Consider the following 57,671-nt stretch of genomic DNA (forward strand, 5'->3'; position numbering starts at 1 on the left):
CGCCCGCGCCGCCGCCTCGGCGCCCCGGGTCCCGGCCACCCGCAGCGAGCGCCTCCGGCAGGCGCGCCGGCGGGCCGAGCGGGAGGCCGTGAGCAGCGCGCTCAGCGCCGCCGGAGCCCTCCGCACCGCGCGTACCGCCGACGCCGCCATCCAGTTCCCCGACTCTCCTCTCCACGCCGGCGCGATCGAGCCCGTCGTCGCGCTGCCCGAGGCCGCAGCGCTCCGGGCGGATCAGCCCCCGTCCGCCCCCCGGGCCCCCGAGCCCTGGGAGCACCGGGCCGAGCGCCGGAGCCGGCGGTCGGCCCCGGTCGGAGACGACGCCCCCGCGATGGTCGCCCGCGACGACGCCCGCGAGTCCGTCGCGCTCGACGCGCTCAAGCCCTTCGTCGCCCCTGCCGCGAGGGATGGGGGCGATGCGGCGCCCGCAGGTCCTGCCTCGCGCTCGCGTCGCGGCTCCGAGGGGCCGACGGTGGAGATCCCCGCCTCCGAGCAACCCACCCCCGCCGACTTCGACACCCCTGGGGGCCTCGAGGGCGCCGACGCCGCCGTCCCGCCGGCGCGCGCCCGTCGCCGCACCCTGCGCGGCACCACGAGCAGGGTCGCCGTGCTCGTCTCGCTCGCCGTCGTCACCGTGGTCGCACCCCTGGAGGCGCGCGTGCTCGGCAACGGGGTCGGGTCCTCCTCCGCCTCCGCGGCGGCCCCCACCTACGCGGGCGTCCCGATCGGCACGCCGTCGTCCGTATCAGCCGGCGTGCTGGGCTCCGACGCCGACCTCGAGCCCGGCACGGACGCCGAGCTCTCCAACGCCCCCGACGCCGCCACCCTGGCCCGCATCCGCGAGGCCTACGAGAACGCCGCGGTGACCTGCGCCGCCCAGCCCTCCGGCGCCTCCGGGAACACCAGCGCCTTCACCAAGGCCCCCGAGCTCTTCTACCCGATGGTCTCGGGGACCTACGAGCTGTCCTCCGACTACGGCTACCGCATCCACCCGACCCTGGGCTACCAGAAGCTCCACGCGGGGCAGGACATGTCCGCGCCGGTCGGCACGCCCATCTACGCGATCGCCTCGGGGACCGTGGTCGAGGCCGGCATGGTGGACGGCACCGGGACCGTCACCATCGAGCACACCATCGACGGCACCACCTGGTACTCCTCCTACCTGCACATGTACGAGGACGGGATCTACGTCAAGAAGGGCGACACCGTCGAGGCCGGCAAGCTCATCGCCGGCGTGGGCTCCACGGGATACTCCACCGGCCCGCACCTCCACTTCGAGATCCGCACCAAGAACGACACCGCGGACTCCTCCACCGTCAACCCGTGGACCTGGCTCCAGGAGAACAAGGCCGCAGAGCTCACCACGGACTGCTCGTGAGGCCCGGCCCTCGGCGCCGCTGCGCCGTCATCGCCCATCGGGGCGGGGGAGGCGAGGCCCCGGAGAACACCTGGTCCTCCCTGGAGCACACGGCCGGACTGGGACTGGACTGGATGGAGACGGACCTGCGCGCCACCGCCGACGGCGTCGTCGTCCTGTCCCACGACCCGGGCCTGGAGCGCACCACGGGCGATCCCCGGATGATCGAGGAGTTGCGCTGGGCGGATCTGGCCGCTGTCGACGCCGGTGATGGGCGCCCGCCCGTGCGCCTCGACGAGGCCCTCGAGGCCCACCCGGGCCTGGGGCTCAACACCGACCTCAAGGACGACGGCGTCGTCGAGGCGGCGATCGCCGCGGTGAGACGGGCCGGCGCGCTGGAGCGGGTGCGCTTCTCCTCCTTCTCCTCGCGCAGGCTCGGCCGCGCCAGGGCCCTGGAGCCCTCCATCCGCTCCTCCCTGGGGATGCGGGACATCGCCGCGCTGCTCCTGTCCGCCGAGGCGTCTCTCCCGAGGCGCCTGCTGCGGCGCGCGGTCCTCGACCGCCTCTCCCACGGCGGCCGGGCCGATGCGGTCCAGATCCCCGTCGTGCAGTGGGGCGTGCCCGTGGTCACCCGGCGCCTCATCGCCGCCGCCCATGCCGCGGGCATGGAGGTCCACGTGTGGACCATCGACGAGCCGACGGAGATGCGGCAACTGGCGGGCCTCGGCGTGGACGCGATCATCACCGACCGCCCCGCCCTGGCCCTCCGCTCCCTCTGATCGAGACCGGTCGAAAACGCCGCCGAGACCGGTCCGCTATCCACAGGCAGGGCGCTCAGCCCCGTGTGAGAGCGCCTGTGGTCCCGCGTCCGGGCGCGGCGGGGCGCGCTCGTCGCCACCCGCCGTCATTTCCCAGGTGCTTCCCAGTGCCACAGGGGGTGTGCTCCCAGGTCCGGCGGGTTACATAGTCACTGCCGCCGAACGGTGCGGGGCGCGAGGGTTGGGGAACCCGGCGACCGCTTCGGATCGAGATCGGTGCGGGTCTTAGGGAGCCCGTCCCGATCGCTTCGGTGAAGGAGGACCGCTCCTCCCTTGTCATGGGAACCGGGGGAGTCGAGCGGCCTCGTGAGCGAAGGGCCCGTGGGCCCGGGTGAGAGCCCGGGCCCACGGGCCCTCAACTCTCCCCTCATGCCCCGACCGCGCTGGGCGGGCCGCCGACGAGGACTGGTGCCCCGGACAGGATTCGAACCTGCGACCTTCTGCTCCGGAGGCAGACGCTCTATCCACTGAGCTACCGGGGCCCGATGCGCGACTGTACCAGCGCCCGGCCTCGGGGAGAAACCGGCGGGCGGCCCGCGGCCCGTCCTGCCCCGCCGACCGGCGCCGGCTCACATGAGCGTCAGGACGATAAGGGCCCCGTTGAGCGCGATGATGAGCCCGGCGACGGCGCGGGAGGACCAGCGCAGCGCGGCGCCGTCGCGCCAGGGCCCCATGACCTCCTCCGAGCCGGTCAGCCGCATGAGCGGCACGATCGCCAGCGGGATGCCGAAGGACAGCACCACCTGGCTGAGGACGAGCGCCCAAGTGGGCTCGGCCCCCGCGCCGATGATGAGCAGCGCGGGGATGAGGGTGATGGCGCGCCGGGCGAGCAACGGGATACGCAGGCGCAGCAGCCCCGCCATGATCTCGCTGCCCGCGTAGGCGCCCACCGACGTCGAGGCCAGGCCCGAGGCCAGTAGGCCGACGGCGAAGACCGCGCCGACCACGGGCCCCAGGTTCGCGGCGATGGCGGCGTGCGCCCCCTCGATGGTGTCCGTCCCCCGCGCGCCCGCCAGCGCGGAGGCGGCCAGGAGCAGCAGGGCGATGTTGACCGTCCCCGCGACGGCCAGCGCCCATACGACGTCGACGCGTGTGGCGTGGATGAGGCGGCGCGCGCCGGGGCCGCGGTCGGGGCGATCATCCGCGCCGGTCAGCCCGCGGTTGTGGTCCCGCACCAGTGAGGAGTGCAGGTAGATCGCGTGGGGCATGACGGTGGCCCCCAGCATGGAGGCCGCCACCAGCAGACTCCCGCTGCCCTCCAGGCGCGGCACGATCCCCGCGGCCGTGGCGCCCCAGTCCGGCGGCGCCACCACCAGGCCTCCCACGAAGCCGATGGTCACGAGCACGAGGAGCCCCACGACGACGCCCTCGAAGGTTCGCTGCCCGCGCCTCTCCTGGAGGGCGAGCAGCACCATGGAGACCACGCCGATGCACACGCCGCCGACGATGAGGGGCATCCCGGTCAGCAGGTGGAGGGCGATGGCCCCGCCGATGATCTCCGCCAAGTCGGTGGCGGCGGCCACGAGCTCGGCCTGCGCCCAGTAGGCCAGGCGGGCGGGGCGCGGGAGCCGGGCGCCCAGGATCTCGGGCAGCGAGCGCCCGGTGACGATGCCGAGCTTGGCCGACTGGTACTGGATGAGGATGGCGGAGGCGTTGGCCGCCAGGAGCACCCATACCAGGAGGTAGCCGTAGCGCGCGCCCGCGGTGATATTGGCGGCCACGTTGCCCGGGTCCACGTAGGCGACCGCCGCGACGAAGGCAGGGCCCAGCAGGGCCAGGAGCCGGTGGCGCGGCGGGCCGGGCCGGGGCCGGTGCCGCGCCGCGATCTCGTCGACGGCGTCACGGCCCGCCGCGGCGTGCGGCGCCATGGCGGGGAGGGCGGCGTGGTCGGTCGGGCCGGGGGGAGTGCGGATGTCCATCGTGCGCGAGTGGGTTTCGGTTCTCCGAAAGTCTACTCGGATCGGCGCGCCCGGGCGCGCCCCTGCTCGGGTTCCGGCTCCCCCGGGGCGCTCCGGCCCGGGTCCGGTACTCTTGCGGCCGTGACCCCAGAAGAGCTCTCCGCAGCAATCCGCACTGTCCTCGCCTCCGCCGTCGACGACGGCTCCCTGGCCCTGGCGCGGGAGGACATCGGGCTCCCCAAGGTCGAGCGCCCCCGCAACCGCGACCACGGGGATTGGGCCACCAATGTCGCCATGCAGCTGGCCAAGAAGGCCGGGACCGGCCCCCGCGCCCTCGCCGAGCTCCTCGCCCCCCGCATCGAGGCCCTCGACGGCGTCGCCTCCGCCGAGGTCGCCGGCCCCGGCTTCCTCAACATCCGGCTCGACGCCGCCTCCGCCGGCGAGCTCGCCCGCGCGATCGTCACCGCGGGCGAGGCCTACGGACGCAATGACACCCTGGCCGGCCAGCACATCAACCTCGAGTACGTCTCCGCCAACCCCACCGGCCCGGTGCACCTGGGCGGTGCCCGCTGGGCCGCCGTCGGGGACTCCCTCGCCCGCATCCTCGCCGCCTGCGGAGCCGGCATCACCCGCGAGTACTACTTCAACGACCACGGGACCCAGATCGACCGCTTCGCCCGCTCGCTGCTGGCCTCGGCCCGCGGCCAGGAGACCCCGGAGGACGGCTACGGCGGCGCCTACATCGGCGAGATCGCCCAGCAGGTCACCGAGGCCGAGACCGCCGCCGGCCGCCCGGCCCCCGCCGACCTGCCCGACGCCGAGGCCGCCGAGGTCTTCCGCGCCCGCGGCGTCGACCTCATGTTCGCCTCCATCAAGGCCGAGCTCCACGCCTTCCGCTCCGACTTCGACGTCTTCTTCCACGAGGACTCCCTGCACGCCTCCGGCGCCGTGGACCGCGCGATCGAGCGCCTGCGCTCCCGCGGCGTCATCGACGACCACGACGGTGCCGTCTGGCTTCGCACCACCGACTTCGGTGACGACAAGGACCGCGTGCTGATCAAGTCCGACGGCAACGCCGCCTATTTCGCCGCGGACCTGGCCTACTACCTGGACAAGCGCGAGCGCGGTGCCGACTGCGCCATCTACCTGCTCGGCGCGGACCATCACGGCTACATCGGCCGCATGATGGCCATGTGCGCGGCCTTCGGGGACACGCCACAGGTCAACATGCAGATCCTCATCGGCCAGCTCGTCAACCTCGTCAGCAACGGGCAGCCGGTGCGCATGTCCAAGCGCGCAGGCACGATCGTCACCCTGGAGGACCTCGTCGACGCCGTCGGCGTGGATGCCGCCCGCTACGCCCTGACCCGCTCGTCCATGGACTCGATGATCGACATCGACCTGGACCTGCTGGCCTCCTCCTCCAACGACAACCCGGTCTACTACGTCCAGTACGCCCACGCCCGTACTCGCAATGTGGCGCGCAACGCCGCCGAGCACGGGGTCGCGCGGGAGGCCGGGTTCGACCCCGCCGCCCTCGACGATCCCGCCGACGCCGCGCTCCTGGGCTCGCTCGCCCAGTACCCGGCGGTGGTCGCCCAGGCGGCCGAGCTGCGCGAGCAGCACCGCGTGGCCCGCTACCTGGAGTCCCTCGCTGCCGTCTACCACGCCTGGTACGGCGCCACCCGCGTCACCCCGCGGGGGGATGACGCCATCACCCCCGGCCACGTCGCCCGGCTATGGCTCAACGACGCCGTCAGCCAGGTCTTGGCCAATGGGCTGGGGCTGCTGGGGGTCAGCGCCCCGGAGAGGATGTGACCCCATGAGCCCTGCGAACTCGACGGCCCCGGGCGCCCCCGATCGGACGGGGCGCGTCCCCGACGGCGAGCCACCCCTGGGCTCGCTCGCCTGCCCCGAGCCCGCCGAGCGCCCCGATCTGTGGCCCACCACGGCCCACCGCGGTGACGACGGCCAGCTGATGATCGGCGGGCGCTCCGTGTCCGAGATCCTCGCCGGCGCCCCCACTCCCGTCTACGTCCTCGACGAGGCCGATATGCGCGGGCGGGCGCGCGTATGGGCCACCGCCATGGCCGAGGAGTTCTGGCCGGGCTACGGCATGAACGGCGGTGACGCCTTCTACGCCGGCAAGGCCTTCCTCACCACTGGCGTGGCCCGGTGGATGCTCTCCGACGGCCTCGGCATCGACACCGCCTCGCGCGTCGAGCTCGCCATCGGCCTGGCCGCCCTGAGCGGGGAGGGGGACGACTCCGAGTCCTTCCCGCCCTCGCGCCTGGGGCTGCACGGCAATGGTAAGACCGCCGCCGAGGTCGCCGTGGCCGTCCAGCAGCGCCTCGGGCACCTCGTCGTCGACTCCCCCGAGGAGATCGCCTACGCAGCTGAGGCCGTGCGCCGCCTGCGCGCCGAGGGGATCTACGGCCCCGATGAGCGCGCCGGGCTCATGGTGCGCCTGACCACCGGCATCCACGCCGGCGGGCACGAGTTCATCTCCACGGCCCATGAGGACCAGAAGTTCGGCCTGTCGATCCACACCGGCGCCGCCCGCGCCGCCATCGACGCGATCATCGTCGCGCCCGAGCTCGAGCTGCGCGGCCTGCACTCCCACATCGGCTCCCAGATCACCGACCCCGCGGGCTTCGAGGCCGCCGCCGAGGCGGTCCTGCGCCTGCGCCACGAGGTCGCGGCCGACACCGGCGTGCTGTGCGAGGAGATCGACCTGGGCGGCGGCCTCGGCATCGCCTACACCGGCGCCGACGCCCCCGCCCCCTCACCCGCGGTGCTCGCACGCGCCCTGGCCGCCGTGGTGCGCCGCCTGTGCGACGAGCTCGGCGACGCCGTTCCGCACGTCTCGGTGGAGCCCGGCCGCTCCATCGCCGGCCCCGCCCAGGTCACCCTCTACACGGTGACCGGCCTCAAGCGCGTCGAGCTGGGGCGGGGCGCGAGCCGCCTCTACGTGAGCGTCGACGGCGGCATGAGCGATAACCTGCGCCCGGCCCTCTACGGCGCCGACTACACCGCACTGCTGGCGGGCCGTCGCCCCGACCCCGCCGCCGGTCTCGTGCGCTCCCGGCTGGTCGGCAAGCACTGCGAGAGCGGGGACATCGTCGTTCGCGACGTCGACCTGCCTGCGGACCTCGTCATCGGTGACGTGCTCGCCGTGCCCGCCACCGGCGCCTACGGGCGCTCCATGGCCATGAACTACAACCTCTTCACCCGCCCGGGCGTGGTCTGGGTGGCGGGGGGCGAGCAGGGCTGGGTCCTGCGCCCTGAGACCGTCGAGGACCTCCTGCGCCTGGAGGGCTGAGGCCGCCGCGGGGCCGGGCCCGCCGTCGGCTCTGCTCCCCGTCCCGACGGGCGGCTTACTGGAGGCGGAGGGGATCCTGCTCCGGCGCGCCCGCCGGGCGCTCCTGGGCGAGGAGGTCGAGCCGCGCCGTGAGGCGGGCGACCTCGCGGTGCAGGGCCTCGACCTGCGCGCGGGTGGCCGTCGCCTGCTCCTCGGTCTCCTCGGCCACGAGGGAGACGATCCATGAGGCGAGGGTCGCCGTGACGACGCCGATGAGGGCGATGCCGCCGATCATGAGCAGCGCGGCGATCCAGCGGCCCGGCGTCGTCACGGGCGCCAGGTCCCCGTACCCGACCGTCGTGATGGTGGCGAGCGACCACCACGCGGCCTGCCCGAGCGTGGTGATCGTGGCCCCCTCGGCGTCCCTCTCGACGTCGAGGACCGCCAGTGCCGCGACGAGGGTGAGCAGGCACACGGCGCCTACGGCGTAGCTCATGATCCTCCCGCGCAGCGCGCTGCCGGTGCCCTGCTGGATGATGCGGATGAGCGCGATGAGGCGCAGCAGTCGCAGGGGCCTGAGCAGTGGCAGGGCGACGACGGCGAGATCCACGAGGTGGGTGGCGAACCAGTGCAGGCGCCTGGGGGCGATGGCGAGGCTGACGACGTAGTCCACGCCGAAGGCCAGCCAGATGAGGTTCATCGTCATCTCGGCGATCTGGCGCTGGCCGCCGTCGAGGCGCCCCAGGACCTCCCAGGCGTAGACGGCCAGGAAGACCACGGCGAGCCCGGTCAGGGGCCAGTCCGTGGCGCGCTCCCAAGCGCGCAGTCGCCTGCCGTCGCGCTGCTCTCCCATGCCCCAAGTCTAGGGATGGGGCGGTGGATCAGACAGGGGCATCCCGGGCGATCCTCCCATCGCGCTCTGCGCCGGCGGGGGAGAGGAGCCGGGCGAGCGCGGCGGCGGCACTGGCGACATCGGAGCTGCCCGTCGAGACGAACTCGATCATGAGCCCGAAGGACATGCTCTGGATGATGGCCGCGATCTGCTCGGCCGTGATCTCCTCGGTGAGGGTGCCGAGCTCCTGCCATCGCCGGCTCAGGCGCGTGAGTATCTCGCGCACGTTGTGATAGCGCTGATTCGATCGCTCCCGGAGCTCCGGGCTGCGGGAGAGATCGCTCCAGATCGCCACGACGAGGAACGGCCAGGGGACGTCGTCGCGCTCGGCGCCGGCGGAGTCGCTCGCGCCTGACCGCCGAGCTCGCCGACGCCGCCCGCATCCACGCCTACTCCGGGAGCTTCACCCTCCTGGCCTGCGTCCTGGCCGCCGTCGCCGCCGTCATGACCCTGGCCGTCCTCGCCCTGCGCCGCCGCCGGCAGCGCGCCGCCCCGTGAGCGGGCCCGCGCTCGGTCCCATCCCGGGCCCCGTCGGGCCGACGGCGTCCGCGAGACCCGCGCCGCGGGGCGGGGCCGGTGCCCCTATGCTGGGCCGGACAGGCTCGTCGTCGCCCCGGGCGCCCCGCAACCCACCGCTCGGACGCCCCCGCGTGCTCCGCGGCCCCGACGGCGCGCCCACCCAGCCCCGGCGCCCGCGCGCCCTGAGAACCAGGTGGTCAGACGTGACTGAGACTCCCCAGCGCCCAGCGGCGCGCGCCCTCACCGTCGGCGTCCTCGGCGCCGGCACCGTCGGAAGCCAGGTCATCCGCCTGCTCGGCGAGCAGGCCGACGACTTCGCCGCCCGCTCCGGCGCCCGCCTCGTGATCACCGGGGTCGCCGTGCGCGACGTGAGCGCCCCGCGCGACACCGACATCCCCCGTGAGCTCCTCACTGACGACGCCACCGCCGTGGCCACCGGCAACGACCTCGTCATCGAGCTCATCGGCGGCATCGAGCCGGCCCGCACGCTCATCCTGGCGGCCTTCAAGGCCGGCGCCTCCGTCATCACCGGCAACAAGGCCCTCATCGCCGCCCACGGCCCCGAGCTCTACGCCGCCGCCGCGGCCGCCGGCACCGACTTCTACTACGAGGCCGCCGTCGCCGGCGCCATCCCCGTGGTCTACGCCCTGCGCGAGTCCATGGCCGGGGACCGCGTCACCTCCGTGCTCGGCATCGTCAACGGCACCACCAACTACATCCTCGACGAGATGAGCACCAAGGGCCTCGGCTTCGAGGAGGCCCTCGCGGCCGCCCAGGCCCTCGGGTACGCCGAGGCGGACCCCACCGCCGACGTCGACGGACTCGACGCCGCCGCCAAATGCGCCATCATCGCCTCGCTCGCCTTCCACACGCGGGTGGGCATCAACGACGTCGACGTCACCGGCATCCGCTCCATCACCGCCGACGACATCCGCGAGGCCCATGCCTCGGGCTGCGTCCTCAAGCTCCTGGCCGTCGCCCAGCGCCGCGAGGACGACCACGCCAACGGCGTCTCCGTGCGCGTCCACCCCGCCCTCGTCCCGGCCGACCACCCCCTGGCCGGCGTCCACGGCGCCTTCAACGCCGTGCTCGTCGAGGCGGAGTCCGCCGGCCGCCTCATGTTCTACGGTCAGGGCGCGGGCGGGGCGCCCACCGCCTCCGCCGTGCTCTCCGACGTCGTCGCCGCCGCCTTCCACCGCGTCGGCGGGGGGCAGGCGCCCCGCGAGCTCGCCTACGCCGACCTGCCGATCCTCGGCCCCGAGTCGGCGCTGACCCGCTACCAGGTCCAATTGCGCGCCGTCGACGCTCCCGGCACGCTCGCCGCGATCATGCAGGCCATGGCCGACCACGGTATCTCCATCAACTCCGTGCGCCAGGCCTCCTACGTCTCCGACGGCGTCGATCCGCTCGTCACGATCGTCACCCACCCGGCCGCCGTCCTCCACCTCGACCGGGCGGTCGATGCCCTGTGCGGCATGGAGCAGGTCCGCGAGGTCGTCTCCGTCCTGCGTGTCGAGGGGGAGTGACGATGCGCATCGCCCACGAGGAGGCGCGGGTCCGCGTCCCCGCGACCACCGCCAACATGGGGCCGGGCTTCGACTCCTTCGGCATGGCCTTCCGCTTCCACGACGAGGTCAGCGTCCGCCCCATCATCGGCGTCACGAGCGTGCGCGTCGAGGGCGTGGGCGAGGGCATCGTCCCCACGGATGACGACAACCTCGTCGTGCGGGCCCTGCGCGCCGGGCTCGAGGCCGCGGGCGCCCCTCAGGCCGGCTTCGAGATGCGCTGCGTCAACCGCATCCCCCACGGCGGGGGGCTCGGCTCCTCGGCGAGCGCCGCCGTCGCCGGCCTCATGCTCGCCCGGGGCCTGCTCTCAGACCCCCGGGCCCTGCCCCTTGACGCCGTCTTCTCCCTGGCCACGCGCTTCGAAGGGCATCCGGACAACGTCGCCCCCGCCGTCTACGGCGGCGCCACGGTGGCCTGGATCGAGGCGGACGGGACCCCCCGGTCCGCCCCCATGCCCGTGGACGGCTCCCTGCCGGTGACGATCCTCGTGCCGCCCCCGGCCACGCGCCTGTCCACCGAGGAGGCCCGCCGGGTCCTGCCGGACTCGGTGCCCCGGGCCGACGCGCTGTTCAACACCTCCCGGGCGGCGGTCCTCATGCTGGCCCTCGCCGGGCGCCCCGACCTGCTCATGGCGGGCACCGAGGACCGCCTCCACCAGGAGTACCGCCGCGATGTCCTGCCCGGCTCCATGGCCGTCATGGACTCCCTGCGCGAGCAGGGCTACCCGGCGGTTATCTCGGGGGCCGGCCCCACCGTGCTGGTCCTGGCGCGCCTGGCCGACCAGACCCGCTTCACCCTGGAGCAGCACGGTTGGCAGGTTCTGACCCCCGGCATCGACACCCAGGGCGCCCGCCTCCTGTGAGCAGCCCCGTGGCCGACCGCGCTCAGACCCCCACCCCCCTCTCGCCGAGACCGGTCGAAAACGACATCGAGACCGGTCGCCCCACGGCGCCCGGGGGAGGGGAGGCGGCGTCGTGCGGCCCGGAGTGCGGGGGCGCGGCCTCCCGCGCGGGTGAGGCCGCGGGAGCCGTCATCATCCTCATCCTCGGGATCCTCCTGGGAGCGCTCGTCCTCACCGGGCGCAGCCACCACTACGTCCAGCCGCTGCTCACCCCCGTGCTCGGCCTGACGGACGCCCTCCTCCTAGCCCTGGCGGCCTGGAGCCTCTGGGCGACGGCCGACTCACGACGGCGGGGCCCCGGCGCCCACCGCCCGCGGGCGGCCTCCTGGCTGCTCCTCCTCCCCGCCGTCCTGGCGGCCGCCTCACCCGCGCCACTGGGAAGCGCCATGCTCGCCTCCACCGCCGTGGGCGGGGGAAGGGCGGCAGTCGCCCACGGCGAGGCCGGTGGCGCGGTCGCCGTCGACGTCTGGACCGGTGAGCGCATCGATCTGGCCGCGCGCGCCGCCCGGCGCGCCGCCGCATTGCCCGCCCTCGACCCCGGCGCGGACAACCCGCTCACCCTGGCCGAGCTCGGCCAGTACTGGGACTCGGCGCGCCGCGGGGAGCTCCTCGGCGAGCGCGTGACCGTCGTCGGATTCGCCGCCCCCGATGGAGGGGGCGGCTGGGTCCTCGGCCGTTTCCAGATCATCTGCTGCGCCGCCGACGCCGTGCCTCACCAGGTGGGGCTGCGCCCCGGCGGGCCGGTCTCCGGCGCCGACCCCGGCGGCCTGCGCACCGACCGCTGGTACGAGGTCACCGGCACCGTTGTCGAGGACAGTGGCGGGCCCGCGATCGACGTCGAGCGCCTGCGTGAGATTCCCCAGCCCGAGGAGCCCTACCTGTGAGCGCGATGGGCACGGCGGCCGCGGTGCCCATCGCTCCCGCCGCCCTGGGATCCCCGGCCCCTCAGTCGCTGTTCCCGCCCGGGCTCGATGGGGCGGCGCGCTCGTGGGCGACCATCGTCGTGGCCATCACGGTTCAGGCCCTGCCCTTCCTCCTGCTGGGAGTACTGGTCTCCGCCGCGCTCTCCGCGCTCGTGCCCGCCCGCCTGCTGCGTCGCGCCGCGCCGTCCAACCCCGCGCTCGCGGTCCCGGTGGCCGCCGGGGCGGGCGTCCTCCTGCCGGGCTGCGAGTGCGGCTCCGTGCCGGTGGCCCGCTCGCTCATCCAGCGCGGCGTGCCGCCTGCTCCGGCCCTGGCCTTCCTCCTGGCCAGCCCCGCGATCAATCCCATCGTGCTCGTGTCGACCGCCGTGGCCTACCAGGGCTCGCCCGGCATGCCGATCGCACGCCTGGCCGCCTCGCTCCTCGCCGCTGTGCTCGTGGGCTGGGCCTGGATCGTTCTCGACGGCGATGCCCGCCTCGCCCTGGGCGCCAAGGACCCGGGCCACGAGGAGCCCCGCGCCTGCGGTGCGCGGGAGGGCGACGACGAGGTACCCCGCGGCCGGCACCGGCACGGGGGCGCCGGAAGGCTGGACGCCTTCCGGGCGGCGGCCGTGCACGACCTGCTGGAGGCCGGCGGCTTCCTCGTCGCCGGCGCCATGGCGGCGGGCCTGCTGAGGGTGGCGGCGCCGGGGGAGTGGTTCGCCGCTCTGGGCGAGCGGCCCTGGGCGGCCGCGCTCGTCATGGCCGGACTGGCCATCGTGCTGAGCCTGTGCTCGGAGGCCGACGCCTTCGTCGCCGCCTCGTTCACGGGCGTGCCCGCCACGGCCCAACTGGTGTTCCTCGTGGTCGGCCCCATGGTGGACCTCAAGCTCATGGCCATGCAGTACGGCGCCTTCGGACGGCGCTTCGTGGCCCGCTTCGTCCCGCTCGCGCTGGGCGCCGCCATCCTCTGCGCCCTCACCGTCGGCCCCCTCCTCCCCCTCCTCTGATCGAGACCGGTCGAAAACGCCATCGAAACCGGTCCGGCTCGGAGACGGCGGCAGGGGTGTGATCGAGGCACCACTCCCAGATAGTTGCATTCTCAACTAACTGGACTAGAGTCGGGCCATCACGCACAGGCGTGAGAGCCATGAAAGGACAGCGCCATGAGCAGCGCGCAGACCACTCCGGGCGCGGCGCCCGCCGCAACCGCCGTCGGCCACCGGCCCCGGGCCATCCAGGTGGGTCGGGCCGCCCAAGTCGACCGGGCCGCCCCCGCGCCCCGCCACCGGATGCACTTCGGCATCTTCACCGTCGGCGAGATCGTCGCCGACCCCGCCACCGGCCGTGCGCCCAGCGAGCATCAGCGCATCAAGAACACCATCGAGATGGCCGTGGCCGCCGAGCAGCTCGGCCTCGACTTCTTCGGCACCGGCGAGCACCACAACCCACCCTTCGTCCCCTCCTCCCCGGTGACGCTGCTGGGCAATATCGCCGCGCGCACATCCCGCCTCCTCCTGTCCACCGCCACCACCCTCATCACCACGAACGACCCCGTGCGCCTGGCCGAGGAGTACGCCTACCTCCAGCACGTCGCCGACGGCCGCGTGGACCTCATGATGGGCCGGGGCAACACCGGTCCCGTCTACCCCTGGTTCGGCAAGGACATCCGCAAGGGCATCTCGCTCGCGGTGGAGAATTACGACCTCCTGCGCCGCCTGTGGCGCGAGACCAACGTGGACTGGGAGGGCGAGTTCCGCACGCCGCTGACCGACTTCACCTCCATGCCCCGCCCTCTCGACGGCGCCGCTCCCTTCGTATGGCACGGGTCCATCCGCTCGCCCCAGATAGCCGAGCAGGCCGCCTACTACGGCGACGGCTACTTCCACAACAACATCTTCTGGCCCCTGGACCACACCCGGCGGATGGTCGACCTCTACCGGCAGCGCTTCGAGCACTACGGCCACGGCAGGGCCGAGCACGCCCTCGTCGGCCTGGGCGGCCAGTTCTTCGCCGCAGACTCCGAGGCCGCGGCCATCGAGCGCTACACCCCCTACTTCCGCTCCAGCTACGTCTACCAGGGAGCATCCCTGGAGGACATGACCGACCGCACCCCGCTGACGGTCGGCACTCCCGAGCAGATCGTCGAGCGCTACCTCACCTATCGCGACGCCGTCGGCGACTACCAGCGCCAGGGCTTCCTCATCGACGCCGGCGGGGTCCCGCACTCCGTCGTCATGGAGCAGCTCGAGATCCTGGGCACCCGGATCGTGCCCGCCCTGCGAGCCGAGCTCGAGGGCTCCCGCCCCGACGGCGTCCCCGACGCCCCGCTCCACCCGCGTCACGAGGCCGCCCTCATCGGCGGGCAGCCCCCGGCCGAGGAGCCCTTCGAGCTCGTGAACGACTTCGACCCGCTCACGGGCCGGAAGGTGAGGATCTGACATGAGTGGGACGACGCATCGCAGCGCGCAGGGCCAGGGCTCGCGGCGCCCCGCCCCCGTCGGGGAGTACGGCGAGATGTCCGACGCCTACGAGCACACTCAGATGGACCGCATCCCCCGGATCGTCGCCGTCCACGCGGGCCTGGGATCGCCGTCGACCTCCGCGATGCTCGCCGAGCGCCTCGTGGAGGCCACCCGCGCGGCCCTCGAATCGCGGGCGCGCCTGGCCACCGCCGAGTTCATCGCGCTGCGGCCACTGGCGGCTGATATCGCCCTGGCCGGGGTCGGGGGCCCGATCGGCGGAGGGCTCCAGTCCGCCATCGACTCGCTCTCCTCGGCCGACGGCGTCGTCGCGGTCAGTCCCGTCTTCCAGGGCTCCTACACGGGCCTGTTCAAGGGCTTCTTCGACGTCATGCCCGACGGCGCCCTGCGCGACGCGCCCATCCTCATGGGCGCCACCGCCGGCACCGCGCGGCACAGCCTCGTCACCGAGATGGCGCTGCGGCCGCTGTTCACCTACCTCAAGGCCCGCCCGACGACGCTCGCAGTCTTCGCCGCCAGCGAGGACTTCGGCGCCGCATGGGCCGAGGGCTCCGACGGCGACGGCCCCCACCGCGAGGCTCCCCTGGCCGATCGGGTCGCCCGGGCGGGCGCGGAGCTCGCGGATCTCATAACACGGCTGAGCCGCCGGGCCCCGGTGGACGCGCTCGCCGACTTCACCCCGATGGCCGACCTCCTGCCGGGGCGGCCGCGCAGTGGGCCGCGCAGTGGGGATGCGGCGGCTGGCATCTCCTGAGCCCTCTTGCGCCCTCGGCCCGGCTTTGCGCCCTCGAACTACGAGAATGAGGGCGCAGGGCCGGGCCGAGACGGTATCCGCGGCTTGAGGGCGCAACGGTGGTCGCGGCTCCCAGGGATGGTGCGAGGCGCCGGCCCGGACTCGCCGCATGTTGGCGGTCGCACTGGGGATGGCCGCCGATCCCTGCTATGCTGCGTGCAGCGGCCGAGCCATAGCGCCTCCCCGTGGCGACGCAGCCAGCCCGCCGCGAGCACTGAACCACCGGACCGAGGGAACACCCTGGCGCCGCGCAGTGCATCACCTCTCCCGTGAATGAAGCCGGGATTTTCCCCATCCGCGCGCAGCCATCGCGCGCGCCACACCATGAGGACACTCGTGACTGAGACTTCCAGCGCCCCCGCCCTGACTGCCATGCGCCTGGCCGAGCTGCAGCAGCTCGCCTCCTCGATGGGCCTCAAGGGCACCTCCCGTATGCGCAAGAGCGAGCTCATCGCCGCGATCCGCGACGCCGGCGCCTCCGCAGTGCAGGGATCGACCGCTCCCAGCGCCGAGGATGGCGCGGCCCCTGCCCCCGAGTCGGCCGGCACCCTTCGACCGGCGAGCGCCCCCGAGTCGGCCGCCGCCTCCGCCGAGGCCCCCGCGCAGGGCCCGACCCGCCCCCGCCGTCGCCGCGCCACGGCTGCCGCCGGCGCCCCGAGCGACGCCCCGGTCTCCCTCGAGCTCGACCTCCCGACCCGCTCGGAGCGCGGCGGGGAGACCCCAGCGCAGGGCTCTGACAGCGGCCTCCGCCCTCGTCGTGAGCGCGCCGACCGCACTGATCGCGGCGAGCGGTCGGATCGTCCTGAGGAGGGCTCGCGCCGCCGCCGTCGCGCCGAGCGCGACCAGCGCCCGGCCGACGCCCCCGATTCCCCCGAGGACCACCTCGATGCCAAGGCCGCCCTCATGCGCGACCTGGCCGATGCCACCGGCACCGCCGCCGTCGAGCCCGCTGAGCGCGGCCGCCGCGACGACCGCCCTGAGCGCGAGGGCCGCGATGGGGAGGACGAGGGCCGTCCCGGGCGCCGTCGTCGGGGCCGCAAGCGCGGCCGCGACCGCTACGAGGACGACGGCGAGGGCCGCGACAGCCGCAACCAGCAGCAGGGCAGGCAGCGCGCCCCCCGCGAGGACGAGGTCCTGCTCCCCGTGGCCGGCATCCTCGACGCCTCCGACCCCAACCACGCCTACCTGCGCACCTCCGGGTACCTGCCCGGCCCGAAGGATGTCTATGTCTCGGCCGCCCAGGTCAAGGAGCACGGCCTGCGCCCGGGCGACGCCGTCTCGGGCTGGGTCCGCGAGGGCGGCGAGTCGGCGCAGTTCGGGGGCGGTCATGGCGGGCGCCAGAATCGACGGCAGAATCGCGCGGGCCGCGTCAAGTACAACCCGCTGGTCTCCGTGGAGACGATCAACGGCATGGATCCCGAGCGATCCAAGCGCCGCCCGGAGTTCGCCAAGCTGACCCCGCTCTACCCGCAGGAGCAGTTGCGCCTGGAGACCACGCCGAAGGCCGTCACGCCGCGTGTGATCGACCTCGTCTCCCCGATCGGCAAGGGCCAGCGCGGGCTCATCGTCTCCCCTCCCAAGGCCGGCAAGACGATCGTCCTCCAGCAGATCGCCAACGCCATCGCGGTGAACAACCCGGAGGCCCATCTCATGGTCGTGCTCGTCGACGAGCGCCCCGAGGAGGTCACCGACATGCAGCGCACGGTCAAGGGCGAGGTCATCGCCTCCACCTTCGACCGTCCCGCCTCGGATCACACGATCGTCGCCGAGTTGGCCATCGAGCGCGCCAAGCGCCTCGTGGAGCTCGGGCAGGACGTCGTCGTGCTCCTGGACTCCATCACCCGCCTGGGGCGCGCCTACAACCTCGCCGCGCCCGTCTCCGGTCGCATCCTGTCCGGTGGTGTCGACGCCGCGGCGCTCTACCCGCCCAAGCGCTTCTTCGGCGCCGCGCGCAATGTGGAGAACGGCGGGAGCCTGACGATCCTGGCCACAGCACTGGTGGAGACCGGTTCGAAGATGGACGAGGTCATCTTCGAGGAGTTCAAGGGCACCGGCAACATGGAGCTCAAGCTCTCCCGCCAGCTCGCCGACAAGCGCATCTTCCCCGCCGTGGATGTCGCCGCCTCGGGCACGCGCCGCGAGGAGTTGCTCATCGACCCCGCCCAGCTGAAGATCATGTGGCGCTTGCGCCGCCTCTTCGCGGGCCTGGAGCAGCAGCAGGCCCTCGAGCTCGTGCTCTCCAAGCTCAAGGACACCCAGTCCAACGCCGAGTTCCTCATGGTCATCTCCAAGACGACGCCGCAGGGCACGTCCCTGGCGGACGCCGACGACGGCGAGTGATGCGCTGACATGACGGGTTGCCCCTGATATCGGGGACCTCCGCAACACAACCGATGGGCCTGTCCGCCTCGGAGAGACGGACAGGCCCATCGCTATGCGTAGGGGGAAGGTGACGCGCACGGCCCAGGGGGCCTCGGGGTCAGTTCCCTCCACGCGGTGACGACGACGCTCGTGAGCGGAAGATGCTCCATGGGGCGACGGTTGACGACGGCAGTTTGATTCCCTCCTGCGCGAGGTGGCGCCGCAGGGCGACCTCGCCGCCGAGGATGACGACGACGCCCGCCACTCTGATGATGATGTTGACAATCCCCGCAGTGCCGAGCTCGGCCAACTCATTCAGGTTCATGAGGAAGGCGATGCAAACGGCTAGCGTGAACGGGAATCGAGCTCGCAGGAACCACCTCAGTAGCATCCGTCGCTCCCGTATTCGACTTCATCCGGGTCCAGCCAATAGTGGATCTTGATGCAATTGCCGTGACCGTAATAGCTGGAAGCCGCAGCGGCCCAGCTTCCCTAGATGAGGGTCCCTGCCGTTGCGAGTGGCCGGCGAGGCATGATCCCTCCTCAGGTGAAGCGGCTCTGCTTATGCCTTTATGTTACGCCTGACCTGCGGGTTTTTCAAGAGGTGTGGAGGGGATGGGGTTCGAGAACGGGGCTCTGCCACGCGATTCCAGGGGAAAGTCTCAGTGGTGTTGTGGTGATAGTGGAGATGTGTTCAGGGGAGCGATGAGATCTTCCCGATGATCGCCCTGACGGCCTGCTGTGCGCTCGGAACCTGGCTCATAGGACGTCTTTTGCGGGCATGCGTTGTCCTGGCCGGGTTTGACGGGCTCGTTGGTGGGGCGCGGTCGGGTCGTGGGAGGCGAGGGCGTTGCCGTGGCGCTGGCGGCTGCGGCGTCCCCGCTCGCCGCTCATCGAGGGCAGCGCCGGGCCCTCCGCAGCAGCGCTGGAACGTCCAGGGCAGCGCCGGGCCGTCCAGGGCAGCGCTCCCCGCGATGCTCTGGACGGCCCACCGACGCCCCAGACGGCCAAGCGCTGCTCTCAACTGCCAACCAGTGCCCAGGATGAATCCCACACGCATATTACGGGGCGGCAGCGCGGTTGCAGCGGTTGCACTGGCGCAGCCTCGGAGCGGTCCCAGGACGCCCCTGGACGGCTCACGAGTGGACCGGACGGTGGCGCCGGGCCGCGGCGAGCGCCGACCCCAGTGCCACCGCAGAGAAAACCCCGGTTCGGCCAACGCGGGACATCCGGGATCGCCTCCCGCCGATAGCTGGGCCGAGAAGCGGGTCCGGCCGCCACCGCAATGAGACTCCGGCTCCCGACCAGCAGAGGGCGTCCTATGGGTCCGGAATCCGGGCGACGGGGCCCGATACGGCGCCGGGTCGAGGGTGAGCGTGGACAACCGTCCGAGAGGAGCGTCCGAGGAGGCGTCGGCTCCGGGTGCCCGGTGTCACTGGCCGTCGCGTTGTGCCGCCGGGGTTCGCGGCGGCATAATCGCCCACGGCCTCCGGTTCACCTCCGCGCCCGCGGGGGACCCGGAACCCTCTGATCGCTGAAGGAGATTCCTATGAAGCAGGGTATCCACCCCGAGTACGTGGCGACCACGGTCACCTGCACCTGCGGCAACACCTTCGAGACCCGCTCCACCGTCACCTCCGGTGAGATCCGCGCCGATGTGTGCTCCGCCTGCCACCCGTTCTACACGGGCAAGCAGAAGATCCTCGACACCGGCGGCCGCGTCGCCCGCTTCGAGGCCCGCTACGGCAAGCGCAAGAAGTAAGCATCCTGACCGGCGCCGGCGCCCGGCTCTCCGAGAGCCCGGCGCCGGCGCCGTCGCATTCCAGCAGCCGCCACCGGACCGGCCCGTCGGCGCGAGCCCCACGAGAGGACCACTATGAGCGAGGACTTCAGCGCCGTCGAGCCGCTGCTCGCCGAGCACGCCCAGCTGGAGGCGGAGATGGCCGGGCCGGCCGCAGCCGATCCCACCGTCATGCGGCGCCTCGGGCGGCGCTACGCCGAGCTCGGGCAGGTCGTCGCAGTGCACCGCGCCTGGGCGAGCGCGCGGGCCGACCTGGACGACGCCGTCGAGCTCGCCGCCGCAGACCCCGACTTCGCCGTCGAGATCGCCGGTGAGCTCCCCGCGCTCGAGGCTGCCGAGGCTGAGGCCGCCGACCGCCTGCGCCAGGTCCTCGTCCCCCGAGACCCCGACGATGCCCGCGACGTCATCATCGAGGTCAAGGCCGGTGAGGGCGGCGAGGAATCCGCTCTCTTCGCCGCCGACCTGGCCCGCATGTACACCCGCTATGCCGAGCGCATGGGCTGGAGCGTCACCATCATGGACGCCACCGACTCGGACCTGGGCGGTTACAAGGATGTGCGCCTGGCCGTCCGGGCGCGCGGCGCCGTCGAGCCCGCCGACGGGGTATGGGCCCGCCTGAAGTACGAGGGCGGCGTGCACCGCGTCCAGCGCGTCCCCGTCACCGAGAGCCAGGGCCGCATTCACACCTCCGCCGCCGGGGTCCTCGTCATGCCCGAGTCCGATGACCCCGGTGAGCTCGAGATCGACCCCGCCGACCTGCGCATCGACGTCTTCCGCTCCTCCGGTCCCGGCGGTCAGTCCGTCAACACCACCGACTCCGCCGTGCGCCTGACCCACCTGCCCACCGGCATCGTCGTGTCCATGCAGAACGAGAAGTCCCAGTTGCAGAACAAGGAGGCGGCGCTGCGGGTCCTGCGCTCGCGACTGCTCGCCGAGCGCGCCGCCGCCGCTGCGGCCGAGGCCGCTGAGGCCCGCCGCTCCCAGGTGCGCACCGTGGACCGCTCCGAGCGCATCCGCACCTACAACTTCCCCGAGAACCGTATCGCCGACCACCGCACCGGCTACAAGGCCTACAACCTGGACGCCGTCCTCGACGGCGACCTGGGACCCGTCATCGATTCGGCCATCGCCCTCGACGAGGCCGAGCGCCTGGCGGCCGTCGGGGATCAGGCGTGACGGTGAGCGCTGAGGGCGAATCCCCGCAGGAGCCGCTGGACCGATTCCAGCTGCGCCGCCTGGTGAGCGAAGCCGGGCGGGCTTTGGGGGAGCGGGGTGTGAGTTCGCCGGAGCATGACGCCCGGGTCCTGGCCGAGCACGTGATGGGAGGGCCTCTCGTGATGTGCGACGGCGCGAGCGCAGAACAGGCGGAGTCCTTCCTGGGCCTGATCGAGCGGCGGGCGGCGCGTGCGCCGCTCCAGCACCTGACGGGGGCCATGTGGTTCCGGGGGCTGGAACTGGCGTGCCGACCGGGCGTGTTCATCGTTCGTCCCGAGACCGAGGTCGTCGCCGGTGCCGCGATCGAGGCCGTCCGCCGGATGGCGGCCGACGGCGTCGCCGCGCCCCTGGTGATGGACCTGTGCACCGGTAGCGGCGCCATCGCCGCCGCCGTCGCTGCTGAGGTGCCGACGGCGCGGCTCATCGCCATTGAGATCGATGAGGCTGCGTTGAGCCTCGCGCGCGAGAACTGCGAGCGCCTGGTCCCGGGGCGAGTGGCCGTCCTGCGCGCTGACGCCACCGATGCCGCCGCCCTGGCCGAGCTCGACGGGACGGTCGACGTCGTCATCTCCAACCCGCCGTACGTGCCCGCCGGCGCGCTGGAGGACGCCGAGACAGAGTTGCACGACCCGGACCTGGCCCTCTTCGGCGGGGGAGCGGACGGCCTGGTGGTGCCGCGCGCCGTTGTCGCCCGTGCCGCCGCGCTCCTGCGCCCGGGCGGCGTGCTCGTCATGGAGCATGACGCCTCCCAGGGGCCAACGCTGCGAGAGGCGGCCGGTGCTGCAGGATTCCGCGAGGCGGTCACCGGTCAGGACCTGACCGGCCGTGACCGCTACCTGCGCGCCCGGCGCTGACCACCGGCCGTGATCCGGGGAAGCCGCTCCACCCGGCGCCCCGCCCTCGAGATGCGATCCGGCCGACCGTCCCTCTGACTGGGCGCGGCTTCCGAGGGGCAGCTCACTGCTGAGGCCCTTCGGGATGCTGGTGATGGGGGCGACGGTCACCTTCGTCATAGCGCCCCGCGCGATCACGGGTGGGAACCAGGACCGGACGCGTCTTATCGAGCTGCGCCAGCACGATCTCCCGCATGGAGTCAGTACTCGACACGAGCGGTCATGACATGAGTTCATCCGGTCGAATCCCACAGTGGGATGCGCTCGCCCGCGCCAGGCCGGTGACGGATGCCGGTAGGTGGGGCGGGACCATGGATGGCGCGAGCGCGCCAGGCTCGCCGCCGCTGGCTACGGGAGAGCCGCCGAGCGCGGGCCCAGCGGATCGGCACGCTCAGCACCCCGCGGGAAGATGTGCAACCGCATGATTCCAAGGCTTCTGCCTCTCGCGGCCGACGCGGTGAGAACCTCCCGTGTGCACAAGCGCCGCTGATGCACATTCGAGGAGTTGCCGGCTCCTCGTCGATTCAGAAAAACGTTGGAATCATGCAGAACTTGACGAGCGCGTCGAGTTCCGAGCGTGCCGAGCCGCGATCCGCGCCGGGCTCGCGCCCACCAGGGGCGCGAAGTCCCGGCACATATGGGCCTGATCGGCATAGCCCGCCTCGGCCGCCGCCCGTGCCAGGTCTGTGCCGGCGGAGATGAGCGCCCGGGCGCGCTCGGCTCGCCGGATACGCAGCAGCGTCGCATAGCCGTAGCCGAAGGCGCTCAGCATCCGACGGCGCAGCGTCCTGTCGGAGCAGCCCAGGTGATGCGCCGCCTCCGAGGCCCGCAGCCCCGCGTCCGCTGACCTCGATACCAGGAGGGGCCACGGCTCAGGGGCGTCCAATGCCGGTCGTAGGGGAGCGAGCTCCGCGTGAGGTGCCGCCGACTCCCACGCCCTCAGCATGAGATCGCGCAGGTTCGGAGGCCCACTGACGACCGAGTCCAGGCTGATGGACTGGTCGCGCAACTCGGGTAGGCAGTCCGGCAGGAGCCGCAGGGCCGTGCCAGCGGACAGCCTCAGGCCGAGCATCCCCTGATCGCCGGTCGCCGAGGACCGCAACCAGCGGGTCTGCGGACCGCATATCCATACGTCCCCGCTGTCGGCGATGAGGTCGACACAGCCATCGGCGGGGATCTTCGCGGGGGCTCCGTTCCGGGAACGCCACACGACTGCCCCGGGTCCCAGGGGAGTCTCGGTGAGCACGCCACCATCGTGGCACGGGCCGGTCCGCGTATGCGGGGCGCCGGGCGCGGACCTGTCCGTTTCATCCAAGACCGCCGTGGCTCCATGCGTTTACCGTGGTTTCGTTGAATGGCAGCCGCTCAGAGGAGGAACCGGCATGGCAGCCAGGCAGGAACGAGGCGCAGGCGGGGCTGCGCGTGCCGATGGCCGCGTCCTGCCCGACGCCGCGGCCAAGGCCGCGGCTAAAGCGGCCGATGAAGCCCTGGTCGAGGAGCTCCTCGAGGCCCTCGAGCCCTTGGATGCCCGGGCCCGCGCCATGTTCGGCGCATGGATGGTCTACATCAATGACAAGCCCCTGGGGATCGTCGGGGACGGCGGCATCTACATCAAACGGTCGGGCGCTGACGGCCGCTTCGACGGAATCGCTCGCCTGGCACCGCCGTATCCAGGGGCCAAGGACCATTGGCTGCTGGATCCGGGGCTCCTGCGCGAGCGCCCCGACAACACGCGCGACCTCCTCGCCGCCGTCGCCGCTGCCCTTCCCCCGCGCCCCGGGCGCAAGCGACCGTAGCCCCTGGCCCGACGCGGCGGGCGGGATGGAGCGCTGCCAGGTTCCGTCGGATCTGAGACACTTGCGCCATGGCTCCCACAGATGAGGCCGAGGAAGCGATGCGGGCCCTCGTTCGCGACCTCCGCGAGGCCCTGGCCGCCGCGGGGGACCCGGCCCGCGCCGAGCAGCAGCGCGCATACCTCAAGTCCGAGATGGAGATGCACGGCGTCGGCGTGCCCGACACCCGCCGCATCGCTCAGGGGATCGCTGCCGCTCATGCGGATCTCTGGCGCGACGCCGCCATCTGGGAGGCCGCGCTGCGCCGCCTGTGGGACGGCGCCACCCGCCGCGAGGAGCGCTACGCCGCCCTGGCGATCATCCGCTCCAAGCACTCCGCCGCGCACGCCGCCCGCATGGAGTCCCTCGTGCTGTACGAGCATCTCCTGCGCACCGGGCAGTGGTGGGACCTGGTCGATGAGACCTCCCACGCCGTGGGCCTCGTGGTGCGCGCCCACCCCGGGGCGGCCACTCGCATGCGCGCCTGGGCGGTGGACGCGGACATGTGGGTGCGCCGCAGCGCGATCATCTGCCAGCTCCAGCACAAGGCGGGCACCGACCTCCGCCTCCTGACCAGCGTCATCGAGTCGAATATCGACGACGGCGAGTTCTTCATCCGCAAGGCCATCGGCTGGGCCCTGCGCGACTACGCCCGCACCGACGGCGACTGGGTGCGCGCCTTCGTCGACGCTCACCCCGGCCTGTCCCCGCTCAGCCGCCGCGAGGCCCTCAAGCGCCTGTGACCCGGGCCCGCCGTCGTGCGCCCGCCGTGCGCGGCGGGGTGAGAACGGGGTCTTGATCATCAAGCACGTAAACGTTTACGCTCTTGTGTGCAGGCACCTGCACCGCTCATCCGGAATTCAAGGAGGAATCATGAGCGACCGGCTCTCGATCGGCATCATCGGCACCGGGGTCATGGGCTCCGACCACGCCCACAACCTGGCCAGGGGCGTGCGCGGCGCGCGCCTGGCCGCCATCGCCGACGCGGACGAGTCCCGCGCCCGCGCCCTGGCGGACAGCCTCGGCGGGGCCCAGCCCGACGGCGGCCCCCGCGTCTTCACCGACGGGCGCGAGATGATCGCCTCCGGCGCCGTCGACGCCGTCATCATCGCCGCCCCCGACCCCTTCCACGCCCCTCTCGCCCTGGCCTGCCTCGAGGCGGGCCTGCCCGTCCTGTGCGAGAAGCCGCTGGCGCCCACCGCCGCCGAGGCCGCCGAGGTCGTGCGCGCCCACGACGCCCTGGCGCGCCCGCTCATGACGGTCGGCTTCATGCGCCGATTCGACCCCGGCTACCTCGCTCTGCGCGACCGCCTGGCCTCCGGGGCCGACGGCGCCCTGCTCATGACCCACTCCGTGCACCGCAACGTCGAGGCCTACCCCGGCCAGGACTCCTCGGCCACCGTCACCAACTCGGCCGTCCACGAGATCGATATCCTCCCCTGGCTCTCCGGGCACGAGGTCGTCGAGGTCCAGTGGGCGGCCGGCCGGGCCTCCTCGCTCATCTCCGAGCGCCACGACCCCCAGCTCCTCCTCCTGCGCGACGCCGCGGGTGTCCTGCACACCGTGGAGCTCCAGGTCCACGCCCAGTACGGCTACGACGTGCGCTGCGAGCTCGTGTGCGAGCGGGCCTCCGTCGAGCTCCCTCCCGTGCCCGCCCTCGTGGAGGCCGACGAGGTCATCGTCTCCTCCGGCCTGGCCCGCAGCTCCGCCTACCCGGCGGACTGGCGGCCCCGCTTCGCCGCCGCCTACCGCGCCGAGCTCGCCGCATGGGTGGGCGCCAGCCTGGAGGGCCGTCTGCCCGACGGCGGCGCCACCGCGCGCGACGCCCTGCGCACCACCGTGGTGGCCGAGGCCATCGTGCGCTCCATGGAGCAGGACGGCGCCCGCATCACCGTTCCCTCCATCGACGACGCGCTCAATGGGAGGGCCTGACATGGAACTGGGAATCGTCACCGACTCTCTGGCTCACCTCCCCTTCGAGGAGATGCTGGACACCGTCGCCGGATTGGGCATCACCAGCGTCGAGTTCCCCACCGGCGGATGGTCCTCCGCCCCGCACATCGACCTGGCCGCGATCCTGTCAGACGCCGCCGCGCGCGACCGCTTCACCGGAGCCATCGCCGATCGCGGACTGCGCATCAGCGCCCTCAACATCAACGGCAACCAGCTCCACCCCGTCATCGGCCGCCAGATCGACGAGCTCGTCCACCGCACCGTCGACGCCGCGCAGCTGCTGGGCGTGCCCACCGTCGTGCTCATGTCGGGCCTGCCCGGCGGGGCCGCCGGGGACGTCACCCCCAACTGGGTCACCACCTCCTGGCCGCCGGAGACCCAGGCCATCCTGGACTACCAGTGGAACGAGGTCGCCATCCCCTACTGGCGGGACCTGGCCGCCTACGGGGAGGCGCGCGGGGTCCGATTCGCCGTCGAGATGCACGGCTCCCAGCTGGTCTACAACACCGCGACCCTCCTGCGACTGCGCGAGGCGGCGGGCGAGGCCGTGGGGGCGAACCTCGACCCCTCCCACCCCATGTGGATGGGGGCCGATCCCTGCGCCATGACGGGCGCCCTGGCCGGCGCCATCCACCATGTCCACGCCAAGGACGCCCGCATCAACGAGCGGATCACGGCGGTCAACGGCCTGCTGGACACCCAGGGCGTCGAGCGCGCCGCCGATCGCGCCTGGAACTACGTCACCCTCGGCCTGGGCCGTCCCGGCGGCCGCCAGTTCTGGGGCCGCCTCCTTTCCGATCTGCGCGCCGCCGGCTACGACGGCGTGCTGTCCATCGAGCACGAGGACGTCCTGCTCGACGCCGTCGAGGGCGTGGCCGCCACGGTCGCCCTGCTCCGCGAGGTCATGCCGGTGGCCCCGGCGAGCTGGAAGCCCCAGGACATCTGAGGGCCCGCCCCAGCGGCCCGGGAGCACAGCCGGGCCGCTGGGCGCGGGACGGGGCGCGAACCGGGACCGGACCCGGCGCCCAGGTCCTATGAGCTCGGCCGTCCGCCCATCGTCGAGGAGCGCGCGATGAGCTCCACCGGCAGCACGACGTCCCCGGGCTCCTCGCCCTCGAGGAGCCCGGGGACCGCCGCGACGGCCCGCCGGCCCAGCTCACGGGCCGGCTGGGCGACCGAGGTCAGCGCCGGGGTCACCAGGGACGCCCAGGGGATGTCGTCGAATCCGCAGACCGCCACGTCCTCCGGCACGCGCAGGCCCCGGCGCGCCAGCGCGCGCAGGAGGTGGACGGCGAGGAGGTCGTCGCCGGCGAAGAAGCAGTCGATGGCCGGATCGGCGTCGAGCATCCCCAGGGCCTGATCGACGGCGTCGCCGGTGCGCCGGTGCGCCGTCCCGATCGCGGGCACGCTCAGCCCCAGCTCGGCGGCGCGCTGGACGAAGGACTCGATCCGGGATACCGAGGTGGGCATGCCCTCGGGGGCGCCCAGCACGGCCGCCCGCTTGCGCCCGATCGCGGCGAAGTGCTCGGCCACCAGCCGCCCGCCGGCCCTGTTGTCGACGCTCACGCTCATCACCGACCGCCCCGCCACGGGCTCATCGATGAGGACGAGCGGGGGATGGGGGCCACCGTCCTCATCGAGCGCGGCCAGGGCGTCGGGGGTGAAGGGCGCCAGCAGAACCGCCGCGCAGTCCGAGGCCAGCGCGTCGGCCAGGTAGCGGCGCTCCCGGTCGGCGTCGAGCTGGGCGTTGCGCAGCCAGAGGCTGAAGCCGATCCGGGCGGCCATCTCCTCGGCCCCCACGAGGATCTCGGTGTAGAAGGGGTTGGTGACATCCGGCGTGATGAGGGCGAGAGCGGAGGAATGGCCGTCGCGCAGGGCCGCCGCCGAGAGATTGCGCCGGTAGCCGAGCTCCTCGACGGCGGCCAGCACCCGCTGCCGCGTGGGCTCGGCGACGGCGCGCTTGCCCGACAGGACGTAGCTGACGGTCGCCACGGACACACCCGCCGCCCGCGCGACGTCCTTCAGACCCGCGCGCCCCCGCGCTCTGGCGCCCTGTGACCTCATGGCCCGAAACCTACCGCGAAGCACCCCCTGCGTCCCGGCAGCGCGGCGCAACCGGGGCGCTTCGGGCGCCGGTGGGCCTGTGGGGGATTCTGACGGCGACTCCGGCTGGTCGCCGACGCCCGCGCGCCCTCCCGGGTGACGGAATGGCATCAATGATGCCCGCAGGCCCGCGAGAGGCTCGGCGGGGGCCCGGACGACCGTAGGATGCCGCCACCCTTATTCCCTGAATCGAAGGATCCCAGAATGAGCAAGCTTCCCCGTCTTGCCGCCGGTGGCGCCGCCGCCGTCCTCTCCCTCGGCCTCATGGCCGCCCCGAACGCCGCTGCTGAAGGCGCCGGCGGCGCCAGTGATGCCACCAACACCTCGAATGGCGCGTCCTCCACGATCAACGACCCGAGCATCGCTGACGATCCCGGCAAGCAGGGCGCCGACGACCCGAAGAATGCGACCCCGACCATCACCGCCTCCGCCCCCTCCGTCGAGGTCGGCAAGGCGATCACCATCACGGTGGCGGGCCTGCCCCCCGCCGCCGCGTCCGAGGTCATCGCGAACCCCGGCGGCATTGCCCTCGGCACAGTGACCCCCGACTCCAAGGGCGCCGGCACTGTTGACTGGACGGTCGGCAAGGAGGTGAAGCCCGGCGACTACACGATCTCCTTGAAGGACAATCCGAAGGCCGGCGCGAGGATCATCGTCACCGCCCCGAAGACGGGCGCCGACGCCGCCAACCCCGGCTCCTCCTCCAAGGACGCCGTCCCCGGCGGCGCCCCGTCCGCGGCGCCCTCCACCTCGGCGACGCCGAGCGCCTCCTCCGCCCCCAGCGCGACCCCTGCGGCCACCGCCACCCAGGCGGCACCGTCCACCGCAGCCGTGTCCTCGGCCCCGGCGGCCTCGGCCGCCGCCACCCCGAGCGCCACCGCCGACACCGCTCCGAGCATCACCGCCGGCGCCGGTGCCCCGGCCGACTCCGCCGCCTCCCAGTCCGCCTCCCTGGCCCGCACGGGCGCCTCCACGGTCCTCGGCGTCCTCGCCGTCGGCCTCGTGACGGCCGGCATCGTCCTGCGGGCCGCCTCCCGCCGCGCCTGAGCGCGGCGACCCGGTTGTAACCATCGCCGCTCATCCCTGATCAGCCGCTACTGGCGGGGGCGGGGCCATCATGGCCCCGCCCCCGGCTGCCTCGCCGCCGTCGACGGCGGAGCGCCGAGCACCACCATGGCCCTGCGAGGCCGACCGCGGCGGGCGTGCCCGATTCATGCCAGTGCCCTGGCCTAGGCTTGTGCCCACGATGAGCAACGCGACGAACACCCTCTTCTCCGGCCTTGCCATGCCCGGCGCCACGGCGGGCCCCGGGCATGGCCCCCGCCCCCCGGCCGAGGCCGCCCTGCCCTCCCTCGCCCCCAGCGCCTCGGGCTGGGACGGCTGGGAGGACGATGACTCCTGGGCCGGCGTCGAGCCCCCCGACGACGCCGCGCCGGACCCCGAGGAGACCATCCCGCCGGAGGACGCCGACGCCGTCGCCCCCACCTGGGAGGAGCGCCAGGCCGAGGTCGCCGATCTCGTCGCCCGCGCCCAGGCGGGCGCCGCCCGTGCCCGCGCAGCCGCCGAGGGAGCCCCCACCGCCGCCCCCCACGGCCGGGGCACCCGGGCCTGGGACTCCCCCCTGGCCGTCGGGAGCCCGGACGGGCTCGTCGCGGGTCTCAACCCCGCCCAGGCGGCCGCCGTCACCCATGCCGGCGCCCCCCTGCTCATCATCGCCGGCGCCGGGAGCGGCAAGACCCGCGTCCTGACCCACCGCATCGCCCACCTGCTGGCCACCGGCCGTGCCCGCCCCGGCGAGATCCTCGCGATCACCTTCACCAATAAGGCCGCCGCGGAGATGCGCGAGCGGGTCACCGCGCTCGTCGGGCCCGCCGGGGGGCGCATGTGGGTCTCCACCTTCCACTCCGCCTGCGTGCGCATCCTGCGCCGCGAGCACGAGGCCGCCGGCCTGCGCTCCACCTTCTCCATCTACGACGCCGCCGACTCCACGCGGCTGGTCACCCTCATCGTGCGCGAGCTGGGCATCGACCCCAAGCGCTTCACTCCCAAGGCCTTCGCCCACCGCATCTCCGACCTCAAGAACGAGCTCGTCACCCCCGCCGAGTACGCGGAGAAGGCGGTGACCGCCAATCCCTTCGAGCGCTACCTCGCCGAGGTCTACACCGCCTACGCCTCGCGCCTGGCCTCCGCCAACGCCCTTGACTTCGACGACCTCATCATGCGCACGGTCCAGTTGCTCCAGGCCAAGCCCGCGGTGGCGGAGATGTACCGGCGCCGTTTCCGCCACATCCTCGTCGACGAGTACCAGGACACCAATCACGCCCAGTACGTTCTCGTGCGCGAGCTCGTCGGCGGCCCCGGCACCTCCGGGGAGGGCTCGGCGCTCCCGCCGGCCGAGCTGACCGTGGTGGGGGACTCCGACCAGTCCATCTACGCCTTCCGCGGCGCCACCATCCGCAACATCGAGGAGTTCGAGCAGGACTACCCGTCCGCCCGCACCATCCTGCTGGAGCAGAACTACCGCTCCACCCAGAACATCCTCGACGCCGCCAACGCCGTCATCTCGCGCAACACCGGGCGCCGCCCCAAGAAGCTCTTCACCGACTCCGGGCCCGGCGCCCCCATCACCGGCTACGTGGCCGACTCCGAGCACGACGAGGCCCGCTGGATCTCCTCCGAGATCGACCGCCTCGCCGACGAGCACGGGGTGAGGCCCCGGGACATCGCGGTCTTCTACCGCACCAACGCCCAGTCCCGCGCCCTGGAGGAGGTCTTCATCCGAGCCGGCCAGCCCTACAAGGTCATCGGCGGCACCCGCTTCTACGAGCGGCGCGAGATCAAGGACGCCATCGCCTACCTGCGCGCCGTGGACAACCCGGATGACGACGTCTCCCTGCGCCGCATCCTCAACGTCCCCAAGCGCGGGCTGGGGGAGAAGGCCGAGGCCGCCCTCGCCGAGCACGGCGCCCGCCACCGCGTGTCCTTCTCCGACGCCATCGCCGATGCCGCCGGGGCGCCCCGCCCGGGCCCGACCGAGGCCGAGGCGCAGGGAGCCCCGGAGGTCGAGGGCCTGGCCACCCGCGCCCGGGCCCAGGTCACCCGCTTCCATGAGCTCCTCGAGGGCCTGCGTCACCAGCAGGCCTCGGGCGACGGCGTCGCCGACATCCTCGACTCCGCCCTCGACGCCTCCGGTTACCTCGCCGAGCTGCGCGCCTCCGACGATCCCCAGGATGCCACCCGCGTGGAGAACCTTGCCGAGCTCCACTCCGTGGCCGCCGACTTCCAGGCCGCCAACCCCGAGGGGAGCCTCGCCGACTTCCTGGAGCGCGTGAGCCTCGTCGCCGACTCCGATCAGCTCCCCTCCGCCGAGGGCACCGCCAGTGAGGAGGCCGCGGCGCAGGCCCATGAGGCGGCCGAGCAGGGCCAGATCACCCTCATGACCGTCCACACCGCCAAGGGCCTGGAGTTCCCGGTCGTCTTCATCACCGGCATGGAGGACGGCACCTTCCCGCACTCCCGGGCCCTGGCCGAGGACTCCGAGCTCTCCGAGGAGCGGCGCCTGGCCTACGTGGCACTCACCCGCGCGCGCGAGCGGCTCTACGTCACCCGCGCCGCCGTGCGCTCCGCCTGGGGGCAGGCCACCGCCATGCCCGCCTCCCGCTTCCTCGACGACATCCCGCCCGAGACCATGGACTGGAAGCGCCTGGCCTCCTCCATGGACGCCCTGAGCGGGGGCGGCACCGGCTGGGGGAGGAGGGCCGGCGGGACCGGCCAGGGGGGCTCGCGCGGCTCCTGGCACTCCGACGACGACGATTTCGCGCCCCCGATCGGCGCCCGCCCCGCGCGCACCGGCAGGATCGGGCGCGTGGAGACCGCCAAGGACCGGGCCGCCAAGCGCGCCGCCGCGAAGAAGGGATCCGCCCCGGTCCGCCTGGATGGCAGCGAGAGGTCCTCGGGCAACGGCGGGGAGGAGGAGCTCCCCGCGGCCGTCCAGGGCCTGCGCGTGGGGGACGGCGTGCGCCACGACTCCTACGGCGTCGGCACCGTGATCGCCCTGGAGGGCACGGGCCGCTCGAAGGTCGCCCGCGTCGAGTTCACCATTGACGGTGCCCGCGCCGTCAAGCGCCTCATGCTGCGCCTGGCGCCCCTGGCCAAGGCCTGATCGGATCCCTCCCGCCTCCGGCGGCTCCTCCTCGGCGCCTACCGAGCGAACGACATCCGCTGGGATGCCGGGACACTCGGCGCCCTGGGGACAGGGATCCTGGCGGGAGTGGGCGAGGAGATCCTCATGCGCGGCACGCTTCAGCGGATCCTCACGGGCTTCGTCGGACCCCTGTGGGCACTGGGGATCATCTCCGCCCTCTTCGGCGCCGGCCATGTCCTCAACGCCGGCGCCACCACTCTCGGCGTCGTCGCCATCGCCCTGGAGGCAGGGGCGCTCCTGGGCGCCGCCTATCTGCTGACGGGGCGCCTGTGGCTGCCGATGGGCATCCATATCGCCTGGAACGCCGTCCAGGGCGGGGTGTTCGGCTCCACCATCTCCGGCATCGACGGCACCCGGGGCCTCGCCCGGGCCTCCTGGTCCGGTCCTCAGTTCCTGACCGGCGGGACGATGGGGATGGAGGGATCGGTCGTGACCGTCATCGTCGGGCTGCTCGCGGGGATCGCGCTGCTGTTCATGGCTCACCGCCGGGGCCGCCTGCTCCGCGCTGAATGACGGTGCTCAACCTCCTGGGAAGACAGGGAACCGCGCCGCGCGCTTGAGGGCGCGCGGCGCGGTCGAGGACGAGCGCCTGAGCGGCGCGGCGCGCGGTTCAGGCGCGGCGGATGTCGGGCTCGAGGAAGATCGTGGCGCTCAGGCCCGGTAGCGCCTCGCGCACCCGCGCCTCGGCGGCGTCGATCGACTCGGCGATCGCCTCGCCCGTGGCCCCGGCGGGCACGGCCACCTTGGCCGCCACGAGGAGGGTCTCGGGCCCGGTGTGGATGGTGCGCAGGTAGACCACGGAGTCCAGGGCCCCGCCCGGGATCGCCGCGAGGATGGCATCACGGTGCTCGGGGGCCGCCGACTCCCCCAGGAGCAGGGAGGACATCTCGAAGGCCAGGAACAGGGCGATGATGACGAGCAGCAGGCCGATGGACGCCGATCCGATGGCGTCCCACCGCCCGTCCCCGGTCAGCAGCGTCATCGACACGCCTCCCAGGGCGAAGACGAGGCCGACCAGGGCGCCGATGTCCTCCAGGAGGACCAGGGGGATCTCCGGGGAGCGGGAATCGCGGATGTAGCCGAGCAGGCTGCGCCTCCCGCGGGCGGCGTGAGCCTCGTGCAGTGCGGTGCGCAGGCTGAAGCTCTCCATGCCGATCGACACCACGAGGACGGCCACCGGCACCCAGTGCCAGGAGTCGATGGCGTGCGGATGGCTGAACTTCTCCCAGGCCTCGTACAGGGCGAACAGGCCGCCCAGGGTGAACAGGACGATTGAGACGATGAACGCCGCGAGGTAGCGGGAGCGCCCGTAGCCGAACTGGTGCTGCTCATCCGCCTGCCGCTTGGCCCGCTTGCCGCCGAGCAGGAGGATCGCCTGATTGCCGGAGTCCGCCAGGGAGTGGACCGACTCGGCGAGCATCGACGATGAGCCGGTGAGCAGCCAGGCGACGGCCTTGGTGACGGCGATGCCGACGTTGGCGGCCAGCGCCGCGATGATCGCCTTGCCGCCAGAATGGTCGTGGGCCATGGGTCCTCCTTGGATCGAATGGGCACGCCGCCGAGCGCGCATCACGGCGAGGCTACCGCGAGCGGGGGCCGGCACTGCCGCCATCTCACGTGAGAGGGGCCGCCATCAGCGCGAACATCGGATGTCTGTTGAGTTGAAGATCACAGAAGGGTTGCTCGCAAGGTGACCGAAGTCGCTAGTCGACCGATCTACTGTTACCTAGGTCATAGTCGTCGATGCCTGTGGCCGATGCGCGGGCGCCCGCAGCCCGCCATCGATGAGGTTCAAGGAGGAGGCTCATATGACGAGCTCGCTACCCCGCCGCCGATTCATCCAGGGCTCCGCCCTGGCGGCGGCCGGCGCCGCCGTCGCGGCCTGCAGCGGAGGAGCAGGCGCCAGCACTGAGATCACCGGAACCGGGCCGATCACCTGGGTCCAGGGCAAGGACAACTCCGGTGGGATGGTCAAGAAGCGGATCGATCAGTGGAACGCTGAGAATCCGGGCGAGGAGGTCACCCTCATCGAGCTCTCCTCCGAGGCTGACCAGCAGCGCCAATCCATGATCAACAACGCCCAGACGAAGTCCGACGCCTACGACGTCATCTCCGTGGACCTCGTGTGGATCGCCGAGTTCGCCGCCCACCGCTGGATCATCGAGCTGCCCCAGGAGCAGCTCAGCAGCCCGGATGTCATCGAATCGGTGTGGGACACCGGCATCTACCGCGACAGGCTCTTCGCGATGCCCTTCGCCACCGACTCCTCGATGATGTACTACCGCAAGGATTTCCTCGCCGAGGCGGGGATCAAGGAGCCGCCCAAGGACTGGGAGGGGATCAAGAAGGCGATCGACGCCGTGCGCGCGCTGCCCGGGCACTCCTCCATCGGGGGCTTCGGCGGCCAGTACGCCAAGTACGAGGGCCTGACCTGCTGCTCATCGGAGTTCATCAACACCGCCGGGGGCTCCTTCTACGACGAGCAGGGGGAGGTCACGATCAACTCCCCCGAGGCCGTCACCGGGCTCCAGAACCTCATGGACGCCTTCACCGGCGGCTACATCCCCAAGGAGTCCCTGGAGTGGAAGGAGGAGGACGGCCGCAACGCCTTCGAGTCCGGAAACCTCCTCTTCTACCGGCAATGGGCCTACCAGTACAAGAACGACATGGAGTCCCTGGGCGAGGACAAGTTCGCCGTCGCGCCCCTGCCGATGATCGATGGCAAGAAGTTCGTACCCACGCTGGGCGGTCACAACTGCGCGATCTCCGCCTACTCGAAGAACAAGGCCACCGCGCTGAGGTTCATCCAGTGGTTCACCTCCCTGGACTCCGAGCGCTACGCGCTGGAGACCCAGACGCTGGCCCCGATCGTCGGCTCCCTCTACGAGGATCCCGCGCAGCTGGAGACCTTCCCCTTCCTGCCCACGCTCAGGGAGTCCCTCGACTCCGCCAGGAGCCGTCCCAAGGCCGTCTACTACGGCGATGTCACCGCCGCGATCCAGGACGCCTTCTACCCGGCGATCACGGGCGCGACCACCGCGCAGGCCGCGATCTCCGGTCTGGAGGCGACGCTCAAGAGCCTGTCCTGAGCGCCCGGCGGCGATCCACTAGTCGTACCAAGTCCTCAGAAGGAAACGAGAAGAGCCTATGAGCACGGATATGCAGGCGGCGCTCAAGCACCGCTCCCAGGCGAGCCGGGCGCAATCGCGCCTCGCCTGGCTCCTCATCACACCGACGATCCTCATCCTGGGCGTCGTCATCGTCATCCCCGTCATCCAATCCCTGTACCAGTCCTTCTTCGCCCCGCCCGAGCTGAACAAGTCGACGGGTTTCTTCGACGAGGCCGAGCGCTTCGTCGGGCTCGAGAACTACACCAGGATCTTCTCCGGCTCCGGGGACCGGTTCTGGAACGCGGTCTACAACACCACCCTGTTCGGAGTGGTCACCGTCGTCCTGGAGACCCTTCTGGGCATCGCTATGGCGATCATCATGCACAGGGCCATGAGGGGGCGCGGCATCGTGCGCGCCTCGATCCTCGTGCCCTGGGCCATCCCGACCGCAGTGTCCTCCATCCTGTGGGCCTGGATCTTCAACCAGAACGGCGTCGCCAACGCCATCCTCGGCCATCACATCATGTGGGCATCCGGCGACCTGACGGCGAAGATGGCCATCATCATCACCGACGTGTGGAAGACCGCCCCCTACATCGGGCTGCTCACGCTCGCCGGCCTCCAGGTCATCCCCGACGAGGTCTACGAGGCCGCCAAGATCGACGGTGCCACCGCCTGGCAGCGCTTCACCCGCATCACACTGCCTCTGGTCAAGCCCGCCCTGGCCGTGGCCGTCCTCTTCCGCGCGCTGGACGCCCTGCGCATGTTCGACCTGCCCTACATCCTCATCGGGCCCCGAAAGGCGAGCGTGGAGACCATCTCCATGCTCGTCCAGGACGAGGCCTCCAACCTGCGCTACGGCTCGGGTGCGGTCTATGCGCTCATCCTCTTCCTCTACGTCTTCGCCTTCGCCCTGGCCTTCACCAAGATCACCCACGCCGACCTGGGCACGGGACCCGAGAAGAAGCGCAGGAGGAAGAGGAGCGATGGGAGGCTGCCGGCCTCCGCCTTCCTGCCCAAGCGCACCACATCGGCCCCGGCCGTCGCAGAGAGGAGCGATTCATGAGCGCCACCGCATCGACCACGCCCGCGATCGAGCGGCCGAGCAGGAAGCACTCCTGGGGCGAGATCGCCTCGACATTCGGCATCGTCCTCATCGTCATCTATTGCCTGGCGCCCTTCTACTGGATGCTCGTCTCCTCCCTGCGCCCGGACACCGAGATCTTCGACAACTCCTGGTGGCCCGCGCACCCCTCCCTGGAGAACTACAAATCGGTCTTCTCCTCGGGGAACTACTTCGGGCAGGGCCTGCTCAACTCGCTCATCGTGTCCGTCGTCGTCACGATCGTCGCGCTGGCCGTGGCCACGTTCACCTCCTACGCCCTGGCCCGACTGGACTTCCGGGGCAAGGGGATCCTCCTCATCATCGTGCTGGCGACCTCCATGTTCCCCCTCGTGGCGATCATGGTGCCGCTGCTGAAGAACTTCACCGACTGGGGCTGGATCAACACCTACCAGGCGATGATCGTCCCCGACCTGTCCTTCTCGCTGCCCCTGGCGGTGTGGAACCTGACGAGCTTCTTCCGCCAGATGCCCCAGGAGCTCGAGCAGTCCGCCATGGTGGACGGCTGCACCCCCGGCCAGGCCTTCCGCAGGGTCATCCTGCCGATCGCCGCCCCCGGCATCTTCACCACCGCGATCATCATCTTCATCGGCGCCTGGAACGAGTTCCTCGTGGCCGTCACGATGATCAACAAGCCGACCATGCAGCCGGCCACGGTGCTGCTGTCCAAGTTCACCGGCGACTCGCAGTTCAACACTCCCTTCGGCTCCCAGATGGCCGCCGGCGTCATCATGACGATCCCGCTGATCATCATGGTGCTGCTCTTCCAGCGCCGGATCGTCGCAGGCCTGGCCGCAGGCGGTCTCAAGCAGTGAACGCCTGAAGCGCCCCGTCGGCTCGGACCGCGCCCGGCCCGCCGCCCCGCTGGGGGAGGCGGGCCGGGCGGCCTTCCCGGGCGGCCGCTCGCCGTGGGCCCGGGCGGGAGCCGACAGCGCCGCCTCGCGGCGCCGCGGGGGCCCTCAGCGGCGCGGAGCGAAGGTGGAATCGTCCAGGCGGCGGATGACGCGCGCGGGATTGCCCACCGCCAGCGAGTAGGGCGGCAGGTCCCTGGTGACGACGGCGCCCGCCCCCACCACGCAGCCCTCGCCGATCGTTACGCCCGGGCAGACGATGACGCCGCCGCCCAGCCACACGTTGTCCCCGATGGTGATCGGGTCGGCAGCCTCCAGGCCCGCCCGGCGGGCCGTCGGCTCCAGGGGGTGGACCGGGGTGAGCAGCTGGACGCCCGGCCCGATCTGGCAGTGCGCGCCGATGCGGATCTCGGCGACGTCGAGGGCCACGAGCCCGTAGTTCGCGAAGGTGCCCTCGCCGACCGTGATCCGGTCGCCGTAGTCCACGCGCACCGGCGGAAGCAGTTTGCAGCCGGGGCCCAGGCCCGGGATCGCGGCGCGCAGGTGCTCCTCGGCCCCCGGCTCGCCGAGGTTGAAGGTCTCCTCGTAGAGGTGGAGGGCGCGGCGCGCGGCCGCGGAGATGCGGGAGTTCTCCGGATCATCGGCCACGTACCAGTCCCCGGCGATCATGCGCTCGCGGTTGGAGCGGTCGTCCCCGACGAGGAAGGGGGCGGCCTCGGGGAAGCGCGCGGAAGTCCCGGCGTGGTCGGGTCCGCCGCTCGGCGTGGTGCTCTGGGTGTCCGGCATGGGGCCGAGCCTAGCGAGCGGCGGCCCGATCCCGCCTGGGACCGGGCCGCCGTGCCTGGGGCGGGAGGGCGCTACTGCTGCCAGGTGAGCACCACCCTGCGGTTGGCGGCCTTGCCCTCCTCGGAGGCGGAGCCGTCCTCCTTGGTCTCCGAGGCGGCCGGCTCCGTCTCGCCCTTGCCGGACGCCGTCACCTTGAGTCCCGGGGACTTCGAGGTGAGGTAGTCGGCCACCGCCTGGGCGCGCTGCTCGGACAGCGTCTGGTTGTGCGCGTCGTCGGCCACGGAGTCCGTGTGCCCCACCACGGTCACCTCGGCCGGCGCCGTGCCCGCCCAGCCGGTGACGATCGAGTCGAGGACCTGGGCGGCACGCGGCGTGAGCGTCGCGGAGTCGACGTCGAAGGTGACGTCGTTGGACAGCGTCGCCGTGGTCGTATTGCCGACCGTGCTCGTGCTCACCGCCCCATCGGCGCTGGCCACCGGGGCGATGATGTCCAGCACCGGCGGGGCGAAGTCGAGCACCGGGGCGGCGATGTTCGTGACGGTCGAGGCGGTCTCCGGGGGCGCCGCCTGGGTGAGCGAGGGCAGGGTCGAGGCCTTGGGCGAGTACTTCGAGGAATCGTCGTCGCTCGGGGTGGGTGTGGCCGCGCTCGCGGCGCCCCCGAGGGCCAGCGCCCCCGCGAGGGCGACGGCGCAGGCCGCCGCGCGCAGTGATGCCCGATGGGCCGGGGCGGGGGCGCTCATCGTGTCACCGTCGCGTTGCTGAAGGTCCCGGCTCCCGGGATCGAGACATCCACCGTGGTCACACCGTCGGGCAGGGCGGCGAAGGAGGTCTGGAAGACCATCGTCCTGCCCTCCCCGACGAATGCCGAGCTGAGATTCCCCGAGCACAGGCAGCCCCCGGCGGTGTCATAGGCGGCGCGGTACACCTTCTGATTCGCGGTGTCGGTGATGTAGACGCCGTCGGTGTTATGGCTCTCTCCCGAGTCCTCGGACTTGTGGCCGGTGGAATCGATGGGGTACTTGCTCTCGCCGTCGGAGAAGAAATCAGAGGCCTGCCAGCGATTGCTCCCACCAGTGCCGTTGTTCGTCGCGGAGAAGAGCACGGTGGTGACGGAGCCGCTGACGGTCACGGCATTGAGGGTGACGGTCAGCGGGGTGCCGCTGTCCGTGGTGGTGCGCGAGTCGATGGAGGGCAGCTCGGTGGAGACATCGATGGGCTTGTCCGCGCCGACGTTCGCCGCGGTCAGATCGAGAACCTGGGCGACTGCCGGGTCCACGGGCTGAGCCTGAGCGGTATCGGAGACGGCGTCGTCCTTGCCGCCGATATCGCAGGCCCCCAGGCCGGTCGCGCTGAGCGCCGTGATGAGGGCGACCCCCATGAGGGCGCGGCGGTGCCGCCTGGGGGCGGGACGGGATACGGCGGCCGGGTCGCTGCCGGGCGCGGGCTGGTCGATGCGGTTCATGATTCCTCCTCTAGTGTGCGGCGCGCAGTGATTCTCAGTGAATCGTGCTCTCGTTCTGTCTTCGCTGCTGCGCTGATGCCTTGAGATTAGGAGAATGGCGCGGAATCGGATATGGGAAGGATGCTCCGATTCCACGGGCAGTCCCCAACTCCACGGGGACTGCCCATCCGCTCCCCGTGGAGCCGCCCGGTGGCCCCGTGATCGACGGCGCTCCGCGCGGGCCCGGTGCTCACGCGCTCCCGCGCCTCGAAACGCTGCGCCTCCGCGCTGATCGCGGCAGAATCGCCTCCATGAGCTTCCCTCCGATCGTCACCTCGCCCCGGCATGTCGGCCTGGACGCCGACTGGTGGCGCCACGCCGTCGTCTACCAGATCTACCCCCGCTCCTTCCAGGACACCAACGGCGACGGCGTCGGGGACATCCCCGGCATCACCGAGCGCCTGGACTACCTCGACGCCCTGGGCGTCGATGTCGTCTGGCTCAGCCCCGTCTACCGCTCCCCGCAGGACGACAACGGCTACGACATCTCCGACTACCACGACATCGACCCGGTCTTCGGCGCGCTGGCCGATCTCGACGCGCTCATCGCCGGCCTGCACGCCCGCGGGATGAGGCTCGTCATGGACCTCGTCGTCAACCACACGAGCGACGAGCACCCCTGGTTCGCCGAGTCGCGCGCCTCCAGGGACTCGGCCAAGCGCGACTGGTACATCTGGCGGCCCGCCCGCCGGGTGCCGGGCCTGGAGCCCGGGCGGCCCGGCACCGAGCCCACCAACTGGGGCTCCTTCTTCTCCGGGCCCGCCTGGGAGTGGGACGAGGAGTCCGGTGAGTTCTACCTGCACCTCTTCTCCCGCAAGCAGCCGGACCTCAACTGGGAGAACCCGGAGGTGCGCCGCGCCGTGCACGAGATGATGACCTGGTGGCTGGACCGCGGCGTCGACGGCTTCCGCATGGACGTCATCAACCTCATCTCCAAGACCTACCCGCTGGCCGATGGGGACCAGGGGCCGGGAGACCTGTTCGGGGACGGGTTCCACGCCGTCGCCAACGGGCCGAGGATCCATGAGTTCCTCGCCGAGATGAACCGGGAGGTCCTCGCCCCGCGCCCCGGTCACATCATCACCGTGGGGGAGACCCCCGGGGTTCGCCTGTCCGACGGGCCGCTGTACACGGGCTCCGATAGGGGCGAGCTGGACATGGTGTTCCAGTTCGAGCACGTGGGGCTCGCCGATGGGCCCGGCGGGAAGTTCGACGCCGTCCCCGTGGACCATGTGGCGCTCAAGGCCAACCTCGCCTCCTGGCAGGCCGCCTTGGCCCCCGAGGAGGACGAGGACGGGGCGCTGACGGAGCGCGGCTGGAACTCGAACTACTGGGACAACCACGACCAGCCCCGCGCCGTCTCCCGCTTCGGGGACAACCACCACCGCCTGCGGGCGATGAGCGCCAAGACCCTGGCCTCCATCCTGCACATGCACCGCGGTACGCCCTACATCTACCAGGGCGAGGAGCTGGGCATGACGAACACCGTCTTCCCGGACATCTCCTCCTTCCGCGACCTGGAGTCCCTCAACCACTACCGGGAGCGCGTCGCCGCCGGGGACGACCCCGGCGCCGTCGTCAACAGCCTGCGCACGAACTCCCGCGACAACGCCCGCACGCCCGTGCAATGGGAGCCGCGCCCGGGCGCGGGCTTCACCACCGGGGAGCCGTGGATCCCCATCGCCCCCAACGTCGACGAGGTCAACGCCGCCGGCCAGGTGGGGGTCCCGGGCAGCGTCTTCGAGCACCACCGCGCACTCATCTCCCTGCGGCACGCGGAGCCCGCGATGGCACTGGGGACCTTCCGGCTCCTCGACGCCGCCAGCCCCGACACCTGGGTCATCCTGCGCTCCTGGAAGGGGACCGACGGCGCCGTGCGCCGGCTCCTCCTCCTGGCCGCCTACGGCCGCACGCCCCTGGACCTGACCGAGGGCGGCGCCCTGCGGGCGAGGCTCGCGGCGGAGGGCCTTGACCTGGGGGAGTGGGCCGACGCCGAGCGCGTGCTCCTCGCCTCCCTGCCCGCGGATCAGGCGGGAGTCCTCGGCCGAGGAGTCCCCGACCGCCTGGATGCCTGGGACTCCCTCATCCTGCGCCGCACCGGTCGCTGAAGAGGATCCGCCCCGCGTAGCGAGGGCTCGGCCCGCAGATACCGTCTCACCCCGGCGTTGCGCCCTCGAACTACGAGGATGAGGGCGCAACGCCGGGGTGAGACGGTATCTGGGCCAGTGATTCCGCGGGGAACGGCCCAGCCCCCGACCCCGGGCGGTTCAGGAAGGACTCGGCCGCGTGATCCGGCAGGCGGCCCAGCACGCCGCGAGAAGCGGCGGCAGGATCCAGACCGGCCCCTGGGTGATCTCCCAGACGAACACCGCCCCGAAGACGGGCGCGCGCTGCGTGACCGCGAGGGTCGTCCCGGCGCCCATGAGGGCCGCCGCCGGGACGCTCGGGGACATCCCCGCCAGGTTCAGCCCGACGGCGATCGCGGCCCCGCCGCTGGCCCCCAGGGCGAAGGAGGGCGCCAGCAGCCCGCCTGTGGCTCCCGCTCCGAGTGTCGCCCCGGTGAGGAGCGGCTTGAGGACGACGACGCCGAGCAGCGCCACGAGCGCGGCGGGCACGGCGGGCGAGGCGAGCGCCCCCTGGAAGGCGTCGCGGCCATTGCCGGGCAGTTCGGGCAGCCACAGGGAGGTCGTGCCCGTGGCCAGGCCGGCGCCTCCGATCGTCAGGGGCAGGCTCCAGGAGTCCGGCAGCCGGTGCGCCTTGCACCACGTCCAGACGCGGGCCGCCAGCCATCCGAGGATCGCTGCCACCGGGACCGCCATGAGGCAGGCCAGGAGGGTCTGCGCGGTGAGAGGGGCGGCGGGCATCACCAGACTCGGCCTCCCTCCCGAGCGCCACCAGGAGACCACCGTCGCCAGGGCGCTCAGCGGCACCGCGAGGAGCGCGCCGCGCCGCCGCATCCCGGTCAGCATGACGATCTCGACGGCGTAGGCGGCCCCGCCCAGCGGCGCGTTGTACATGGCCGCCAGTCCCGCCCCCGCCGCGGAGGCGATGAGTACCGGCACCCAGGCCCGGTCGATCCGCAGGATCGTGGACAGGCGCAGGGCGATGGCCCCCGCCGCCAGTCGTGGGGCGCCCTCGCGCCCCACCGAGTTGCCCGCGCCGACGGTGAGGACCTGCACGGCGGCGTCGCCGAAGGGGCGCAGCACACCCATGCGGCGCGAGGGCGAGCCGGGGGCGCCGGAGTCGGCGACGACCTGCTCCACGCTCACCACCCCGCCGGTGGAGCGCTCCCACCACCACAGGGCGCCCGCGAGGAGACCGCCCAGGGCGGGCGCCGCGATACGGCGCCAGGCGGGCGCGGCCGCCACTCGTTCCGGCAGCGAGCCCTCCTCGACTCCGTAGAACAGCCACTCGAAGCCCTCGAGCAGGTAGGCCATGGCGATGCCGATGAGGCCCGCCGCCGCGCCCGAGAGCACCAGCGCGCCGAGAAGCCTGGCAGCCCTCGGCGGCCGGGCACGACCGGCGGCATCAGGGCGCGGGGAACAAGCGGAGGGCATCGCACCGAGGATAGTGCCGGCCGATGCGCGGACCGGTGACCGACGGCCCTCAGTCCTCGGCGGTGGCCGCGGCGTCCACGGCCTCGCCGAAGTCGGGGACATCGGCCATGGACAGCGGGCCAAGGTCCGAGGAGACCAGGTCCAGGGCCGGGCGCATCCCCAGCCACCACTGATGGCGGGGCCGGCGGTTGGTCATGTCCAGGTCATCCTCCATGCGCTCCAGGCGGCGGTGGGTGATGCGCCCGCCGGTCAGGCCCACGTAGCTGGAGTGGTCCGTGCCCCTCTCGAGCTGGTCGGCGAGCAGACCCAGGGCGTGCGCGACGAGCTTGGTGGCCATGAGGCGGTCGAAGGCCGTGGGGTCCCCGCCCTGCTGGAGGTGCCCGATGACGGCCTCGCGCACGTCGTACAGGCCCACGCCCTCGGCGGCGAAGATCTTGGCCAGCACATCCGTGGTGTAGTACTCGCTGGCCCGCTCATTGCGGATGAGCAGGTGGAGCTTCCGCCCGTTCTTGAAGGCCTCCACCATCCGCCTGGAGTCCTCCGCCAGACGCGCCAGCCCGATGCCGCCCTCGTGGAGGTAGACGCCCTCGGCGCCCGTGGCCAGGCCGCTCATGAAGGACAGGTACCCGCACTTGCGGCCCATCACCTCGGCCACGAAGCAGCGGTGCGAGGCCGCCGCCGATTGCTTGATCGAGTCCAGGGCGCTGATCGTCGCGTTGAGCGCCGTGTCCGTGCCGATCGACAGCTCGGAGCCGGGCAGGTTGTTGTCGATCGACGCCGGGACGCACAGGATGGGGATCTGGAACGCGGGGTAGCGGCCCTTCTCCGTTACCAGGCGGTGCGCGGCCAGGTAGGCGTTGTAGCCGCCGATGACGAGCAGGGCGTCGATCTCGTGCTTCTCGATGGCCCGGCCCAGGGCGTAGAGCTGCTCGACCTCGGGGACCTCCCGGCGCGTGCCGAGCTCGGCCCCGCCGTCGCCGACCCAGCCCTCGACGTCGTCCCAGCTGAGCTCGCGCACCTCGCCGTCGAGAAGGCCCGGGAATCCGCCCGCCACGCCCAGCATGGTGAAGCCGTGGTCCAGGCCCAGGCGGACCGCGGCGCGGGCCGCCGTGTTCATGCCCGGCGCGAGTCCGCCGGCATGGATGATGGCCACCCTCCTGCTGGGGGCGGCCCCGGCGGCGGTGGGCTCGGGGGGAGTGGACATCGTCTCGAAGATCCGCAGCATCTCGCCGAAACTGCGCCCCCGGGCGGCCACGGCGCCCTCCCAGTCGCCGGCCGCCACCAGGTCCTTGACCGCGCGCGTGGCCTCGACCTGCTCCATCATCGGCACGGAGCGGATGCGGTTGTGCCGCTCGACCACGATCACCGGCACCGTCTCCGGGGAGGCCTGAAGGACCTCGCGCGCCGCCTGGCATCCCAGCAGGGTGGACATCCAGCGGTCGTAGGCACTGGGCTTGCCGCCCCGCTGGACGTGCCCGAGGATCGTCACCCGGGCGTCCTCGCCGAGGCGCTCGGACAGGACCCGCTTGACGTCGTCGGCCGTGATCCGATTGCCGGAGCGGTCAGTGGCGCCCTCGGCGACGATGACCATGGACTCGCGCCGCCCCGCCCGTCGGCCCTTGGCGAGCTTGGCGCACATGTCCTCCTCCCAGCCCTCGGCAGGCGGGATCTCGGGGACGAGCACGTAGTCGCAGCCGCCGGCCACCGCCGCCATCAGCGCCAGGTAGCCGCAGTGGCGGCCCATGACCTCCACCACGAAGGTGCGCTGGTGGGAGGCGGCGGTGGAGGAGATGTCGTCGATGGCCTCCAGGATGCGGTGCAGGGCCGAGTCGGTGCCGATCGTCATGTCCGCGCCGACGAGGTCGTTGTCGATCGAGCCGACGATCCCCGCCACCATGAGCGCCGGATGCGCCTGGGCGGTCCGGGCGGTGATGCGCCCGGTCTCGGCGAGCTCGGCCACCAGGCCCGGCCAGTTCTTCCGGAACTCGTTGGTGCCGGTCAGGGAGCCGTCCCCACCGATGACGATGAGCCGGTCGATGCCGTGCTCCAGGAGGTTGGCAGCGGCGTCGAGCTGCCCGGAGCGCTCGCGGAACTCCGCGGAGCGGGCGGTGCCGATGATCGTTCCTCCCCGGTGGAGGATCGCGCCCACGGAGTCCCACTCCAGGGGGCGGATGCCCTCGCCGCCGGCGACGGCCCCGGCCCATCCCTCCATGACGGCGTAGGGCCGGGCGCCCAGGCGCAGCAGTGTGCGCACGGCGGCGCGCACCGCGGCGTTCATGCCCTGGGCGTCGCCCCCCGAGGTGAGCACCCCGACCCTGATCGGCTCCCCGGCGGGGCCGGTGGGCGCCGTGCCACCGGTCGGATCGCAGGCCACGGAGGCGACGGCGTCGATCACCGCCTCCTGGGAGGCGGTGGACGGCGGGTGCGGAGCGGTGTTGCCTGCGGCGGTCATGGGACTCCCTCTCATGCGGTCCGGCTGCGGCCCGGTCCTGTCCGGCCCAGTCCGGTCGGCCTCTATTGTGTCCCGCGCGAGGGGCCTGCGTCACACCGATGACGCGCCGTCCTCATCATCGGGGCACGAGCTGTTCGCCGACCGGCCCCCAGGACTCGCGGTCGATCCTCAGCCGCGCCGCCCCGCCCCGCGATACCCTCAGGCCAGGGCCCCGGCGGGCCCCGGGGCAGGCCGGCGCCCGACGAGAGCCGATACCCGCGCGAAAGGACACCGCCTCATGGACCTCTATGAGTACCAGGCCCGGGACCTCTTCCGCCGCCACGGCGTCCCCGTCCTGCCAGGCATCATCGCCACCACCCCCGAGGAGGCGCGCGCCGCCGCCCAGGACCTCCTCGACGGCGGGGCCGGGCTGCTCGTCGTCAAGGCCCAGGTCAAGACCGGCGGGCGCGGCAAGGCCGGCGGCGTCAAGCTCGCCCGCAGCGCCGAGGAGGCCGCTGAGCGCGCCGCCGCCATCCTCGGCATGGGCATCAAGGGCCACACCGTGCGATCCGTGCTCATATCCGAGGGGACCGACATCGCCGAGGAGTACTACTTCGCGATCCTCCTGGACCGCGCCGAGCGCGACTACCTGGCGATGTGCTCGCGCGAGGGGGGCATGGATATCGAGACCCTCGCCGCCGAGCGCCCGGAGGCCCTGGCCCGCCTCCCCATCGACCCCGTGGCCGGCCTGACCGCCGAGGCCGCGCGCCGGATCGTGGCCGCCGCGGGCTTCGAGCCCGGACGGACCGCCGACGGCGTCGCCGGCGTCATCGAGCGCCTCTGGGAGACGCTGGTGGCCGAGGACGCCACCCTCGTGGAGGTCAACCCCCTCGTTCTGGCCGATGATGGGCGGATCATCGCCCTGGACGGCAAGGTCGCCCTCGACGACAACGCCCGCTTCCGCCATCCCGATCATGAGGACCTCGTCGACGCCTCCTCCGTCGACCCCCTCGAGGCCCGCGCGAAGGAGGCCGGCCTCAACTACGTGCGCCTGAGCGGCGAGGTCGGCGTCCTGGGCAACGGCGCGGGCCTGGTCATGTCCACGCTCGACGTCGTCGCCGGGGCGGGGGAGGGGCACGGGGGAATGCGCCCCGCCAACTTCCTCGACCTGGGCGGCGGCTCCTCCGCCCAGGCCATGGCCGACGCCTTGAGCATCGTGGCCTCCGATGAGCAGGTGCGGGCCATCCTCGTCAACGTCTTCGGCGGCATCACCTCCTGCGACACCGTCGCCGAGGGCATCGTGGCCGCGATGGGCGCCCTCACCGGACCGGCCAAGCCCATCGTGGTGCGCCTGGACGGCAACAGCGCCGAGCTCGGCCGCCGCATCCTCCGCCAGGCGGATCTGCCCGGCGTCACCATCGTGGAGACCATGGACGGCGCCGCCGACGCCGTCACCGCCATCGCCGAGCAGGTCGGGCGCGGCGCGCCGGAGGGGCGGCGGGCCCCGTCCCTCCCCGCCCCGCCCACCGCCGCCCCGACCCCCCAGGAGGCCTGAGCCATGAGCATCTTCCTCACCGACTCCGACCGTGTCATCGTCCAGGGGATGACCGGGTCGGAGGGCCGCAAGCACACCCGGCGCATGCTCTGCGCCGGCACGCGGGTCGTCGCCGGCGTCAACCCCCGCAAGGCGGGCACCGCGGTCGCCTTCGACGTCGAGCCCATCGGGCCGGGCGCCGGGGCCGTGCCCACCGGAACCGTGGAGATCCCCGTCCACGGCAGTGTCGCCGCGGCCAGGGCCGCCACCGGGGCCGAGGTCTCCGTGGTCTTCGTGCCGCCGGCCTTCGCCAAGGACGCCGTCGTCGAGGCCGTCGACGCCGGGATGCGCCTCATCGTCGTCATCACCGAGGGCATCCCCGTGGCCGACGCGATCGCCCTCCGCGCCCACGCCGCCGCCCGCGGGACGCGCGTCATCGGCCCCAACTGCCCCGGCATCATCTCGCCCGGCCGCTCCAACGTGGGCATCACCCCGCCGGACATCACCGGCCCGGGCCCCATCGGACTGGTCTCCAAGTCCGGGACCCTCACCTACCAGCTCATGCACGAGCTGCGCGACCTCGGCTTCACCACCTGCATCGGCATCGGGGGGGACCCCGTCATCGGCACCACCCACATCGACGCCCTGGCCGCTTTCGAGGCCGACCCCGACACCGAGCTCATCGTCATGATCGGCGAGATCGGGGGCGACGCCGAGGAGCGCGCCGCCGCCTACATCGCCGAGAGCGTCACCAAGCCGGTGGTCGCCTACGTCGCCGGCTTCACCGCCCCCGAGGGCAGGACCATGGGCCACGCGGGCGCCATCGTCTCCGGCTCCGCGGGCACCGCCGCCGCCAAGAAGGAGGCCCTTGAAGCCGTGGGAGTCACTGTGGGCCGCACCCCGAGCCAGACCGCGGAGCTCGCGCGCCGCATCCACCGCGATCTCGCGGGCGCGCGCGCGTGAGCGGGCCCGCCCAGCGCCGGCCGGAGCCGAGCCGCCGCGCCGCCCTGCCCGACGACTGGCCCTTCGCGCTGCGCGCGGGGATCGAGGCCGTCCTCCTGGCCTGGTTCGTCGTCGTCGGCGCGACCACCGCCGTCATGATGACCTCGGCCCCGATGAGCGCCGCCACCGCCCTCACCCTGGGCTCCACGATCCGCACCGGCACGGGTCTGTGGGCTCTGGGACTGGGCGGCCGCCTCGGTGACGCCGGGGACCCCAGCGGCGCCCTGGGCCTGCCGCTCCTGGGCGTCACCATCCTCCAGGCGCTGCTCCTGCGCTCCTCCGCCCGGCGGGCCCGCCTCTCCGGCCCGGCGGCCGGGGGCGTGGCCGTCGCCTCCGCGGCCCTGACCGGGGCCATCCTCCTGCTGCTGTCCGCTCCCGGCGGCGGGGCCTGGCCGGCCCTGCCGGGCCTCATGGCCCTGGCGACCGCCGTCATCGGCGTCCGCCTCCATTCCCAGGGGCGGGGCATCCCGGCGGTGGAGCGCTGGTGGCGCCGGCGCCCCGACTGGGCGGACCCAGCGCTGGGCCTGGCCCGCGACTGCGCGATCGGACTGCTCGGCCTGTCCCTCGCGGCCCTCCTGGCGGCCGTCGTCGCCGGGGCGGGGAGGATCTCGCTCCTCCACGACTCCATCGCCGGGGGCGGCATCATCTCCTCGGCCGGGCTCGTCCTCTTCCAGGCCGCCTGGGCGCCCACGGGGCTCATCTGGGCGATGTCCTGGGTGCTCGGCCCCGGTTTCAGCGTCGGGAGCGGGACTCTCTTCGCCCCCAGCGCGATCATCGCGGACCCGGTGCCGTCCCTGCCGATCCTCGGCGCGCTCCCCGTCGGCACCTGGGGCCCCGCGCGGTTCCTGCCCTTCCTCATCGTCATCGGCGCGATCGCCATCGGCTGGCGCCATCGGGACGAGCTGACCGCTCTGAGCCTCGGGCGGGCCCTGGCCGCCGCCGCGGGCGGGACCGCCCTCCTCACCGCCGGGGTGGCCGTCCTGTGCCTGGGGGCCTCCGGCCCCATCGGGCCCGCGCGCATGGCGCACGCCGGTCCGACGACCTCCTCCGTCATCATCCTGTGCCTCGTCGAGGCCGGGCTCGGGCTGCTCGCGGCCGCCCTCGTGCTCCATCCCCGGACCCGGCTGGTGGCCCAGCGCGGCGTGAGCGCGGCCAGTCAGGCCGCCGGGGGCGCGGCCCAGGGGATGCGCGAGCGGCGCGCGGCCCACGGCGCCCACGGTGCCCATGGCGCTCGCGGCCCCCGGGAGGCCGACCACGGCGACCCGGGCGATCCGGGGGACGACGAGCCGGAGGGCGCCTCCGGGGATCAGTCCCAGTCCGACTCCGCCCCCGGCCCCGAGGACGGCGGGGTCCCCGAGGAGGAAGGCGCAGGGCCCGCGGCCCTCGTCGTGCTCGTCTCGGGGACGGGCTCGAACCTCGCCGCCCTCATCGAGGCCTGCGAGGACCCCTCCTACGGCGCCGAGGTCGTCGGCGTCGTCGCGGACAAGGACTGCTCGGGGCTGGAGCGCGCTCGCGCGGCGGGCATCCCCACTGAGGTCGTCGCCCTGACCGATCACCCGGACCGCGCAGCCTGGGACGAGGCCCTGGCCCGTTCGGTGAGCGGCTATGCGCCGGACCTCGTGGTCTGCGCCGGGTTCATGCGCCTGCTGGGGGACGCCTTCCTCGCCCGCTTCGGCGGGCGCGTCCTCAACACCCACCCCTCGCTCCTGCCCGACTTCCCGGGCGCCCACGCCGTGCGCGACGCCCTGGCAGCCGGGGCCAGGCGGGCCGGCGCCACCCTGTTCTGGGTCGACGCCGGCGTGGACACCGGGCAGATCATCGCCCAGGTGGAGGTGCCCGTGCGCCCCGACGACGACGAGGCATCGCTGACCGCGCGCATCAAGGCCGCCGAGACCCCTCAGCTCATCGAGCAGATCCACCTGCTCGTCGCCCCCGGGCGCTGAGGGGCCCGGCCCGCCGGCCCACTGGAGCTCCGCGTGCGCGGGGTCATGCGCCGCGTCGTCGCCGATGGGCGGCGACTGCTCTAGGCTGGGCCGCGGCGCGCGCCAGGTCCGATGGGCCACCGACTCCCCGGCCCGAGCGCGAGCCCACCAGACCTCCCGGTATTCGACGAAAGGCGCACCGCACAGTGGCTGAGTACATCTATCAGATGATCAAGGCGCGCAAGGCCCATGGAGACAAGGTCATCCTCGACGACGTCACCATGGCCTTCCTGCCCGGCGCCAAGATCGGCATGGTCGGCCCCAACGGCGCCGGCAAGTCCTCGATCCTCAAGATCATGGCCGGTATCGACCAGCCCTCCAACGGCGAGGCGCGACTCAGTCCCGGCTACAGCGTCGGCATCCTCATGCAGGAACCGCCCCTCAACGAGGACAAGACCGTCCTGGGCAACGTCGAGGAGGGCGTGGCCGAGATCAAGGGCAAGCTCGACCGCTTCAACGAGATCTCCGCGGCCATGGCGGACCCGGACGCGGACTTCGACGCCCTCATGGAGGAGATGGGCAAGCTCCAGACGGAGATCGACGCCGCGAACGCCTGGGACCTCGACTCCCAGCTCGAGCAGGCCATGGATGCCCTGCGCTGCCCGCCGCCGGACGCCGAGGTCAAGCACCTCTCCGGTGGTGAGCGCCGCCGCGTGGCCCTGTGCAAGCTCCTCCTGGAGGCCCCCGACCTGCTCCTCCTCGACGAGCCCACCAACCACCTCGACGCCGAGTCCGTCCTGTGGCTGGAGCAGCACCTGAGCACCTACAAGGGCGCCGTCATCGCGGTCACCCACGACCGCTACTTCCTCGACCACGTCGCCCAGTGGATCGCGGAGGTCGACCGCGGCCACCTCTACCCCTACGAGGGCAACTACTCCACCTACCTGGAGACCAAGGAGAAGCGCCTGGAGGTCCAGGGCAAGAAGGACGCCAAACTCGCCAAGCGCCTCAAGGACGAGCTGGAGTGGGTGCGCTCGTCGGCCAAGGGCCGCCAGGCCAAGTCCAAGGCCCGCCTGGCCCGCTACGAGGAGATGGCCGCCGAGGCCGAGCGCACCCGCAAGCTCGACTTCGAGGAGATCCAGATCCCGCCGGGCCCGCGCCTGGGTAACCAGGTCCTCGAGGCCAGCCATCTGCGCAAGGGCTTCGACGGCCGCACTCTCATCGACGACCTGTCCTTCACGCTGCCTCGCAACGGCATCGTCGGCATCGTCGGTCCCAACGGCGTCGGCAAGACCACGCTGTTCAAGACCATCGTGGGGCTGGAGGAGCTCGACGGCGGCAGCCTCAAGATCGGCCAGACCGTCAAGCTGTCCTACGTGGACCAGTCCCGTGCCGGCATCGACCCGGCCAAGACCCTCTGGGAGGTCGTCTCCGACGGCCTGGACTACATCCAGGTCGGGGGCGTGGAGATGCCGTCGCGCGCGTATGTGGCCTCCTTCGGCTTCAAGGGCGCGGACCAGCAGAAGCCCGCGGGGGTGCTCTCCGGCGGTGAGCGCAACCGCCTCAACCTGGCCCTGACCCTCAAGCAGGGCGGCAACCTCATCCTCCTGGACGAGCCCACGAACGACCTCGACGTCGAGACCCTGGGCTCCCTGGAGAACGCCCTCCTGGAGTTCCCCGGCTGCGCCGTCGTCATCACCCACGACCGCTGGTTCCTCGACCGCGTCGCGACCCACATCCTGGCCTGGGAGGGCACGGAGGAGAACCCGGCGAGCTGGTACTGGTTCGAGGGCAACTTCGCCTCCTACGAGGAGAACAAGGTCGCGCGCCTGGGCGCCGAGGCCGCCCGCCCCCACCGCGTCACCTACCGCAAGCTCACACGCGATTGAGCCGAGCGGCGCCGAGCTTGCTCGAGCGTCCGAGGCGATTGAGCGTGTTGGAGGCGGAGTCGAACACACGCGATTGAGCCGAGCGGCGCCGAGCTTGCTCGAGCGTCCGAGGCGATTGAGCCGACCCGCCAGATACCGTCTCGTCCCGCTCTTGCGCCCTCAAACTGCGAGGATGAGGGCGCAAGAGCGGGATGAGACGGTAGCTGCGGGCTGAGGGCTCAGGCGTCGAAGCGGACGGCCCAGTCGCCGCTGCCGCGCGAGGTGGCCGTGGGCATGCGGATCATGCCCTCCTGGGCGATCGTCGAGACCAGGCGGCCGGCGGAATCGAAGACCTCCGCCCGCGCCGCCGCGCGCCCGCCCTGCGAGGTGGGGGAGTCCTGGACGAACAGCAGCCAGTCCGAGGCGTCGACATCCCGGTGGAACCACTGGGCGTGGTCGAGCGTGGCCAGGCTCATCCCCTCACTGCGCCAGCTCAGACCCTGGCTGCGCAGCGCCGGCTCCAGCATCACCTGGTCGCACACGTAGGTCAGCAGCGCCCGGTGCACGGTCTGCGAGGCCTCGGCCGGGATGCGCCCGCGCGAGCGCAGCCACAGGCACTGCCGGTTGGTGATCTCCGGTCCGGGGTCGAGGTAGATGTTCCCCTCCACGTGGCGGATGTCGAAGGGAGCGGTCCGCCCCAGGAACTTTGCCGCCGGGTCGTCCAGCGTCCTGAAGATCTCCAGGGCGCTCACCAGCTCCTCGGGGCCGGGGACCGACGGCGCGGGCACCTGGGCCTGCGAGCCCTCCTGATCGATCTGGAAGGAGGCGATCATCGCCAGGATCGCCCGCCCCTCCTGGAGGGCGGTGGTGCGGCGCTGGGAGAAGGAGCGCCCGTCGTGGAGCCGCTCCACCTCGTAGACCACGGGCTGCTCGGGGTTCCCGCCCCGCATGAAATACGCGTGGAGCGAGTGCGGCAGGCGCGGCTCCAGGGCCTCATCGGCCGCCTCCGGAAGAGTGGCGGCGGCCGCCAGGAGCCCCTGGGCGATGACCTGCCCGCCGTAGATGCGCCCGGAGAGATGGGGCAGCGAGTCCCCGAGGAACGAGTCGCTCCCGTCGCCCTCCGCCAGTGCCAGGATGCGGGTGAGGGAGCCGAGCGGCTCCTCGCTGGCGGAGGGGACGGGATACGGCGTCGTCACAGGCCGAGCTCCTCCAGGATCGGCAGCTTGGCGCGCACGGCGACGCGGGCGTCCTCGGCGGTGGCCGAGTCGATGGCGAGGCGCGCCAGCTCCTGGCACTCCTCGAAGGTCACCGACTTCAGGACGGCGTCCACGTCCGGCAGGGCGCGGGCGGTCATCGACAGGCTCGCCACGCCGAGGCCCACGAGGACGGTGGCCAGGGCCGGGTCGGCGGCGGCCTCGCCGCATACGCCCACCGGGCGCCCGTGCGGGGCCGCGCCGTCGCAGGCCTGCTTGATCAGCCGCAGCACGGCCGGCTGCCAGGCGGTGGACAGGTCCGCCAGGGAGGACAGGAGGCGGTCCGCCGCCATGACGTACTGGGTGAGGTCATTGGTGCCCACCGAGGCGAAGTCGGCGTGCTCGAAGAGCTTGTCCGCCATGAGGGCGGCCGAGGGGACCTCGATCATCATGCCGGCCGTCTTGAGCCCGTAGGAGCGCGCCTTGTCCGTGAAGGCCTTGGCCTCATCCGCGGTGGAGATCATGGGGGCCATGACCCACACCTTGGCGTCCGTGGCGGCCTCGGCCTTGGCCAGCGCCTCGAGCTGGTGCTCCAGCACGTCGGGATCGCGGCGGGTGGTCCGGTAGGCGCGCACGCCGAGCGCGGGGTTGGCCTCCGTGGCGTCGGTGAGGAAGGGCAGGGGCTTGTCAGCGCCCGCATCCAGGGTCCGCACGACGACCTTCTTGCCGGGGAAGGCGGCCAGGACGCCGGTGTAGGCCTCCACCTGCGCCTCGATGGTGGGCTCCTCGGGCTGGTCGAGGAAGCAGAACTCCGTGCGGAACAGGCCCACGCCCATGGCCCCCGCCTCAGCGGCGCTGCGGGCGCCCGCGGCATCGCCGACGTTGGCGAGCAGCTGGACCTCCCGGCCGTCCTTCGTCGCGCCGTCGCCGTTGAAGACGCGCACCCGGCTGGCCAGCTCCTTGGCCCGGCGCAGCGCGCCCTCGTCGGGGTTGAGCGTGATGACGCCCTTGGTGCCGTCCACCAGGACGATGTCGCCATCGCCCAGCTGGTCGACGACCTCGGCTCCGGTGCCCACGATGGCGGGCATGCCCAGGGCGCGGGCGAGGATCGCCGTGTGGGATGTGGGGCCGCCCTCGGAGGTGATGAAGGCGATGACCTTCTCCGGGTCGAGCAGCGCGGTGTCCGCCGGTGCCAGGTCCTCGGCGACGAGGATGAAGGGCTCGGGCAGCATCGGGATGCCGGGCATGGGGGAGTCGGTGAGGACGGCGACGATGCGGTCGCGCACGTCGGCGACATCGCGCGTGCGCTCGGCCATGTAGCCGCCGAGCGACTCGAGCATCGAGGCGAGGGTGCCGGCGGCCTCCCAGACGGCCCGCTCGGGCACGAGCCTGCGCTCACGGACCATGGCCTGCGCGGAGGAGGTGAGGGTGGGGTCGGCGGCCATCTGTGCCGTCGTCTCCAGGAGGGTGCGGCCCTCTCCCTTGGCCTGGGCGGCGGAGAGCTCCAGGCCCTTCTTGACGGTCTGGGCCGCGGCCTCGATCCGCTCGCACTCCTTGTCGAGGTCGCGGGAGGCATCGATCAGCGCGAGCTCGGGCTCGGGGATCCCCGGCGCCATGCGGGCGACGGGCCCGGCGACGAGGCCGGGGCTCACGCCGATACCGGACAGGGAAGTGGGAGATGCATCGGACAGCGCCATGAGTGCTCCTCGTCAGTGATGGAGGCGGTCGTAGGGCCCATTGTGCACGCCTGGGGGCGTTTTCGGGAGGGAAACCGGAGTATGAATCACGATTGGCACACGACTCCGCCCGTGGGGGCGCCCGGCACCTCCGGGGAGTGATGGAGGACACATGGTGGCGAGCCGCGCCCGGCAGCGGCGCGGCGGGCCTGATAATAGGTGTTGGATCACTCTCGCTCAGGGAGTGCGGGCCGCGCATGAAGGCGAGTGAAGGAGTAGCGATGAGCACGACGGCGGAGCGCATTGTCGCGGGCCTCGGGGGCAGTGACAACATCACGGTCCTCGAGCCCTGCATCACCCGGCTCAGGGTCGAGGTCGTCGATCAGGGGAAGGTCGATGAGGAGGCGCTGAGGGCCACGGGGGCCTTCGGCGTGGTCCGCTCCGGCTCCGTCGTGCAGGTCGTCGTGGGCCCGACGGCGGATGCCCTCGCCGACGAGATCGAGGCACTCTGAGGCCCCTCCCGCTCGGCGCCCCCGTCCGGGGTGCGGGCGGGCGCGACTCGCCGATGGACGGCTTTGGCGCTCCGGCCAAGACTGTGCAAGGCTTGCAGCAACACGCGGACCCCATCCTGTTCCTACGACCGCGACTGACTACGGCGTCACCTCGGCGGGAGGGTCCGCCCGTACCCGATCCATCCCGAGCGCGACGGCATCGCACGAGCGCTCCCGGCGTGAGAGCGCTCACGAGAACAGGCGGCACTGCCCATGACTGAGTCGACCCCCGTTGGAACCGCCTCCGACGAGCCCGCGGACGAGGACCTCAAGCGCCTCGCGGAGATGCACGGCGTCTCCACCGAGTACTGGGACTATCACGGCAATCGCGCCGCCCCCAGCCGCTCCACCCTCGTGGCGGTCCTCGCCGCCCTCGGGGTCGCGGCCGCGACCGAGGCCCAGATCAAGGACTCCCTGGCCGACGCCGAGCTCGCCCCCTGGAGGCGCATCCTCCCGCCCACCGTCGTGCGCCGGCAGGGATGGGAGGCCCCCGTGGCCGTCCACGTCCCCGACGGCGCCGCGGTCGCCGTGCGCGTCGAGCTCGAGTCCGGGGGCGCCGTCGAATTGGAGCAGGCCGAGGACTGGGAGCGCCCCCGCCAGGTCGACGGCGTCCTCACCGGCCGCGCCTCCTTCCGCATCCCCGGGGACCTGCCGCTGGGCTGGCACACCCTCGTGGCCGAGATCGAGGCCGGCGAGGGCCGCCCAGCCACCACCGCCACCGCGGCGCTGGCGATGACCCCGGACCGTCTCGAGCTGCCCGCGAGCCTGGGCGAGCGCGGCTGGGGCGTCATGGCGCAGCTCTACTCCGCGCGCTCAGCCGACTCCTGGGGCATCGGGGACGCGGACGACCTGACCGAGCTCGCCTCCTTCTTCGGGGACGAGGGCGCGGACTTCCTGCTCATCAACCCCCTGCACGCGGCCGAGCCCTCGGGGGAGATGACGCCGTCGCCCTACCTGCCGGTCACCCGGCGCTTCGTCAACCCGATCTACATCCGCCCCGAGGCCATTCCGGAGATGACCCGGCTGTCGGGGCCGCGCCGCTCGCTCATCCAGTGGTCCCTGGAGGAGCTCGCCGCGACCAACCGCACCGTCGACCCGATCGACCGGGACACCATCTGGAAGCTCAAGCGCGACGCCCTCGAGGTCGTCTTCTCCGCCGGGCGCTCGCGCTCCCGGCGCAGGGACTTCGAGCGCTTCCGCGCCGAGGCGGGCGAGGGACTGGAGCGCTTCGCCCTGTGGTGCGCGCTCACTGAGAAGCACGGCGAGATGGCCGACTGGCCCGAGAACCTCAAGGACCCCTCCTCGGCCTTCGTGGCCAACGAGGCCCGCGCCCTGACCGACCGCATCGACTTCTACGCCTGGCTCCAGTGGATCGTCGATGAGCAACTCGCGCGGGCCCAGGAGCAGGCCAAGGCCTCCGGCATGGCGCTGGGGATCATGGACGACCTGGCCGTGGGCGTCCACGCCCGGGGGGCGGACGTCTGGTCCGAGCCGGAGGCCTTCGCCCCCGGCATCGAGGTGGGCGCCCCGCCGGACATGTACAACCAGCTGGGGCAGAACTGGTCCCAGCCGCCGTGGAGCCCCGTCTACCTGGCCGAGACCGCCTTCCAGCCCCTGCGGGACATGGTGCGCACCGTGCTGCGCCACGCCGGCGCGCTGCGCGTCGATCACGTCATCGGCCTGTTCCGCCTGTGGTGGATCCCCAAGGGCATGGGCGCCGCCTCGGGCGCCTACGTGCGCTACGACCACGAGGCGATGGTCGGCGTGGTCCTCCTGGAGGCCTACCGCGCCGGCGCCGTCATCATCGGCGAGGACCTGGGCACCGTGGAGCCCTGGGCCCGCGATTACCTCGCCGGACGGGGAGTGCTGGGCACCTCCGTGCTCTGGTTCGAGAAGCAGGGCGATGGCTGGCCGCTCCAGCCCCAGGACTACCGGCGTCTCGCGCTGTCCACCGTCAACACCCACGACCTGCCGCCGACGGCGGGATACCTCGCCGATGAGCACGTCGCCCTGCGCGAGCGGCTCGGCCTGCTGGCCGACCCCGTCGAGCAGGTGCGCGCCGAGGCGGGCCTGGAGCGCAACCGGATGATCGAGCGCCTGCGCGAGCACAGGCTGCTGGGGGCCAACCCCTCCGAGCGCGAGATCGTCGAGGCCCTCCACCGCTACATCGTGCGCACGCCCTCGGCGCTCATCGGCGTCGCCCTCGTGGACTGCGTCGGCGAGCGCAGGACGCAGAACCAGCCGGGGACGGACCAGGAGTACCCGAACTGGAGGATCCCCCTGGCGGACAGCTCGGGCGAGCCGGTCCTCATCGAGGATCTGCCCGGCAATGCGAGGCTGGCGAGCCTCTTCCAGGCGATCCGCCAGGAGATGGGCCAGCGCCGCACGCCCCGGGACTGATCGGGGACCGTGCTCAAGCGCCTCCCAAGGGCGTTGCCGGCCCGCCCCGGGCCCAGGCGATCCTGGGCCGGGAGCGGGGCTAGGGCCAGGTGATGAGCGCGTCCCCGGGGGCCACGGCGGTGCCGGGGGCGGCGAGAGCGAGATCGGTCTGGTCGGCATCGAGGGCGACGATGGGGACGACCGGGTTGAACCCGTCCCTCTCGACCCGTGCCGGGCTCCAGGTGATGATCGGGTCTCCCGCGCGGACCTCCGCCCCCTCCTCCCGGTGGACGGTGAAGCCCCTGCCCTCCAGGCCCACGGTGTCCAGACCGAGGTGGACGAGAACGCTGCGGGAGTCGTCGGCGGTGATGACGAAGGCGTGCGGGTGGATCTTGGACACC

46 protein-coding genes and 1 tRNA gene (1 of these 47 running past the window's edge) are annotated in these 57,671 nt (G+C 72.6%); 31 read left to right on the forward strand and 16 right to left on the reverse strand.

From position 1 onward, the window contains the following. Both B1H55_RS07060 and B1H55_RS07065 read left to right on the forward strand, forming a co-directional pair. The coding region (locus B1H55_RS07060) for a peptidoglycan DD-metalloendopeptidase family protein (RefSeq protein WP_276205181.1) at positions 1-1,375 on the forward strand (1,375 nt) is incomplete at its 5' end. Beyond that, positions 1,372-2,133, forward strand: a complete 762-nt coding sequence (locus B1H55_RS07065) for a glycerophosphodiester phosphodiesterase family protein (protein ID WP_073451141.1) — start codon at positions 1,372-1,374, stop codon at positions 2,131-2,133. The genes B1H55_RS07060 and B1H55_RS07065, both read left to right, overlap by 4 nt. A gap of 445 nt (positions 2,134-2,578) precedes the next feature. Here B1H55_RS07065 and B1H55_RS07070 read toward each other — a convergent pair. After that, positions 2,579-2,654: transfer RNA gene (locus tag B1H55_RS07070), tRNA-Arg, on the reverse strand. An 87-nt stretch (positions 2,655-2,741) separates the two neighbouring features. Continuing rightward, positions 2,742-4,091 (reverse strand): Nramp family divalent metal transporter, encoded by a 1,350-nt coding sequence (locus B1H55_RS07075; protein ID WP_231952598.1) that lies wholly within the window; start codon positions 4,089-4,091, stop codon positions 2,742-2,744. A 120-nt stretch (positions 4,092-4,211) separates the two neighbouring features. Here B1H55_RS07075 and argS point away from each other — a divergent pair, with 120 nt between their 5' ends. Further along, the gene (argS, locus tag B1H55_RS07080) at positions 4,212-5,888 is read left to right on the forward strand and encodes an arginine--tRNA ligase (RefSeq protein WP_073451142.1); all 1,677 of its coding nucleotides are present in this window, start codon (positions 4,212-4,214) and stop codon (positions 5,886-5,888) included. 4 nt (positions 5,889-5,892) lie between these two features. Beyond that, the gene (gene lysA / locus B1H55_RS07085) at positions 5,893-7,392 is read left to right on the forward strand and encodes a diaminopimelate decarboxylase (protein WP_073451143.1); all 1,500 of its coding nucleotides are present in this window, start codon (positions 5,893-5,895) and stop codon (positions 7,390-7,392) included. Between the two features lie 55 nt (positions 7,393-7,447). On the opposite strand, the gene B1H55_RS07090 is transcribed toward lysA, so the two are convergent. Together B1H55_RS07090 and B1H55_RS07095 are read right to left on the reverse strand one after the other, a co-directional pair. Then, positions 7,448-8,224, reverse strand: coding sequence for a potassium channel family protein (locus tag B1H55_RS07090; protein WP_073451144.1), 777 nt, complete (start codon positions 8,222-8,224; stop codon positions 7,448-7,450). 28 nt (positions 8,225-8,252) lie between these two features. Continuing rightward, entirely contained in the window at positions 8,253-8,558 is a 306-nt protein-coding gene (locus tag B1H55_RS07095) for a TetR family transcriptional regulator C-terminal domain-containing protein (protein ID WP_077239891.1), read from the reverse strand. Between the two features lie 427 nt (positions 8,559-8,985). On the opposite strand from B1H55_RS07095, the gene B1H55_RS07100 reads away from it, so the two are divergent. The 7 genes from B1H55_RS07100 (at position 8,986) to rho (ending at position 17,764) form a co-directional block, all read left to right on the forward strand. Further along, on the forward strand, positions 8,986-10,308 hold the full coding sequence (locus tag B1H55_RS07100) for a homoserine dehydrogenase (protein ID WP_073451145.1): 1,323 nt from the start codon (positions 8,986-8,988) through the stop codon (positions 10,306-10,308). Between the two features lie 2 nt (positions 10,309-10,310). Next, positions 10,311-11,210 carry a homoserine kinase gene (gene thrB, locus B1H55_RS07105; RefSeq protein ID WP_073451146.1) on the forward strand — a complete coding sequence of 300 codons (900 nt, stop codon included), beginning with the start codon at positions 10,311-10,313 and terminating at the stop codon, positions 11,208-11,210. Then, positions 11,207-12,133 carry a TIGR03943 family putative permease subunit gene (locus tag B1H55_RS07110; protein ID WP_157750275.1) on the forward strand — a complete coding sequence of 309 codons (927 nt, stop codon included), beginning with the start codon at positions 11,207-11,209 and terminating at the stop codon, positions 12,131-12,133. Before thrB ends, B1H55_RS07110 begins: the two co-directional genes overlap by 4 nt. A gap of 5 nt (positions 12,134-12,138) precedes the next feature. Next, positions 12,139-13,158: a permease gene (locus B1H55_RS07115; RefSeq protein ID WP_077240152.1), complete on the forward strand. Its 1,020-nt coding sequence runs from the start codon at positions 12,139-12,141 to the stop codon at positions 13,156-13,158. 156 nt (positions 13,159-13,314) lie between these two features. Beyond that, on the forward strand, positions 13,315-14,589 hold the full coding sequence (locus B1H55_RS07120) for a CE1758 family FMN-dependent luciferase-like monooxygenase (RefSeq protein ID WP_231952597.1): 1,275 nt from the start codon (positions 13,315-13,317) through the stop codon (positions 14,587-14,589). Between the two features lies 1 nt (position 14,590). Further along, complete coding sequence (locus B1H55_RS07125; protein ID WP_073451149.1) at positions 14,591-15,385, forward strand: CE1759 family FMN reductase; 795 nt, start codon at positions 14,591-14,593, stop codon at positions 15,383-15,385. A 411-nt stretch (positions 15,386-15,796) separates the two neighbouring features. Beyond that, positions 15,797-17,764: a transcription termination factor Rho gene (gene rho / locus B1H55_RS07130; RefSeq protein ID WP_420866435.1), complete on the forward strand. Its 1,968-nt coding sequence runs from the start codon at positions 15,797-15,799 to the stop codon at positions 17,762-17,764. 139 nt (positions 17,765-17,903) lie between these two features. On the opposite strand, the gene B1H55_RS07135 is transcribed toward rho, so the two are convergent. Then, complete coding sequence (locus B1H55_RS07135) at positions 17,904-18,110, reverse strand: hypothetical protein (RefSeq protein ID WP_143163801.1); 207 nt, start codon at positions 18,108-18,110, stop codon at positions 17,904-17,906. Positions 18,111-19,334: 1,224 nt separating this feature from the next. Here B1H55_RS07135 and rpmE point away from each other — a divergent pair. From rpmE to prmC, 3 genes are all read left to right on the forward strand, one after another. Next, positions 19,335-19,547: a 50S ribosomal protein L31 gene (gene rpmE / locus B1H55_RS07140; protein ID WP_073451152.1), complete on the forward strand. Its 213-nt coding sequence runs from the start codon at positions 19,335-19,337 to the stop codon at positions 19,545-19,547. Positions 19,548-19,661: 114 nt separating this feature from the next. Next, positions 19,662-20,762, forward strand: coding sequence for a peptide chain release factor 1 (gene prfA, locus B1H55_RS07145; protein WP_073451153.1), 1,101 nt, complete (start codon positions 19,662-19,664; stop codon positions 20,760-20,762). A gap of 35 nt (positions 20,763-20,797) precedes the next feature. Continuing rightward, positions 20,798-21,655 carry a peptide chain release factor N(5)-glutamine methyltransferase gene (gene prmC / locus B1H55_RS07150; RefSeq protein ID WP_077240154.1) on the forward strand — a complete coding sequence of 286 codons (858 nt, stop codon included), beginning with the start codon at positions 20,798-20,800 and terminating at the stop codon, positions 21,653-21,655. 580 nt (positions 21,656-22,235) lie between these two features. Here the strand turns inward: prmC and B1H55_RS07155 are convergent. Beyond that, entirely contained in the window at positions 22,236-22,940 is a 705-nt protein-coding gene (locus B1H55_RS07155; protein ID WP_073451155.1) for a helix-turn-helix domain-containing protein, read from the reverse strand. A gap of 136 nt (positions 22,941-23,076) precedes the next feature. On the opposite strand from B1H55_RS07155, the gene B1H55_RS07160 reads away from it, so the two are divergent. The 4 genes from B1H55_RS07160 (at position 23,077) to B1H55_RS07175 (ending at position 26,425) form a co-directional block, all read left to right on the forward strand. Then, positions 23,077-23,490 carry a hypothetical protein gene (locus B1H55_RS07160; protein ID WP_073451156.1) on the forward strand — a complete coding sequence of 138 codons (414 nt, stop codon included), beginning with the start codon at positions 23,077-23,079 and terminating at the stop codon, positions 23,488-23,490. A gap of 68 nt (positions 23,491-23,558) precedes the next feature. After that, a complete protein-coding gene (locus B1H55_RS07165; RefSeq protein WP_080461657.1) occupies positions 23,559-24,269 on the forward strand; it encodes a DNA alkylation repair protein in 711 nt (236 codons plus the stop codon). A 130-nt stretch (positions 24,270-24,399) separates the two neighbouring features. Next, the gene (locus B1H55_RS07170) at positions 24,400-25,458 is read left to right on the forward strand and encodes a Gfo/Idh/MocA family protein (RefSeq protein WP_077239893.1); all 1,059 of its coding nucleotides are present in this window, start codon (positions 24,400-24,402) and stop codon (positions 25,456-25,458) included. 1 nt (position 25,459) lies between these two features. Further along, positions 25,460-26,425: a sugar phosphate isomerase/epimerase family protein gene (locus B1H55_RS07175; RefSeq protein ID WP_073451159.1), complete on the forward strand. Its 966-nt coding sequence runs from the start codon at positions 25,460-25,462 to the stop codon at positions 26,423-26,425. Between the two features lie 86 nt (positions 26,426-26,511). On the opposite strand, the gene B1H55_RS07180 is transcribed toward B1H55_RS07175, so the two are convergent. After that, complete coding sequence (locus tag B1H55_RS07180) at positions 26,512-27,543, reverse strand: LacI family DNA-binding transcriptional regulator (protein WP_073451160.1); 1,032 nt, start codon at positions 27,541-27,543, stop codon at positions 26,512-26,514. 243 nt (positions 27,544-27,786) lie between these two features. On the opposite strand from B1H55_RS07180, the gene B1H55_RS07185 reads away from it, so the two are divergent. From B1H55_RS07185 to B1H55_RS07195, 3 genes are all read left to right on the forward strand, one after another. After that, positions 27,787-28,629 carry a hypothetical protein gene (locus B1H55_RS07185; protein WP_077239895.1) on the forward strand — a complete coding sequence of 281 codons (843 nt, stop codon included), beginning with the start codon at positions 27,787-27,789 and terminating at the stop codon, positions 28,627-28,629. Between the two features lie 199 nt (positions 28,630-28,828). Then, on the forward strand, positions 28,829-31,744 hold the full coding sequence (locus tag B1H55_RS07190; RefSeq protein WP_231952595.1) for a UvrD-helicase domain-containing protein: 2,916 nt from the start codon (positions 28,829-28,831) through the stop codon (positions 31,742-31,744). Between the two features lie 84 nt (positions 31,745-31,828). After that, positions 31,829-32,299 carry a CPBP family intramembrane glutamic endopeptidase gene (locus B1H55_RS07195; RefSeq protein WP_338071676.1) on the forward strand — a complete coding sequence of 157 codons (471 nt, stop codon included), beginning with the start codon at positions 31,829-31,831 and terminating at the stop codon, positions 32,297-32,299. 97 nt (positions 32,300-32,396) lie between these two features. Here B1H55_RS07195 and B1H55_RS07200 read toward each other — a convergent pair whose 3' ends face one another. Then, positions 32,397-33,314: a cation diffusion facilitator family transporter gene (locus tag B1H55_RS07200; protein ID WP_073451163.1), complete on the reverse strand. Its 918-nt coding sequence runs from the start codon at positions 33,312-33,314 to the stop codon at positions 32,397-32,399. A 280-nt stretch (positions 33,315-33,594) separates the two neighbouring features. Here B1H55_RS07200 and B1H55_RS07205 point away from each other — a divergent pair, with 280 nt between their 5' ends. The 3 genes from B1H55_RS07205 to B1H55_RS07215 are packed head-to-tail and all read left to right on the forward strand — an operon-like array spanning position 33,595 to position 36,834. Then, the gene (locus B1H55_RS07205; RefSeq protein ID WP_073451164.1) at positions 33,595-34,875 is read left to right on the forward strand and encodes an ABC transporter substrate-binding protein; all 1,281 of its coding nucleotides are present in this window, start codon (positions 33,595-33,597) and stop codon (positions 34,873-34,875) included. Positions 34,876-34,933: 58 nt separating this feature from the next. After that, positions 34,934-35,962 (forward strand): carbohydrate ABC transporter permease, encoded by a 1,029-nt coding sequence (locus B1H55_RS07210; protein ID WP_077239896.1) that lies wholly within the window; start codon positions 34,934-34,936, stop codon positions 35,960-35,962. Further along, on the forward strand, positions 35,959-36,834 hold the full coding sequence (locus tag B1H55_RS07215) for a carbohydrate ABC transporter permease (protein ID WP_073451166.1): 876 nt from the start codon (positions 35,959-35,961) through the stop codon (positions 36,832-36,834). Before B1H55_RS07210 ends, B1H55_RS07215 begins: the two co-directional genes overlap by 4 nt. A 144-nt stretch (positions 36,835-36,978) precedes the next feature. On the opposite strand, the gene B1H55_RS07220 is transcribed toward B1H55_RS07215, so the two are convergent. The 3 genes from B1H55_RS07220 to B1H55_RS07230 form a co-directional block, all read right to left on the reverse strand. Then, positions 36,979-37,656: a sugar O-acetyltransferase gene (locus tag B1H55_RS07220; protein ID WP_077239897.1), complete on the reverse strand. Its 678-nt coding sequence runs from the start codon at positions 37,654-37,656 to the stop codon at positions 36,979-36,981. 71 nt (positions 37,657-37,727) lie between these two features. Beyond that, positions 37,728-38,396 (reverse strand): OmpA family protein, encoded by a 669-nt coding sequence (locus B1H55_RS12830; protein WP_077239898.1) that lies wholly within the window; start codon positions 38,394-38,396, stop codon positions 37,728-37,730. After that, the gene (locus B1H55_RS07230) at positions 38,393-39,118 is read right to left on the reverse strand and encodes a hypothetical protein (protein ID WP_077239899.1); all 726 of its coding nucleotides are present in this window, start codon (positions 39,116-39,118) and stop codon (positions 38,393-38,395) included. The genes B1H55_RS12830 and B1H55_RS07230 overlap by 4 nt, the downstream gene beginning before the upstream one ends. Positions 39,119-39,408: 290 nt before the next feature. Here B1H55_RS07230 and B1H55_RS07235 point away from each other — a divergent pair, with 290 nt between their 5' ends. Further along, positions 39,409-41,265 carry a glycoside hydrolase family 13 protein gene (locus B1H55_RS07235; RefSeq protein WP_077240155.1) on the forward strand — a complete coding sequence of 619 codons (1,857 nt, stop codon included), beginning with the start codon at positions 39,409-39,411 and terminating at the stop codon, positions 41,263-41,265. A gap of 159 nt (positions 41,266-41,424) precedes the next feature. On the opposite strand, the gene B1H55_RS07240 is transcribed toward B1H55_RS07235, so the two are convergent. Together B1H55_RS07240 and B1H55_RS07245 are read right to left on the reverse strand one after the other, a co-directional pair. Then, on the reverse strand, positions 41,425-42,714 hold the full coding sequence (locus B1H55_RS07240; RefSeq protein WP_077239900.1) for a chloride channel protein: 1,290 nt from the start codon (positions 42,712-42,714) through the stop codon (positions 41,425-41,427). A 49-nt stretch (positions 42,715-42,763) separates the two neighbouring features. Further along, positions 42,764-45,166: a 6-phosphofructokinase gene (locus B1H55_RS07245; RefSeq protein ID WP_269459587.1), complete on the reverse strand. Its 2,403-nt coding sequence runs from the start codon at positions 45,164-45,166 to the stop codon at positions 42,764-42,766. Positions 45,167-45,443: 277 nt separating this feature from the next. Between B1H55_RS07245 and sucC the strand changes: the two genes are divergently transcribed. From sucC to ettA, 4 genes are all read left to right on the forward strand, one after another. Continuing rightward, positions 45,444-46,700: an ADP-forming succinate--CoA ligase subunit beta gene (gene sucC / locus B1H55_RS07250; RefSeq protein ID WP_080461658.1), complete on the forward strand. Its 1,257-nt coding sequence runs from the start codon at positions 45,444-45,446 to the stop codon at positions 46,698-46,700. A 3-nt stretch (positions 46,701-46,703) separates the two neighbouring features. Beyond that, entirely contained in the window at positions 46,704-47,642 is a 939-nt protein-coding gene (gene sucD / locus B1H55_RS07255; RefSeq protein WP_080461659.1) for a succinate--CoA ligase subunit alpha, read from the forward strand. After that, positions 47,639-49,624 carry a phosphoribosylglycinamide formyltransferase gene (purN, locus tag B1H55_RS12835; RefSeq protein ID WP_231952593.1) on the forward strand — a complete coding sequence of 662 codons (1,986 nt, stop codon included), beginning with the start codon at positions 47,639-47,641 and terminating at the stop codon, positions 49,622-49,624. The genes sucD and purN overlap by 4 nt, the downstream gene beginning before the upstream one ends. Before the next feature lie 185 nt (positions 49,625-49,809). Further along, positions 49,810-51,492: an energy-dependent translational throttle protein EttA gene (ettA, locus tag B1H55_RS07265; protein WP_073451171.1), complete on the forward strand. Its 1,683-nt coding sequence runs from the start codon at positions 49,810-49,812 to the stop codon at positions 51,490-51,492. Positions 51,493-51,710: 218 nt separating this feature from the next. On the opposite strand, the gene B1H55_RS07270 is transcribed toward ettA, so the two are convergent. Together B1H55_RS07270 and ptsP are read right to left on the reverse strand one after the other, a co-directional pair. Then, on the reverse strand, positions 51,711-52,667 hold the full coding sequence (locus B1H55_RS07270; protein WP_077239903.1) for an acyl-CoA thioesterase: 957 nt from the start codon (positions 52,665-52,667) through the stop codon (positions 51,711-51,713). Then, positions 52,664-54,361, reverse strand: coding sequence for a phosphoenolpyruvate--protein phosphotransferase (gene ptsP, locus B1H55_RS07275; protein ID WP_073451173.1), 1,698 nt, complete (start codon positions 54,359-54,361; stop codon positions 52,664-52,666). The genes B1H55_RS07270 and ptsP overlap by 4 nt, the downstream gene beginning before the upstream one ends. 236 nt (positions 54,362-54,597) lie before the next feature. On the opposite strand from ptsP, the gene B1H55_RS07280 reads away from it, so the two are divergent. Together B1H55_RS07280 and malQ are read left to right on the forward strand one after the other, a co-directional pair. Beyond that, the gene (locus tag B1H55_RS07280) at positions 54,598-54,852 is read left to right on the forward strand and encodes a PTS sugar transporter subunit IIB (protein WP_073451174.1); all 255 of its coding nucleotides are present in this window, start codon (positions 54,598-54,600) and stop codon (positions 54,850-54,852) included. A gap of 252 nt (positions 54,853-55,104) precedes the next feature. Next, positions 55,105-57,291: a 4-alpha-glucanotransferase gene (gene malQ / locus B1H55_RS07285; protein ID WP_073451175.1), complete on the forward strand. Its 2,187-nt coding sequence runs from the start codon at positions 55,105-55,107 to the stop codon at positions 57,289-57,291. Between the two features lie 79 nt (positions 57,292-57,370). Here the strand turns inward: malQ and B1H55_RS07290 are convergent. Beyond that, the coding region annotated (locus tag B1H55_RS07290; RefSeq protein ID WP_143222414.1) for a PTS sugar transporter subunit IIA crosses the window boundary (this coding region is incomplete at its 5' end): on the reverse strand, positions 57,371-57,671 show 301 of its 328 nt. 27 nt of the annotated region lie beyond the right edge of the window.

Origin of the sequence: Actinomyces denticolens, assembly GCF_002072185.1 — a bacterium.
Classification (GTDB): Bacteria; Actinomycetota; Actinomycetes; order Actinomycetales; family Actinomycetaceae; genus Actinomyces; species Actinomyces denticolens.

Excerpts from the sequence above, each read along its gene's own strand:
- B1H55_RS07075 (WP_231952598.1), bottom strand. The coding sequence starts at position 4,091 with ATGGACATCCGCACTCCCCCCGGCCCGACCGACCACGCCGCCCTCCCC.
- lysA (WP_073451143.1), top strand. The coding sequence starts at position 5,893 with ATGAGCCCTGCGAACTCGACGGCCCCGGGCGCCCCCGATCGGACGGGG.
- B1H55_RS07090 (WP_073451144.1), bottom strand. The coding sequence starts at position 8,224 with ATGGGAGAGCAGCGCGACGGCAGGCGACTGCGCGCTTGGGAGCGCGCC.
- thrB (WP_073451146.1), top strand. The coding sequence starts at position 10,311 with ATGCGCATCGCCCACGAGGAGGCGCGGGTCCGCGTCCCCGCGACCACC.
- B1H55_RS07115 (WP_077240152.1), top strand. The coding sequence starts at position 12,139 with ATGGGCACGGCGGCCGCGGTGCCCATCGCTCCCGCCGCCCTGGGATCC.
- B1H55_RS07120 (WP_231952597.1), top strand. The coding sequence starts at position 13,315 with ATGAGCAGCGCGCAGACCACTCCGGGCGCGGCGCCCGCCGCAACCGCC.
- B1H55_RS07125 (WP_073451149.1), top strand. The coding sequence starts at position 14,591 with ATGAGTGGGACGACGCATCGCAGCGCGCAGGGCCAGGGCTCGCGGCGC.
- rho (WP_420866435.1), top strand. The coding sequence starts at position 15,797 with ATGCGCCTGGCCGAGCTGCAGCAGCTCGCCTCCTCGATGGGCCTCAAG.
- B1H55_RS07135 (WP_143163801.1), bottom strand. The coding sequence starts at position 18,110 with ATGAACCTGAATGAGTTGGCCGAGCTCGGCACTGCGGGGATTGTCAAC.
- rpmE (WP_073451152.1), top strand. The coding sequence starts at position 19,335 with ATGAAGCAGGGTATCCACCCCGAGTACGTGGCGACCACGGTCACCTGC.
- prfA (WP_073451153.1), top strand. The coding sequence starts at position 19,662 with ATGAGCGAGGACTTCAGCGCCGTCGAGCCGCTGCTCGCCGAGCACGCC.
- B1H55_RS07160 (WP_073451156.1), top strand. The coding sequence starts at position 23,077 with ATGGCAGCCAGGCAGGAACGAGGCGCAGGCGGGGCTGCGCGTGCCGAT.
- B1H55_RS07165 (WP_080461657.1), top strand. The coding sequence starts at position 23,559 with ATGGCTCCCACAGATGAGGCCGAGGAAGCGATGCGGGCCCTCGTTCGC.
- B1H55_RS07170 (WP_077239893.1), top strand. The coding sequence starts at position 24,400 with ATGAGCGACCGGCTCTCGATCGGCATCATCGGCACCGGGGTCATGGGC.
- B1H55_RS07175 (WP_073451159.1), top strand. The coding sequence starts at position 25,460 with ATGGAACTGGGAATCGTCACCGACTCTCTGGCTCACCTCCCCTTCGAG.
- B1H55_RS07180 (WP_073451160.1), bottom strand. The coding sequence starts at position 27,543 with ATGAGGTCACAGGGCGCCAGAGCGCGGGGGCGCGCGGGTCTGAAGGAC.
- B1H55_RS07185 (WP_077239895.1), top strand. The coding sequence starts at position 27,787 with ATGAGCAAGCTTCCCCGTCTTGCCGCCGGTGGCGCCGCCGCCGTCCTC.
- B1H55_RS07190 (WP_231952595.1), top strand. The coding sequence starts at position 28,829 with ATGAGCAACGCGACGAACACCCTCTTCTCCGGCCTTGCCATGCCCGGC.
- B1H55_RS07200 (WP_073451163.1), bottom strand. The coding sequence starts at position 33,314 with ATGGCCCACGACCATTCTGGCGGCAAGGCGATCATCGCGGCGCTGGCC.
- B1H55_RS07205 (WP_073451164.1), top strand. The coding sequence starts at position 33,595 with ATGACGAGCTCGCTACCCCGCCGCCGATTCATCCAGGGCTCCGCCCTG.
- B1H55_RS07210 (WP_077239896.1), top strand. The coding sequence starts at position 34,934 with ATGAGCACGGATATGCAGGCGGCGCTCAAGCACCGCTCCCAGGCGAGC.
- B1H55_RS07215 (WP_073451166.1), top strand. The coding sequence starts at position 35,959 with ATGAGCGCCACCGCATCGACCACGCCCGCGATCGAGCGGCCGAGCAGG.
- B1H55_RS07220 (WP_077239897.1), bottom strand. The coding sequence starts at position 37,656 with ATGCCGGACACCCAGAGCACCACGCCGAGCGGCGGACCCGACCACGCC.
- B1H55_RS12830 (WP_077239898.1), bottom strand. The coding sequence starts at position 38,396 with ATGAGCGCCCCCGCCCCGGCCCATCGGGCATCACTGCGCGCGGCGGCC.
- B1H55_RS07230 (WP_077239899.1), bottom strand. The coding sequence starts at position 39,118 with ATGAACCGCATCGACCAGCCCGCGCCCGGCAGCGACCCGGCCGCCGTA.
- B1H55_RS07235 (WP_077240155.1), top strand. The coding sequence starts at position 39,409 with ATGAGCTTCCCTCCGATCGTCACCTCGCCCCGGCATGTCGGCCTGGAC.
- B1H55_RS07240 (WP_077239900.1), bottom strand. The coding sequence starts at position 42,714 with ATGCCCTCCGCTTGTTCCCCGCGCCCTGATGCCGCCGGTCGTGCCCGG.
- B1H55_RS07245 (WP_269459587.1), bottom strand. The coding sequence starts at position 45,166 with ATGACCGCCGCAGGCAACACCGCTCCGCACCCGCCGTCCACCGCCTCC.
- sucC (WP_080461658.1), top strand. The coding sequence starts at position 45,444 with ATGGACCTCTATGAGTACCAGGCCCGGGACCTCTTCCGCCGCCACGGC.
- sucD (WP_080461659.1), top strand. The coding sequence starts at position 46,704 with ATGAGCATCTTCCTCACCGACTCCGACCGTGTCATCGTCCAGGGGATG.
- ptsP (WP_073451173.1), bottom strand. The coding sequence starts at position 54,361 with ATGGCGCTGTCCGATGCATCTCCCACTTCCCTGTCCGGTATCGGCGTG.
- B1H55_RS07280 (WP_073451174.1), top strand. The coding sequence starts at position 54,598 with ATGAAGGCGAGTGAAGGAGTAGCGATGAGCACGACGGCGGAGCGCATT.
- malQ (WP_073451175.1), top strand. The coding sequence starts at position 55,105 with ATGACTGAGTCGACCCCCGTTGGAACCGCCTCCGACGAGCCCGCGGAC.